The 57,671-nt window shown below is 40.9% G+C and carries 48 protein-coding genes and 2 pseudogenes (1 of these 50 running past the window's edge); 26 read left to right on the top strand and 24 right to left on the bottom strand.

What is annotated here, in order from left to right:
- The 8 genes from RMY16_RS06960 to RMY16_RS06925 all read left to right on the top strand — a co-directional run.
- Positions 1-221, top strand: the 3' end of a protein-coding gene (locus RMY16_RS06960; RefSeq protein ID WP_322735765.1) for an ATP-binding protein. Its footprint begins 859 nt before the window's first position; only the last 221 of its 1,080 coding nucleotides appear in the window; its start codon lies beyond the left edge, outside the window; the stop codon is at positions 219-221.
- 73 nt (positions 222-294) lie between these two features.
- Positions 295-1,266, top strand: a complete 972-nt coding sequence (locus RMY16_RS06955; protein WP_322735764.1) for a DUF362 domain-containing protein — start codon at positions 295-297, stop codon at positions 1,264-1,266.
- 1,078 nt (positions 1,267-2,344) lie between these two features.
- The gene (locus RMY16_RS06950) at positions 2,345-2,530 is read left to right on the top strand and encodes a hypothetical protein (protein WP_094349221.1); all 186 of its coding nucleotides are present in this window, start codon (positions 2,345-2,347) and stop codon (positions 2,528-2,530) included.
- A gap of 598 nt (positions 2,531-3,128) precedes the next feature.
- Entirely contained in the window at positions 3,129-3,641 is a 513-nt protein-coding gene (locus RMY16_RS06945) for an inorganic diphosphatase (protein ID WP_322735763.1), read from the top strand.
- A gap of 99 nt (positions 3,642-3,740) precedes the next feature.
- Positions 3,741-4,124, top strand: a complete 384-nt coding sequence (gene panD, locus RMY16_RS06940; protein ID WP_322667563.1) for an aspartate 1-decarboxylase — start codon at positions 3,741-3,743, stop codon at positions 4,122-4,124.
- A gap of 11 nt (positions 4,125-4,135) precedes the next feature.
- Positions 4,136-5,038, top strand: a complete 903-nt coding sequence (locus RMY16_RS06935) for an MBL fold metallo-hydrolase (protein WP_322735762.1) — start codon at positions 4,136-4,138, stop codon at positions 5,036-5,038.
- Positions 5,039-5,250: 212 nt separating this feature from the next.
- A complete protein-coding gene (locus tag RMY16_RS06930; RefSeq protein ID WP_322735761.1) occupies positions 5,251-5,478 on the top strand; it encodes a hypothetical protein in 228 nt (75 codons plus the stop codon).
- Complete coding sequence (locus RMY16_RS06925) at positions 5,475-5,759, top strand: type II toxin-antitoxin system YafQ family toxin (RefSeq protein WP_322735760.1); 285 nt, start codon at positions 5,475-5,477, stop codon at positions 5,757-5,759. Before RMY16_RS06930 ends, RMY16_RS06925 begins: the two co-directional genes overlap by 4 nt.
- 108 nt (positions 5,760-5,867) lie before the next feature.
- Here RMY16_RS06925 and RMY16_RS06920 read toward each other — a convergent pair whose 3' ends face one another.
- From RMY16_RS06920 to RMY16_RS06910, 3 genes are all read right to left on the bottom strand, one after another.
- Positions 5,868-7,079: an HhoA/HhoB/HtrA family serine endopeptidase gene (locus RMY16_RS06920; protein ID WP_322735759.1), complete on the bottom strand. Its 1,212-nt coding sequence runs from the start codon at positions 7,077-7,079 to the stop codon at positions 5,868-5,870.
- 268 nt (positions 7,080-7,347) lie between these two features.
- Positions 7,348-8,670 (bottom strand): D-alanyl-D-alanine carboxypeptidase, encoded by a 1,323-nt coding sequence (locus RMY16_RS06915; RefSeq protein ID WP_322735758.1) that lies wholly within the window; start codon positions 8,668-8,670, stop codon positions 7,348-7,350.
- A gap of 495 nt (positions 8,671-9,165) precedes the next feature.
- The gene (locus tag RMY16_RS06910) at positions 9,166-10,236 is read right to left on the bottom strand and encodes an LOG family protein (RefSeq protein WP_322667568.1); all 1,071 of its coding nucleotides are present in this window, start codon (positions 10,234-10,236) and stop codon (positions 9,166-9,168) included.
- A gap of 798 nt (positions 10,237-11,034) precedes the next feature.
- Between RMY16_RS06910 and RMY16_RS06905 the strand changes: the two genes are divergently transcribed.
- The gene (locus tag RMY16_RS06905; protein ID WP_322735757.1) at positions 11,035-11,862 is read left to right on the top strand and encodes a GNAT family N-acetyltransferase; all 828 of its coding nucleotides are present in this window, start codon (positions 11,035-11,037) and stop codon (positions 11,860-11,862) included.
- On the opposite strand, the gene RMY16_RS06900 is transcribed toward RMY16_RS06905, so the two are convergent.
- On the bottom strand, positions 11,836-14,454 hold the full coding sequence (locus RMY16_RS06900; protein WP_322735756.1) for an EAL domain-containing protein: 2,619 nt from the start codon (positions 14,452-14,454) through the stop codon (positions 11,836-11,838). The two genes, RMY16_RS06905 and RMY16_RS06900, sit on opposite strands and share 27 nt — an antisense overlap.
- Positions 14,455-15,063: 609 nt before the next feature.
- On the opposite strand from RMY16_RS06900, the gene RMY16_RS06895 reads away from it, so the two are divergent.
- Complete coding sequence (locus tag RMY16_RS06895) at positions 15,064-16,719, top strand: glycosyltransferase family 39 protein (protein WP_322735755.1); 1,656 nt, start codon at positions 15,064-15,066, stop codon at positions 16,717-16,719.
- A gap of 408 nt (positions 16,720-17,127) precedes the next feature.
- Positions 17,128-18,747, top strand: coding sequence for a glycosyltransferase family 39 protein (locus tag RMY16_RS06890; RefSeq protein ID WP_322735754.1), 1,620 nt, complete (start codon positions 17,128-17,130; stop codon positions 18,745-18,747).
- A gap of 267 nt (positions 18,748-19,014) precedes the next feature.
- Here RMY16_RS06890 and RMY16_RS06885 read toward each other — a convergent pair whose 3' ends face one another.
- The 3 genes and pseudogenes from RMY16_RS06885 to RMY16_RS06875 all read right to left on the bottom strand — a co-directional run bounded on the left by RMY16_RS06885 (position 19,015) and on the right by RMY16_RS06875 (position 20,978).
- Positions 19,015-20,193 (bottom strand): ATP-binding protein, encoded by a 1,179-nt coding sequence (locus RMY16_RS06885; RefSeq protein WP_322735753.1) that lies wholly within the window; start codon positions 20,191-20,193, stop codon positions 19,015-19,017.
- A 175-nt stretch (positions 20,194-20,368) separates the two neighbouring features.
- Positions 20,369-20,500: pseudogene (locus tag RMY16_RS06880) on the bottom strand (ATP-binding protein); the annotation flags it as partial.
- Between the two features lie 283 nt (positions 20,501-20,783).
- On the bottom strand, positions 20,784-20,978 hold the full coding sequence (locus tag RMY16_RS06875) for a hypothetical protein (RefSeq protein ID WP_099101392.1): 195 nt from the start codon (positions 20,976-20,978) through the stop codon (positions 20,784-20,786).
- Positions 20,979-21,308: 330 nt separating this feature from the next.
- Here RMY16_RS06875 and RMY16_RS06870 point away from each other — a divergent pair, with 330 nt between their 5' ends.
- A complete protein-coding gene (locus RMY16_RS06870; RefSeq protein ID WP_322735752.1) occupies positions 21,309-21,806 on the top strand; it encodes a GNAT family N-acetyltransferase in 498 nt (165 codons plus the stop codon).
- An 82-nt stretch (positions 21,807-21,888) separates the two neighbouring features.
- On the opposite strand, the gene RMY16_RS06865 is transcribed toward RMY16_RS06870, so the two are convergent.
- The 5 genes from RMY16_RS06865 to RMY16_RS06845 all read right to left on the bottom strand — a co-directional run bounded on the left by RMY16_RS06865 (position 21,889) and on the right by RMY16_RS06845 (position 28,194).
- A complete protein-coding gene (locus RMY16_RS06865; protein ID WP_322735751.1) occupies positions 21,889-22,506 on the bottom strand; it encodes a class I SAM-dependent methyltransferase in 618 nt (205 codons plus the stop codon).
- Between the two features lie 145 nt (positions 22,507-22,651).
- Entirely contained in the window at positions 22,652-25,120 is a 2,469-nt protein-coding gene (locus tag RMY16_RS06860) for an EAL domain-containing protein (RefSeq protein ID WP_322735750.1), read from the bottom strand.
- Between the two features lie 21 nt (positions 25,121-25,141).
- Positions 25,142-26,179, bottom strand: a complete 1,038-nt coding sequence (locus RMY16_RS06855; protein ID WP_322735749.1) for a sensor histidine kinase — start codon at positions 26,177-26,179, stop codon at positions 25,142-25,144.
- A gap of 77 nt (positions 26,180-26,256) precedes the next feature.
- Positions 26,257-26,685, bottom strand: coding sequence for a response regulator (locus tag RMY16_RS06850; RefSeq protein WP_194042586.1), 429 nt, complete (start codon positions 26,683-26,685; stop codon positions 26,257-26,259).
- 15 nt (positions 26,686-26,700) lie between these two features.
- Entirely contained in the window at positions 26,701-28,194 is a 1,494-nt protein-coding gene (locus tag RMY16_RS06845) for a sensor histidine kinase (RefSeq protein WP_322735748.1), read from the bottom strand.
- 744 nt (positions 28,195-28,938) lie between these two features.
- Between RMY16_RS06845 and RMY16_RS06840 the strand changes: the two genes are divergently transcribed.
- The 7 genes and pseudogenes from RMY16_RS06840 (at position 28,939) to RMY16_RS06810 (ending at position 34,268) form a co-directional block, all read left to right on the top strand.
- On the top strand, positions 28,939-29,226 hold the full coding sequence (locus tag RMY16_RS06840; protein WP_322735747.1) for a Mo-dependent nitrogenase C-terminal domain-containing protein: 288 nt from the start codon (positions 28,939-28,941) through the stop codon (positions 29,224-29,226).
- The gene (locus RMY16_RS06835) at positions 29,198-29,323 is read left to right on the top strand and encodes a hypothetical protein (protein ID WP_322735746.1); all 126 of its coding nucleotides are present in this window, start codon (positions 29,198-29,200) and stop codon (positions 29,321-29,323) included. The genes RMY16_RS06840 and RMY16_RS06835 overlap by 29 nt, the downstream gene beginning before the upstream one ends.
- A 72-nt stretch (positions 29,324-29,395) precedes the next feature.
- A pseudogene (locus RMY16_RS06830) lies at positions 29,396-30,066 on the top strand (response regulator transcription factor).
- A 313-nt stretch (positions 30,067-30,379) separates the two neighbouring features.
- Positions 30,380-31,348 (top strand): arsenosugar biosynthesis arsenite methyltransferase ArsM, encoded by a 969-nt coding sequence (arsM, locus tag RMY16_RS06825; RefSeq protein WP_322735745.1) that lies wholly within the window; start codon positions 30,380-30,382, stop codon positions 31,346-31,348.
- Between the two features lie 133 nt (positions 31,349-31,481).
- A complete protein-coding gene (locus RMY16_RS06820) occupies positions 31,482-32,447 on the top strand; it encodes an inorganic phosphate transporter (protein ID WP_322735744.1) in 966 nt (321 codons plus the stop codon).
- Between the two features lie 43 nt (positions 32,448-32,490).
- Positions 32,491-33,498, top strand: coding sequence for an arsenosugar biosynthesis radical SAM (seleno)protein ArsS (gene arsS / locus RMY16_RS06815; protein WP_322735743.1), 1,008 nt, complete (start codon positions 32,491-32,493; stop codon positions 33,496-33,498).
- On the top strand, positions 33,498-34,268 hold the full coding sequence (locus RMY16_RS06810; protein WP_322735742.1) for an SDR family NAD(P)-dependent oxidoreductase: 771 nt from the start codon (positions 33,498-33,500) through the stop codon (positions 34,266-34,268). The genes arsS and RMY16_RS06810 overlap by 1 nt, the downstream gene beginning before the upstream one ends.
- A gap of 118 nt (positions 34,269-34,386) precedes the next feature.
- Here RMY16_RS06810 and RMY16_RS06805 read toward each other — a convergent pair whose 3' ends face one another.
- Positions 34,387-35,307, bottom strand: coding sequence for an alpha/beta hydrolase (locus tag RMY16_RS06805; RefSeq protein WP_322735741.1), 921 nt, complete (start codon positions 35,305-35,307; stop codon positions 34,387-34,389).
- A 304-nt stretch (positions 35,308-35,611) separates the two neighbouring features.
- Here RMY16_RS06805 and RMY16_RS06800 point away from each other — a divergent pair, with 304 nt between their 5' ends.
- Complete coding sequence (locus RMY16_RS06800) at positions 35,612-36,502, top strand: 1-acyl-sn-glycerol-3-phosphate acyltransferase (RefSeq protein WP_322735832.1); 891 nt, start codon at positions 35,612-35,614, stop codon at positions 36,500-36,502.
- Positions 36,503-36,506: 4 nt separating this feature from the next.
- On the opposite strand, the gene RMY16_RS06795 is transcribed toward RMY16_RS06800, so the two are convergent.
- Complete coding sequence (locus RMY16_RS06795) at positions 36,507-36,731, bottom strand: hypothetical protein (RefSeq protein ID WP_322735740.1); 225 nt, start codon at positions 36,729-36,731, stop codon at positions 36,507-36,509.
- A 251-nt stretch (positions 36,732-36,982) separates the two neighbouring features.
- Entirely contained in the window at positions 36,983-38,623 is a 1,641-nt protein-coding gene (locus tag RMY16_RS06790) for a hypothetical protein (protein WP_322735739.1), read from the bottom strand.
- An 87-nt stretch (positions 38,624-38,710) separates the two neighbouring features.
- On the opposite strand from RMY16_RS06790, the gene RMY16_RS06785 reads away from it, so the two are divergent.
- A complete protein-coding gene (locus RMY16_RS06785) occupies positions 38,711-42,085 on the top strand; it encodes an alpha-mannosidase (RefSeq protein WP_322735738.1) in 3,375 nt (1,124 codons plus the stop codon).
- Positions 42,086-42,772: 687 nt separating this feature from the next.
- Here the strand turns inward: RMY16_RS06785 and RMY16_RS06780 are convergent.
- From RMY16_RS06780 to RMY16_RS06770, 3 genes are all read right to left on the bottom strand, one after another.
- Positions 42,773-43,243 (bottom strand): hypothetical protein, encoded by a 471-nt coding sequence (locus RMY16_RS06780; RefSeq protein ID WP_322735737.1) that lies wholly within the window; start codon positions 43,241-43,243, stop codon positions 42,773-42,775.
- Between the two features lie 604 nt (positions 43,244-43,847).
- Entirely contained in the window at positions 43,848-44,399 is a 552-nt protein-coding gene (locus RMY16_RS06775) for a DUF2231 domain-containing protein (RefSeq protein WP_322735736.1), read from the bottom strand.
- Positions 44,400-44,432: 33 nt separating this feature from the next.
- Positions 44,433-45,173, bottom strand: a complete 741-nt coding sequence (locus RMY16_RS06770) for a DUF2993 domain-containing protein (protein ID WP_322735735.1) — start codon at positions 45,171-45,173, stop codon at positions 44,433-44,435.
- Positions 45,174-45,416: 243 nt separating this feature from the next.
- On the opposite strand from RMY16_RS06770, the gene RMY16_RS06765 reads away from it, so the two are divergent.
- The 4 genes from RMY16_RS06765 to RMY16_RS06750 all read left to right on the top strand — a co-directional run bounded on the left by RMY16_RS06765 (position 45,417) and on the right by RMY16_RS06750 (position 48,565).
- Positions 45,417-45,983, top strand: a complete 567-nt coding sequence (locus RMY16_RS06765; protein WP_322735734.1) for an HD domain-containing protein — start codon at positions 45,417-45,419, stop codon at positions 45,981-45,983.
- A gap of 185 nt (positions 45,984-46,168) precedes the next feature.
- Positions 46,169-46,705 carry a hypothetical protein gene (locus RMY16_RS06760; protein ID WP_322735733.1) on the top strand — a complete coding sequence of 179 codons (537 nt, stop codon included), beginning with the start codon at positions 46,169-46,171 and terminating at the stop codon, positions 46,703-46,705.
- Positions 46,706-46,747: 42 nt separating this feature from the next.
- Positions 46,748-47,584, top strand: a complete 837-nt coding sequence (locus tag RMY16_RS06755) for a protein-glutamate O-methyltransferase CheR (RefSeq protein ID WP_322735831.1) — start codon at positions 46,748-46,750, stop codon at positions 47,582-47,584.
- 201 nt (positions 47,585-47,785) lie between these two features.
- On the top strand, positions 47,786-48,565 hold the full coding sequence (locus RMY16_RS06750) for a hypothetical protein (RefSeq protein WP_322735732.1): 780 nt from the start codon (positions 47,786-47,788) through the stop codon (positions 48,563-48,565).
- A 25-nt stretch (positions 48,566-48,590) separates the two neighbouring features.
- Here the strand turns inward: RMY16_RS06750 and RMY16_RS06745 are convergent, their stop codons facing one another.
- Positions 48,591-48,800, bottom strand: a complete 210-nt coding sequence (locus RMY16_RS06745; protein ID WP_322735731.1) for a hypothetical protein — start codon at positions 48,798-48,800, stop codon at positions 48,591-48,593.
- 94 nt (positions 48,801-48,894) lie between these two features.
- Entirely contained in the window at positions 48,895-49,779 is an 885-nt protein-coding gene (gene truB / locus RMY16_RS06740) for a tRNA pseudouridine(55) synthase TruB (protein ID WP_322735730.1), read from the bottom strand.
- Between the two features lie 440 nt (positions 49,780-50,219).
- Between truB and RMY16_RS06735 the strand changes: the two genes are divergently transcribed.
- Positions 50,220-50,726, top strand: a complete 507-nt coding sequence (locus tag RMY16_RS06735; RefSeq protein WP_322735729.1) for a hypothetical protein — start codon at positions 50,220-50,222, stop codon at positions 50,724-50,726.
- A 29-nt stretch (positions 50,727-50,755) separates the two neighbouring features.
- Here the strand turns inward: RMY16_RS06735 and RMY16_RS06730 are convergent, their stop codons facing one another.
- The 4 genes from RMY16_RS06730 to RMY16_RS06715 form a co-directional block, all read right to left on the bottom strand.
- A complete protein-coding gene (locus tag RMY16_RS06730) occupies positions 50,756-52,531 on the bottom strand; it encodes an ATP-binding protein (protein ID WP_322735728.1) in 1,776 nt (591 codons plus the stop codon).
- Between the two features lie 280 nt (positions 52,532-52,811).
- Entirely contained in the window at positions 52,812-53,285 is a 474-nt protein-coding gene (locus RMY16_RS06725; protein ID WP_322735727.1) for a response regulator, read from the bottom strand.
- Between the two features lie 52 nt (positions 53,286-53,337).
- Entirely contained in the window at positions 53,338-55,623 is a 2,286-nt protein-coding gene (locus tag RMY16_RS06720; protein ID WP_322735726.1) for an ATP-binding protein, read from the bottom strand.
- A 252-nt stretch (positions 55,624-55,875) separates the two neighbouring features.
- Entirely contained in the window at positions 55,876-57,651 is a 1,776-nt protein-coding gene (locus tag RMY16_RS06715; RefSeq protein ID WP_322735725.1) for an alpha/beta hydrolase, read from the bottom strand.
- Positions 57,652-57,671: the final 20 nt, after the last annotated feature.

The raw sequence follows: 57,671 nt of genomic DNA, 5'->3' as shown, positions 1-57,671 counted from the left end.
TGCCAGCCAATCAGGTGCATCTTTTAGAATCTTTGGCTTTAGATCCTACAGATAAACCACAAAGTAAAGAATATATTCAAAAGCACGGTCTTTCAAGAGGTGGTAGCCTTCAGGGATCGCTGGCTGGATTACAGAACAAAGGTTTAATTTATAGTGCTGAACAGGGTTATCAACTAGCGTTACCTTTATTGGCTTTGTGGTTACGGCAGAGGTTAAGCTAGTACGCGAGATTTTAGATAATTGGTATAAATAGGAAGATAGAAGAATATCTTCATTACTGGTAATTTATTATCCATGCAGACTCAAAAATCATCTGTCAGTCTCATCCGCGCTACATCTTATGAACGAGAGGCTTTACGAGAATCTTTAGTAACACTGCTGGAACCTTTTGGAGGAATGGCAGCGTTTGTAAAAAAAGGCGATCGCGTTTTACTAAAACCAAATCTACTTACAGGATCGCGTCCTGGTAAAGAGTGTATCACCCGTGCCGAACTAGTTTACGAAGTTGCCCAGATGGTAATTGAGGTTGGCGGTAAGCCATTTTTAGGCGATAGTCCTGCTTTTGGTAGTGCCAAGGGCGTAGCAATAGCAAATGGCTATCTGCCGATTTTAGAAGAACTCAATCTTCCCATCATTGATTTTCACGGTCAGCGTTACCAAACCGTCAGTGACAATTTTAACCATCTGCGGCTATCTAAAGAAGCAATGGAAGCAGACGTAGTGATTAACCTACCGAAAGTGAAATCACATGCCCAGTTGACATTAACACTGGGGGTAAAAAACCTGTTTGGTTGTGTTCCCGGCAAAATGAAAGCTTGGTGGCACATGGAAGCGGGAAAAGACGCGAATAGATTTGGCGAAATGTTAGTAGAAACTGCCAGAGCGATTAACCCTGACTTAACCATATTAGATGGCATCATCGGTCATGAAGGTAATGGCCCCAGCAACGGGGAACCTCGCCAGTTGGGCATTTTAGCAGCAGCATCAGATATATTTGCTTTAGATCGAGCGATGGTAGAAATCCTCAATGTTCCTCCTGAACAAGTGCCCACAGTTGCAGCTTCGCAAAGGTTAGGGGTTTGTCCAGAACTAATTGCTATAGAGTTTCCGCATTTAAATCCTGACTTATTAAAAATACAAGATTGGCGGCTACCAGACAAGTTGATGCCCATCGATTTTGGTATGCCCCGCGTCATTAAGTCTACGTTTAAGCATCTTTACACGCGATTTATCAAGGAACCAATCAGTGTTTATGGAAGGGAGTAGGGAGTGAGGAAGAAGCAGGGGAGCAGGACTTCTCTACAAGAGGCTTCTCTTTCAGAGACGCTAATGCGAACGCTAACGGCTACGCTCAGTTACCGAGAAAAAGTTGCAGTAAGTCTTTTCCCTCCGCCCCTCTGCCTCTCTGCCCAATTTAATGCAAACATCGTTACAGCAATTTCATTTATTAGCAGAGTAATCTGTAATTACCCTCCGATTGCTTAACCAGACCGCCCTATTATATCTAGTGGCGGTTTTTTTAGCTGATTAATTTGTTATACAATTTTTCGTCTGAGATTTTGATTTATCCAAAAAGTTATACGGATTTAGGAGCTGGAAATTGGGATTGGGTATTTTGTTCTAGATATAAGGAAGGAAAGTTTAGTAATAATCTACTACACGTCTATGCCACCTTCTAAAACTTTTTCCTCTACCTTTATATAGATTGACAAAATTGCTGTGATATTACACAGGTTGCGAAATTTAAATTATTAAATATTTATTTAGTGATATTACTGAATCCATTCTGCCTCATACAGTTGATGTATCTGTATTTATTCGATAGTTATCATTGGTTACAAAAATCATTCCTACCTATTTCTTCTCTGGTGTCAAATATTTTTGGGTATAACTACCATATAACAATCAAAAGCACTGAGAAATATTCAGTGCAATTGCGGTTTTGTGTCCTGTATCACAAATTAGCAATTACAGGAAAACGACCTTATCAAAGGCTTTATAGGATGTTATAATCATGAAGTATCGGATAAATATGTTTTGCTAATAATCTTTAATCAGCGAAAAAATGTAACTTATGATGCTGTCAAAGTTTGCTTTGCGTATGCAAGCCGTTACACCATACAGGGAAACACCTGAAAATATTAATTACAAAATAAAACATAATTTGTTTACTTGTAACTTTCTATTAAGAATTCCATGTATAAAAAGGCTACTATGACAGTTGTATAACTGGTTTAAATTGTAGAATGCTACACATTTTACAATTTAAAAATAGCTAAAATAGCATTAATACTCTCACTCAGAGAGTAAATCTACACAGTGTTACGAAGAACTTCAATTTTGTATGAATTCAAATAGCCAGTCTGCCAATGCCGATACATATTCCCAACGTTTGGCAGACATTGTGGGAACTGCGATCGCTCTGCTGACTCTTACCCTACCCGTATTTGTCATCGCCCACTATTCTTCAACTAATGTTCAAAATAACCAGCAACCTCTGATCCAAAACATACAAGGAAATCAAGATTGATCGAGCTTCCCAGCCGCATCTCCTCATGAGGAGACCTACAAAAAAGCAGAACACTGATTTTGTAGACAATCTCTGTAGATGTGGATGTAGTTGGTCAAGAGTAAGCTAAATCTGGATTGTGTGACTCCAGATTTGAATTGTCTCAACCAAAGTTAGGACAGAAATCTCTCTAACAACAATTAAGGGCGGAGGATATCCATAATACCCTCTTGGAAAAAGCGTTGCGAAGTTTGCTCGTAACGCTTTTTCTATTTTTTGGGTAATTCAAGGGAGCAGGAAAGACAAGGGGGCAAGGTGACAAAAGTTAAGTAGGTGCTAAAAAACACAACTAAATTAAGAAGGGAAAAGGTTAAGGGTAAAAGGGAAAAACCTTTACCCTTTAACCTTTTCCCTTTACCCATACAAAACTTTGTATAGTTCGGTTTAATTGTGCCAACTACTTAGCTAGTCTTTCCCCTTGTCCCCAATTCTCCTTGCCCTCTTCCCTATGCTATAGAACAAATACCTTGGGAAGAGATCCATATTGCCCTAAAATTCTACACGGGGAGCGAAGCTGACTGAGTGCCCCCGTGATTCACTGTTATCAGAGGAGTTTTTTGTGGACTTATCTCGCATTCCTGCCCAACCGAAACCGGGTCTAATCAACGTTCTGATTGAAATTACTGGCAAAAGTAAAAATAAATACGAATACGATAAGGAACTAGAAGCTTTTGCTCTAGACCGAGTACTTTATTCCTCGGTGCAATATCCATACGACTACGGCTTTGTACCCAATACTTTGGCTGATGATGGCGATCCCCTAGATGGTATGGTCATAATTGACGAACCGACCTTTCCCGGCTGCATTATTGCTGCGCGACCAATTGGCTTTTTGGAGATGATTGACGGTGGCGATCGCGATGAAAAAATCCTTTGTGTTCCTGACAAAGATCCGCGCTACACTCAAGTAAAATCCCTGAAAGACATAGCACCACACCGCTTAGATGAAATTGCCGAATTTTTCCGTAGTTATAAAAATTTGGAAAAAAAGGTGACTGAAATTCTCGGTTGGCAAGATGTGGACAAGGTTGCAGCAATAGTTGAAAAATCCGTCAAAGCTTATAGAGGATAATAGAGGAGTTAGGAGTTATGAATTTTTATTCCTAACTCCTCACTTTAATTACTTTTGCTTGTTACGGATCGCAAAACCTGCCACCAACCCCAAACCAGAATGCAGCGTACTCTCCTTTTGGCAAAAATTCATAACTGCACCCTTACGGGGGCGAATATCAACTACGTAGGTAGTATCAGCATTGATGAAATCCTTTTGGAAAAAGCTGGTATCTTACCCTATGAGCAGGTGCAAGTAGTTAATAGTGCCAACGGTCAGCGCTTTATTACCTATGCGATCCCCGCTCCAGCCCATTCAGGAGTAATTGAGCTAAATGGAGGTGCGGCACGTCTAGGCATTATTGGCGATCGCTTGATTATAATGACTTACGGGCAGTTCACTCCAGAAGAGTTAAAAAGTTACTCTCCTACGGTAGTCATTGTGGACGAAAAAAACAGGCTGTTGGAAGTGCGGCGCTACGATGACCTGCTCGCTAAGGTCTAATTTCAAGGAAAATGTCAAATTTTGAGTTGTCGGATTCCCAAAGCTACATAAGAGAAAAGTCATCTACCCTGCCAAGTAGCCCAGCAGGTGAGTTTATCGTGCAATTCTGGGGTGTAAGAGGTTTAATTCCCACTCCCACTAGCAATACCAGTCGTTATGGTGGTAATACCGCTTGTGTAGAAATACATGTAGCTGGGAAACGCTTGATTTTTGATGGCGGTACAGGCTTACGCATCCTGGGTAAAACTTGGCAAGAACTGCAACAGCCAATACAAGCCCATTTATTTTTTACCAACTGCCAATCAAACCGAATTCAAGGGTTTCCCTTTTTTGCTCCCGCATTTATTGGGGAAAATTGCTTCCATATTTACGGCACAGCTGCCTCAAATGGAGCCTCAATCAAACAATGTCTGTACGATCAGATGCTCCAGCCGCATTTTCCTTACCCTTTACAGGTAATGCAGTCAGAATTGCAATTTTACAATCTGACCCCAGAAAGTGACGTGAAGTTAGATGATGTCACCATTACAACTGCATTAATTAATCAAACTCAGCGGTCAGTTGGCTACCGAGTTACTTGGCAAGAGTATAGTATTGCCTACATCACGGATTTGCACCAAAATGCCGATCAAGTGGAGCGAGAGCGGATTTTAGAGTTTATTCAAGGCGTTGACTTGCTGATTGCCAATGCCACTTACACTCCGCCGACATCTCACAACCATGATGCTGCTGATTTACTCTGGCAAGCTGCGGTGAATGCAGCTCTAAATTCTGGCGTCAAACGGCTAGCCATTTCTCATCATCACCCAGATGACCATGATGATTTTCTCGATCGGGTGCAAGTCGATATTAAATCTGCTTTTCCTCAAGCCATACTAGCCCATGAAGGTCTAGTATTAACTGTTGGTAAGTGATTTGACTCTATTGGCAGTTTTTAATCAGTGGTAGAACGATGCTGACGACGGCAAGCTACCCACAAGCACTGACTTGTCAATTTGCTTTTCTGTCGAGATGGCGCGATCTGGTGTTTAAAGGCGGATTGTCTCCTAGATTGTGAGGTAGAACGCTATAATTCACTCAACTTCGTAATCTATTTCAACCTGAGAGTTGATAGTCTAATTCGATCATGAGTACTCTCAATCAAGTGCTGGAAGACGCTTTGCAACTTTCCTCCGAGCAGCAAGAAATGCTGATCAAGATTCTACAAAACCGCTACTATGAAAATCGTCGTGCAGAAATAGCTACAGATGCCCAACAAACCCTAGCTGATTTCCATACAGGTAAATTTCGGCATCAGTCAGCCCAAGATGTTATTGCTGCATTACGCCAGTCTTTAAACGAACTAGAGGAATGAGACTGCTGGTTTTGACCCCAAAATTCAAACGAGCATTTCGTAGGTTTGTGAAGCGAAATGCTGAACTCCAGCAACGCATTGAAGACACTCTTCAACAAATGGAAGCAGACGTATTTGCCCCAGCCTTAGGCACGCACAAACTAAGTGGCAAGCTCGAAGGTCTTCAGTCCTGCTCTTGCGGCTATGATTGTCGTGTTGTCTTCTCTATTGAACTGGATGCAGAAACAAATAGTGAAGCTATTGTTCTGCTCGATATCGGGACGCATGATGAAGTTTATTAACTGTGTAGTGATATCACTAAGTGAATCTCATTTTGAGACATATACGCTTGGGGCACAGCAATACTGTGCCCTTACTATTCCACACAATTTAAATCAGCTACATTGCCTCTAAGAAGCATTTTGCAACTCGGCTGTGCGTACTGAAAGCTGCTCTGTCTTATTACCTCGTTGCACTTTCACTTGTAATACTTGACCAAGGCGACTGTCTTCCACAACATTCTGTAATTGTTCAGCACTGGTAATTGCTTTACCATCAACTTGCAAAATTACATCCCCGCGCCGGATACCCGCAGATGCCGCTGGAGAATTGGGGACAACTCGCATGACAAAAACCCCATTAATTTCTGGTATCTGAATCGGAGAGTTGGGATCGGTGTTATTTTGCTTGGCGAGATCGGGTGTCAAAGTTAGCATTTGCACACCTAAATAGGGGTGAGCAACTTTGCCATCGCGTTGCAGTTGCGTTGCGATCGCTTTAGCTTTATCAATAGGAATTGCAAATCCAATACCCATCGCATCAGGGCGAATGGCTGTGTTGATACCAATTACTTCCCCTTGACCATTTAATAGTGGTCCGCCAGAGTTACCAGGATTAATAGCAGCGTCTGTTTGAATAAAATCCAAACGTTTGTCACTAATACCGACTTGGGCGCTGGAACGTTTGAGAGTACTGACAATTCCCAAGGTAACAGTATTATCGAATCCCAAAGGATTACCAACTGCGATCGCCCAGTCTCCTACTTGGACATTAGTGGAAGAACCCAAGGGCGCGACTGGTAAATCGTTACCAGCGTTAATCTTGACTACTGCCAAATCTGTGACTTCATCAATACCTTGAACTTTCCCTTCAAAGGTGCGGCCATCTTTGAGTCGAACTGTTACTTTATCAGCCTTATCGACCACATGAGCATTAGTCATAACTAACCCGCTCTTGTCAATAATGAAACCTGAGCCTAAACCGCGTAACTGCTCAGAAGGAATCTGTTGGGAGAAACCGTCACCAAAAAACCGACGGAAAAAGGGGTCTTCCATAAATGGATCGACGCGACGAGTAATTGTCCGCTCAGTATCAATCCTGACAACTGCTGTACCTACACGATTCACTGCTGCTGTGACAAAGCTGGTGCTACCGATCGCAGCACTAGCTGGTGATTGCCGTTGAGCAATTAAATTTGAAGTATCAACAGTTATTGTGGGTGCTGGTTCGGCTTGGGAGGGTAACACTTGCAATGTACTAACCGCTAGCACAACTCCTAGCGCGATCGCTAAAACATGAGTAGTGAGTTGCCGTAAAGACCGAGATATTTTGGGAAATCGCATAATCACAACCTAATTTATAAGCTTAATTGTTGCTTAGTCGTGACAAATCTATTTACAGTTATTTTTACTTTTGGTTTCGCCTGCTCTTTCCCCTACTGGGGTTAGGGCATTTTGCGAACTACCTGTAATCAACTTAATGGAAAATTTAACCCAAAAGCTATTATGGACATTTACCCTTTACAAGTTCGGTTTTTACCCATCAATAAAACTTTTGGATTGCTAACAAGACTAGTCCGCTCTCTGTTCTAACTGTAGACTATGGAAGTCCCTAACTTTTGTATAAAATTTCATTCCGATTAGTTGCACCTAGCTGGGGTAAAGAGTTGATGGCTGAGTGGGGAGTAAGGTTAACAGGAACGGTTGGAGGTAGTTGTAATTGTTTGACAACACTTTGCAAAAGTTGGTCTTGTTCAGTCCGCAAACCCCAGACATTTGTCCCACGGTTGATAATAGCAAACCAAACCAAACCGCGATCGCGTGTGGGCATCACTCCCGCTAAAGCGCTTACATCTCGGAGAGTACCAGTTTTGATCACAGTCGCCAGGGGAATATGTCTGGCGTGCAGTGTCCCCCGATGATCGAATCCAGACATGGGGAACAAGTCAGCTAGATTCAGTTGATGGGCAGATGCCTCAGCTTGAATAGCCATCAACATGGCACAAGCCGCTCTAGGGGAAATGCGATTTTCGGGGCCCAGTCCAGAACCATTGATTAACTGAATTTCCACTTGTGGCACCCTCGCCAGGTTAGCAGCAGTTGATTGGACTACAGTTGCTCCCCCTACTGAATCTGCCAGCATCTCTGCCATATCGTTGTTACTGTAAACGTTCATCTCCTTGATTAGTTGCTTCAAGGGCAATGAGCGATGACGCAGTAACAAAGTTTGTTGAGGGTTTGGTTGGGCTTCAACTTTCACCCCGCCTGCAATCAGAACTTGAGGCTTGGGTGTTCCCTTGGGCATAATTGAGTGTGTATAAATCGCAGGGCGTCCCCAAGTTGCACGATTTAGCGTTTGCTTGAGCATCAGACCGGCTAGCATTGGCTGACGTTGAAAATTCATGGCAAAACTGCCAGTAATAATCAAATTCCCCTTTACTTGCTTGATGCCCATTTTATTGAGAGTATTACCAAGAGCGATCGCTTCTTCCCAAACAAACAAAGGATCGCCACGGCCTGTAACCACCAAATCGCCCTGCACAACTCCATTTACCACTGAGCCAGTGACACTCACCAAAGTATCAAATTGATAATCTGGCCCCCAAGTTTTCAAAGCAACTAGTGAAGTGGCAATTTTGGTTAAAGAAGCAGCCGGTAGAGGTGTCGTACCTTGATGATTGGCCATCAGCATTGGCCCCGACTGCATCCAAATCCCCTGATTCTCAGCCAGATTTTGCGCCACTACTTTTGATGTTATGAGCTTTTTCAGATATTCCTGCACCGTAGTCGCCCCAGCTGGATTTGGATCGGGGGCAAGAACTAAGCCAGGACTACTTTGCCAAGTCAAAGCATCTAAGGCATCTAAAGGCTTGATTTGTACCCCAGCCATTTCCAGCCAAAGCGACACCAAACCTGAACCCAATAATTCCAGCATTTTTTATTCCTCTGTTAGGATCTCAAGCGTTGTTTACTGTGCTAATATACAAGCTTTTTTACAAAAATCAGTATTGAGTCATAATAACTAGTGTTTTTCTCATCTGTAAGTAGGGTGAATCATATTGTTTTCCTGGCTTATTTAACAATGCCAAAATGCCCATTGCTCATGAAGATAGATAGCCACATGAGATTTGTGATAAAAATACTTATATCAAACAGCAGACTTGCAGATATGTGGAGATATTAGCCGTTGGCCTGATTCAAGAACTGGCGATGTCTACTACTGGCTATTCATTGACGTACTTCTATGACCCAATACGGTTCGGATCAGCATTTTGAACTCAGAATTACCTTTGGGGGAAAGGTTAAAGATTAAGGGTTAAAAGTTTTTTCCCCCTTTCCCTTTCCCCTTTAACCGAACCGTATTGTTCTATGACCTTGAAGCCAAGAAAGGGAAAGTGATTCAAAATTCTCCCTTTGTCTTTTTTAATGCCTACTTCCTTTCTGGATGCGCTGCATCCTCTGGCGAAGGAGTACCCATCCGGTTAATTGTGGCAATCATCTGATACAAGCGCCCTAAATCGCGTTGATTGAAATATAAAATGAGGCGAGGTAGTCCAACAGTTTCATCTTGTGCTTCTTGAGGTAATGCCTGACTTTTTTCAATTCTTCCTTGAATAATAATGTCGCTAAAATCAGCATTTAGTTGTTCTAACAGAGCGTCTGATATATCTGTCTTCAGGCGGATGACTAACTTCTCACCTACATAGCGGCTGGAATGATAAACCTGGTAAAAACCGGTGATAGCATCACAAGCCACATCCAGGTTATCTGTCACCGTGTAAAGACTGGGGTCTTCAGGATTGACAAGACCATTTTGCACTAATTGCTTATCAATATATTCGCTCCAAGAGCGCCAGTAATCACCACCAGGGCGATCAATTAAAACTAAAGGTACTGGCCCAAATTTACCAGTTTGGCTTAATGTCATACATTCAAAAGCTTCATCTTGAGTACCAAAGCCTCCCGGAAACAAGGCTACAGCATCACTTTCTTTGAGGAGAAACAGCTTACGGGTGAAGAAATATTTGAAGTTAATTAGCTTGGGATCGCCCTCTATAAAAGGGTTTGCTTGCTGTTCAAAGGGTAATTGAATGTTTAATCCAAAGGAATTTTCTCGCCCTGCACCTTCATGACCCGCTTGCATGATGCCACCGCCACCACCGGTCATCACCATAAATCCTAATTGAGAAACAATGCGAGCAAACTCAAGGGCCATTTGATATTCTGGTCTATCTGGCGCTAGACGAGCAGAACCGAAGATGGTGATTTTGCGAACGTGTCGGTAATCATAAAAAAGCTGGAAACCGCGCTCCATATCTGCTAATGCAGCGGATAATATTTTCCAATCGAGACGCTCAATTTCATTATCAGCTAGACGAACAATAGTAGTAAGTGCTTGCTGAATAAATTGCCGGTTTTTTAATGTCGGTAAACGAACGATCAATTCAGCGATATTCGCCTGTAAAGACTCTAATGTGTCAAACGACGCAGATGAGGTCATGAGAACTGCTGCAACAATGGCATTATATTTTACGTGAACTACTCACACTCTAGCAAGCGGAAATAGCCCTTTGATGTGCAGTTAGCAAATTAATTCAGAACTGGCAGAACTGGTTTTGAAGCTGAAAATTCTAAAATTTTTTTGATAAGGCTTGTTGTGATACTTCAACTTTTGAAAAGTATAGCAAGTTCTCTCGGTCGACCAATTGACATAACTCCTTCACTGAGGCTAATGGTCGTCACAATATACAGCAGATTTCAAGTTGGTGAGTTACACAAGCTAAGTCTGTTGCCCAAATATAAAGCGTGTTTTACTCCTGAATTCTGTTAGCGCAGCGGGGCGCAGCCCATTCTGCATTCTGAATTCTGCTGTAGATCAGGGTTTGTGTAAAATGCTATGACTTACATCTATAGCGTATATCAAAAGAAAATTTTGTATCTTATTGCCAGATTTTTTGGGAATTAATGCCCATAATAAAAGCACTCTAACCCTAATCTAAGAAAGTAAAAAAGCTCTCTAGACCACAATAGCGTTCAGTTCAACCTAAAATCCTTGGTAGAGACACGAAATTGGACTAGGCTTCTCTACAAGACGCTATGCTAACTTACTGCTGCGCTAACGCGTCTTTACAGGTCAAAAATCAGTACCAAAAATCCTTAACTCAAGCGTATTGCTCTAAAGGATCTTTGCTCGAAAACTGTCCCAATTACACTTCGATACATTAACGCATAATGTGAGCTATTTGTATAGTGCCTAAATCCTAGTAGAATATTTTCGCAAATCTAAGTAGGAAGATAGATGGAAGTTTCTGGACGCATCAATTACCCACTGAATCCTTCTCCCCCTCTTAAAGATTTTCCCGTCCTTCAAACTGAAAAATATATTTTACGGCTGGCTTCAACTGAAGAAGAACTAGAATCAATTTTTCGGTTGCGCTTTGAAGTTTTTAATCTTGAACTAGGCTTGGGATTTTCTGCTTCTAACTTTACCCAGATGGATATAGATAAGTTTGATGCGGTTTGCCATCATTTAATCCTAATCTCCAAACATACGGGTAAAACGATTGGAACTTATCGGATGCAGACCTATATAATGGCTTCTCAAAGACTAGGCTTTGATGCTACCGATATATTTAATCTTAATGGAATTCCTAATTCTGTGCTTCAGGCATCAGTGGAAGTTGGGCGTGCATGTATAGCTAAAGAATATCGCAATAGTCAGGCACTTTTACTACTCTGGGAAGGGCTGGCAAATTATCTCATCTGGAGTAAAAACCAATATTTCTTTGGCTGTGCATCATTACTCACACAATGTCCTGGGCAAGCTACTTGTGCTTATGATTATTTTCGGCAGAATAACTTGATGCATCCAAGTATTTTGGTTTACCCAAATTCACAATTTTGTCTAGAACTGACTCAAAATTCTTCAGATTCATCTAATGTTGAGATTCCTAAAATTTTACAGGCATACTTGAATATTGGAGCTAAAATATGCAGCCTTCCTGCTATTGATCGGCAGTTTAAAACTATTGATTTTTTAACTATATCTAATATTGCAGACTTTGCCAGATGGCGTTATCCAAATCCTCTCAAGAAACCCTTACCACTGAGAATTTTTCACGATTAATGCCACTGCTGCTGCCTTCTCCAACGGACGCGAGAAAAAATATCCTTGTCCATATTCACAGTTCAACTTCCTTAAAAATGCTAGCTGCTCTTTTGTCTCCACTCCTTCGGCAGTAACATCCATACCTAATTTGTGTGCCAGTGTGATAATTATCTCAATAATTTCTAAATTCTTGCCATTAGCATCTATCGGGCTGACAAAAGAACGGTCAATTTTCAACACACTAATCGGAAAGCTATGGAGACGGCTTAATGAAGAGTAGCCTGTACCGAAATCATCAATTGATAACTTAATGCCCATCTTCCGAAGTTCTGAGAGTGCAACATTTGCCTCATCGCCATTTTCCATAATTGCACTTTCAGTAATTTCTAACATGAGACTGCTAGCATCAAGACCAGTCGAGTGCAAAATTTCCCCAATCTGTTCAATTAAATCCCGTTGAGAAAATTGCTTGACTGAGAGATTAACGCTGATTTTCTCTAATGAGTTTGTTGGATGGCTCACCTGCCAGCTTTGCATCTGGCGGCACGCCTCATGTAGTGTCCAGTAACCAACGTCGACAATCATTCCGGTTTCTTCTACTAGGGGGATAAAATCTGTGGGAGAAATCAAACCACGCTCTGGATGCTGCCAGCGCAGCAGAGCCTCAAAGCCTATAAGTCTCCCATTAGCGAGGGAAACAATCGGTTGGTAATAAAGCTGAAACTCGTGGCGTTCGATCGCTCGGCGTAGATCGTTCTCTAACTGCAATCTGACCAGAGCCTTAGTATACATCTCTTGGTTAAATAATTCATAACGAGCTTTGCCCAGCGCCTTGGCTCGGTACATAGCTGTATCAGCGTCCCTTAGCAAGTTTTCTGGTTGGTCATAGTCTACTGTTGAACTCAGAGCGATGCCAATACTTGCCGTTGTAAATACTTCTTGCCCGTCAAGCTCAAGGGGTAATGTCAGTTCTTGTTGAATTCGTTCAGCTACTTTAATGGCTTCTGACACATTCTGGATTTCGTCAAGCAGTATTGTAAATTCGTCTCCCCCAAGCCGTGCAGCTATATCCGTAGAGCGTATGCATACTTCTAATCTATTTGCAATAGCAATTAGAAATTGGTCTCCTTTTAAGTGTCCGAGACTGTCATTGATCACCTTAAACCGATCCAAGTCGAGAAATAGTACAGCAAATAAATAATTCTTCTGTCGCTTGGCTCGCTGGAGTGTGTGTTTTAAGCTCTCCATAAAGAAAGCTCGGTTTGGTAAACCTGTCAGTGCATCGTGAAATGCATTATGTCGTAACTGTTCTTCTACCTGCTTACGCTCGTTAATTTCAGCTTCTAATTGCCTGTTAGCCTCTAAGAGTCCAGCAAATGAATCTTGTAATTGAGCAGCCATTTGATTATGAGCCTGAGCAAGAACTCTTAGTTCGTTGATACCTTCTACTTTAACGGTTTGGTCTAACTTCCCATTAGCGATTTCCTTTGAGGCAAAGCTCAAACAGAGAATTGGTTGAGTAATCCAATGAGAAGTAATCACTCCTATGCCTGTAGCCAAGATCAAGGCTCCTAAACACAGCAAAATAGTGGTTCGGGTGTTAGCTTCGATATGCTCCATAAAGTCGGCTTCTGGAACCACCACGATAATTACCCAATTTAGCCCACAGTCGGCTGTAAAGGGCATTAACTGTACGAATTGCCGCTTGCCATCAATTTCAAATTCTAGCTGTTGACTATAAGAAATGTTTCTAAAATTACCAAATTGGGACTGCAAATACTGTATTGTCAGATGAGTGATCCGATCGCTACTAGCGATCGCTCTGAGCCGTTTGGATGTCTTTTTTCCTCCCTCATAACTCAGGATAAAAGGTTGCTCCGCGGTTGAGGTTGCTACCAACTCTCCAGAATGCTCAACAATAAATGTTTTTCCTGAGCGACCAATCTTTAAACCGTGCAAGAACTCACTCAACTGTGAAAGAGATAACGTTGCATTCGTCACTCCAAGCAAAGTACCTGTCTGGTTATAAAGAGGTTGGGTTGCACTGAACGCTAGCCCTGATGAAGAGAAATATGAATAAATTTCTGTGCAAGTAGTTTTACCTGCTTTCACAGCATTTGTATACCAGGGGCGAGTGCGAGGATCAAAGGTTTTGTTAACTTTAATTAACTTGACAAGATTACCTTGATTGTCACTAGTGTAAGTATAGTAATTGTAACCAGTTGATCGATCTCTTTTTCGGATGACTAGTGAACCATCCTTAAGGCGGTCGACCGAATGAATTTCTCCTTGTGTACTTGCAAAAGCGATCGGGTTTAAGGGCTTGAATAACTGCATTTGATGCCATAAATGGCGTTCTAAACTTTTTGCATCTTTTAAACTTAGCTCACCAACATGGACAGAATTGGCGTTAATCTGAGTGACGAGTTGGGGGATTTTTATGTAATCGGTCACATGTTGATGAATCCGAGTTGTAACTTCATTCCGTAGCTGAGTAGCAACCTCATTAACAGCTTTCTGACCATTTTTTAAAGATAAGAACGCTGTTAAGCCTACAGCAACAGAGATTTGCAGGATGAAAGGTACTACAAAAGCTACACGGAGTGGCACCCTCAATAACCCTTTTGGAATCGAACGCAAGAAATTCTGCTGTGGCATCTGCGCGATCTTAGCCTCCGATAGCTTAAAAGCAAGACTTTATCTTTTTGGCCAAGGAGTATTATCAATCTGCTGATACAGCTACTTTAAACTGCTACCTCGAATTCTGATCGGTTAACAATACCAAGTGGCGTAGCCCACCGTAGGCATCGCTCGTTCTAGACCCTGTCTTGTGCTGGAGGCAAAAAACAATCCTTTATTGGCCGTTACGAGAATTGAGAACTATAACCCGCAAAGCGATCGCTCAACGCACGGTAGCTATGGAGTCGCCTGACCACAGATGCGGTTACATCTAGTGTATTTTACACTCCATTGATATCTCGGTTTCAAAACCAAATCCAGTTTTGCAGGATTTGATACAACCTTGCCCATTTGTTTTTGTAGTTAATAAAGGAGAGGTGTTGATTGCCAATCTTCCAATCAAATTAAAGTCCGCTTGGCGATGTTTAACAAGTAGGCTTTGCTTGAAGTCTTGGCGATGTCTACGACGGGCGCGGCTGCGGCACCTCATCCAGCCCACTTAATTAGATGATTTGAGAAAACTTTTTAGGAAACCCAGTTATGCGCCATCTCAAATTTGTTCCGAGTTGGTTGCGATTTTTAACTATCTTCTTATTGACGATGGGTATATTATTTCGCTTTTCTAATCTTGATGGTAAAGTTTTCTGGCACGATGAAACTTATGCCTCATTGCGAATTTCTGGTTACACAATTAATGAAGCTAAACAGCAACTTTTTAAAAATCGTCTGATTGGCAAAGAAAGTTTTGCTCAATTTCAAGGTGCAAATCCAGAAAAAAGCTTAAATGACACAATCATGTCTTTGGCAAAACAAGATTCTCAGCATCCACCGTTGTATTACATAATAGCCAGATTTTGGATGGAAATCTTTGGTAATTCGGTGACGGCGATTAGAAGTTTATCAGCCTGTATCAGTTTGCTGGCGTTTCCTTGTGTTTATTGGCTATGCCGAGAATTATTTAATGTGCCATTATCGGTTCCTGGTGTTGCGATCGCACTCATGGCTATCTCTCCAATTCACTTAGTATACGCCCAAGAAGCACAAGAATATATTCTTTGGTTAGTCACAATTTTACTATCCAGTGCGTCTCTGCTGCGAGCTATACGGTTAGAATATGAGCTAGGAAAAGAACGCCAAAAACCAGATTTATTCGCTATCTGGAGCCTTTATGCAGTCACTTTAGCCATTAGTCTTTATACATTTCTTTGGAGTGCATTTGTAGCAGTTGCTCATGGAGTTTATGTGATGATAACTGCCAAATTTAAGTTTACTGAAACTGTGAGAACTTATCTGCTAGCATCACTAGTGAGTTTTTTAGCTTTCATGCCTTGGATAACAGTTGTAATTGCTGACTATTTTCAATTTTTAATTTCAGCAGCTAAAACAACAATACAGTCAGATTTAATACCTTTATTCCCATTTTTATTAATGCAGTTAAGCCGAATTTTTTTTGATATAGGTCTTAAAGCAGAAAATTCTCTAGGCTATTTAATTGCACTAGTTTTTTTAACTTTAGTAGGATATTCAATTTATTTTATTTTTCGATCAACTAACTATAAAGTCTGGTCTTTTATCATTATATTAATTGTAGTGCCAGCATTACCCCTAATACTCCCAGCAATTAAATCTGGGAGTATACGATCGTCTGCCGAAGCATATTTAATCCCATCTTATTTAGGAATCCAATTAGCTGTTGCTTATTTACTAGCTACGCAACTATATAATGCGAGTGTGTCACGTCGCAGAATTTGGCACATAATCATGGCATTAGTGGTTATTTGTGGTTTGATTTCTTCTAGGGTGAGTTCTCAGGCAGAAACTTGGTGGAATAAGGGTATGAATTATGGCAATCCCCAAGTAGCCCAAATCATTAATCAGAGTAATCGTCCACTTTTGATTAGTGATGCTTTGGGTAATAATTATGGTCATGTCTTTTCTTTAAGCTATCTTTTGGAACCGAAAGTGCGATTTCTATTGGTGAACAATCAAAAAATTCCTAAAATTCCTGATGGGTTTACTGATGTGTTTTTACTTAATCCTTCAGAGGCTTGGGGCAAAACTATAGAAAAAAAGTATAAATTCAAGACAGATATTGTTTATAGTGATAACTATTATTCAATCTGGAAATTGGCTAAAACTCGTAATTTGCGCCAACGTAATACCTCACCTAATAATAAATTATCTGCAAACTTGTGAGCGTATTCTTCCATAAATCATAAATAAGCACCCCACCCTAACCCTCCCCGATGGATTGGGGAGGGAACTCGATTTTCTGGTTTCCCCCCTTTCTAAGGGGGGTAATTCGACTTGTGTATACACCGTAGCTATCATCTTCCACGACTCGTGCAAGAACTTAAACCCCCGATTGTGTGCAGAATTTACGCCACTTTGAGTTTCTGCATAGGTAGAGATTGGACATTTGACCGCGCAACAATACAATGTACAGGCGCAGCAGAACTTTCACCCTGATGATTTATTTGTTTTGAGCGATCGCCTCCATACCGCGTCTATTTGGTTAGACATTTTTAATAACTAGTTTTGAGACTCATAAAGTTGTTTCATTAAAGTAGATAATTGTTGTACAAGTTATTGTGAAATTTAGTTATGCGGCATCTCCAACTTGCTCCAAATAGGTTGCAGTTTCTTATTGTCGTTTTGTTAATGGTGGGTATATTTTTTCGTTTTTTTAACCTTGACCGTAAAGTTTACTGGCACGATGAGACTTTCACATCATTGCGAATTTCTGGTTATACGGCAAATGAAGTTAAGCAGCAAATATTTAATGGTCGCATAATTAATAAGGAAAGTTTTGCCAAATTCCAAAGTCCCAATATGGAAAAAGGCTTACGTGACACAATTAGATCTTTGGAGGTAGAGGATCCACAGCATCCACCACTGTATTATATAATTGCTCGGTTTTGGGTAGAAATCTTTGGCAATTCAGTAACGGTAATTAGAAGTTTATCTGCCTTCATCAGCTTGCTGATTTTTCCGAGTATTTATTGGCTGTGTCGAGAATTATTTAAAGCATCGGCATGGGTATCGGAGGTTGCGATCGCACTCATGGCAATCTCCCCTATTCACTTAATATATGCCCAAGAAGCACGAGAATATATTCTCTGGATAGTGACTGTATTACTATGCAGCGCTTCATTACTACGAGCATTACGGTTAGAATCAAAAGATCGAGTACTACGCATATTAAATTGGGGAATGTATGCAGTCACTTTAATGCTTAGTCTCTATACATTTTTGTTCAGTGGATTTGTCATGATTGCTCATGGTATTTATGTAATTGCCACTGCGAAATTTAAGTTTACGAGAACAGTAAAAGCTTATCTATTAGCATCTTTAGCAGGATTGTTAGCTTTTACACCTTGGATAATAGTTATAATAGTTAACTTGTTGCAATTAAAAAGTTCAACAGCCTGGACAAAAAGACATTTACCCTTAGATGTTTTAATTAAATCTTGGCTTTTACAGTTAAATCGGATTTTTCTTGATTTAAATTCAGGCTTTGAAAATCCGTTTAACTATATAATTACGCCATTTTTTTTAGTTCTTTTTGGATATTCTATTTATTTTATTTGTCGAAAAAGTAACTATAAAATCTGGTTGTTTATCGTCACGCTGATTATGATTCCTGCATTACCTTTAATGCTACCAGATTTACTTTTTGGGGGTATACGCTCACTTGCCGAACGTTATTTATTAATTTCTTATTTAGGAATTCAACTAGCTGTTACTTACTTACTAGCTACGCAGCTACATAATAAGAGTTTTGTACGCCGGAGAATCTGGCAAATAATTATGGGACTAGTGATTATTTGCGGGCTAGTTTCTTATGGAGTGAGTTCTCAGGCTGAAACTTGGTGGAGTAAGGTTATTAGCTCTGGTAATCCACAAGTTGCAAAAATTATTAATCAGGCTACTCATCCACTTTTGATTAGTAATGATTCTGGTATTAATTACGGGAATGTCTTTTCTCTCAGCTATCTTTTAGAGCCAAAAGTGCAGTTCCAATTAGTAAAAGACCGTTCTATACCCAATATTCCGAATGGGTTCACTGATATTTTTTTACTAAATCCTTCAGATAGCTGGCGCAAGCAAATAGAAACAAATTATAATTATAAAACGTTTGTTGTATATGGTGACAATAATTACTTGCTCTGGAAAATAGAAAATCCACGTAGCAATGTATTTTTTGAAAAAATTATAACTTAGCCAAAACTCGCTGTAGGTATGGACAATTCATGTAAGCGAATTTGCATTTTATAGAAAAGATACTTTATTGCCCCTACCTAGAAATGATTCTTTTCGACTATTATTTGCGTAATTTTATATTAAAAAATATTTCCATATATCTTTTGATGTATGGAAATATTAGACTTCTTGCAAAAGTCGGGGTAAAGGGTAAAGAAACTCAAAATCCTTTCCCTTTAACCTTTTTCCTTTTCCCTAAGAGTGCAAAAATATATTTTTGCAAGAGGTCTATTGTAGTGGCAAAGTGACAATTACAGTTGTACCAACACCTTGCTCACTTTCTAATTGAATATGACCACCATGTAACTCCACACATTTTTTAACTATAGTGAGTCCCAGTCCTGTTCCTTGAATTACACCCACATTGCTGGCGCGATAGAAGGTTTGGAATAAATAAGTTTGGTCTTTTAGAGGAATGCCCATTCCCCGATCTCTGATCTGGAAAATTGCAAGGCGATCTTTGCAAATCAAATCAAACCAAATAGTGTCATTCTCAGGGGAATATTTGATAGCATTGGATATCAAATTGGTTAAAATACAATTTAGTAGGTCTTCATCCATTTGGACTTGGGTCGATTCACCTTCAAAAGTAAAGATAATGCTGTGTTTACTACCTGCATTTAGTTGAAGAATATCTGTGAGTTCGCTACAGAAATCTTTTAAATTTAAAAGTGTAGGTTTGTATTCGAGTTTAGCTGCTTCCGTTTTACTTAAGAACAATATTTCATCTAAGAGATTAAGCATCTGGTTGATAGCATTTTGTATTCGAGCGAAATATTTAGTTCTTCGGCCATCAGTTAGTTTATTGCTATTGTATTCAAGGATATCTACAGCCGTCCGAATCGTAGTCATAGGGGTGCGGAACTCGTGAGAAACCATTGCTACAAAGCTTGACTTTAACTCGTTGAGTTCCTGTTCTTTTGCCAGCGCCTGACGGGTGCGTTCTTCACTCTCGCGTAGTTGGTTGAGAATTTCGCTTCTTTCAATGGCATAGCGAATGGCACGTACTAACCGTTGTATAGTAATTTTATCTTTAACTAGATAGTCTTGCGCTCCTTCTGCTAATGCTTGCAGTGCTAAATGTTCATCATCAACACCTGTTAATACCACAACTGGGATATCAGGTATTGCTGCCCTAAATTTTTTCAACGTGTCCAGTCCAATAGAGTCTGGAAGGCCGAGATCCAACAAAACTAGATCGAATCTGCGTTGCTTTCGACTCTCTATCTGAGAATTATCAAGGGTAGACGTAGAATTTTCCCTGCTAGCTTCTATTGCCTCAGATAACCGTTCAACATGTAACATCTGCCATTGTTCTTGATCTGAATTTAAAAATATCCGGCGTAGCAGATGAGCATCACTTGCACTATCTTCTACTAATAGAATGTGAATTGTGAGCTTTTCCATAGTACAGGGTTATATCAATTTGTTAGATAATCACCTGATTTCCTATTTTTTAGATAGGGATAGGAAGAATCCGCTTAACAGAAGGTTAGTAAGCGGTTATTAGATACATATATAAAGATACCTTAATTTGCGTTGACGGTAAGATAAAATACTGTTCCTACGCCCGGCCCGGTTCCTACTCAGCCCAGATGCGACTACCATACCGCTCAACGATCTTTTTGTAGATAGCTAGACCAATGCCTGTACCAGAAAATTCTCGACGAGTATGAAGACGGCGGAAAACCTCAAAAATTCGCTCAAGATATTGAGACCATTATCCTGAGCGATCGCTATATGTAAATTACTAAGAGCTAGACTGAGGGCAGTATCACAGTCAACGAGAACAAATTCCTGACCGCGAGTACCCACACGAGAATAAACATAGCTGCGGTAAGCTACGCTAACGCACCAACGTAGAAACAATGCAAATTTTGACACAAAAAGCAAGTGGAGATGTAGTGTAACACCACATCTCCACTCTAAATTTACTGTATTAGGGTTACAACAAAAGACCCCACGAGATGATTAAAAGTTGGGAAGGTTCAAATCAATTAACGTGACTCAGTTCCTTGATTGGGGCTACCTGCTACACCATCGTTTTCTGGAGCTTCTGGAGTAGCAGTGGATTTAGCATCACTCTTTTCTGCATCACCAGTTTTGCGGATACTTTCGTCGATAGGGGTTTCGCCGTCAGGAGAAGCAGTAGACGCAGGTTGTTCATTATTAGATTTCTGTTGTTCAGCCATGATTACATCCCTTATTATTTATCTTTGAGATTATCTTAAAAAATTAGGAGTATGAATGCATCTATCCAGATATAGTTATGGCTGATTTCTACCTCTATCGGAAGTATTGTTTAGTATTACTCATGTATGCTGAAAAAATCTAGAAATGTAGAGTTATTTAACCTTACAACCCTTCTTATGGCTAAGGGAGAACCTGGAACGGGTTTTATGTCTTAGAGGATGTTTGAAATTGCCTTATTGATAGTTGCCAGGAAATAGCAAGCGATCTGAGTCTGGCTAGGCGAATAATATGGTGTGATGATGGTGATACAAACTATCAAAGTCTAATTAATGAACCAGAACAATCTATCGTTACCATTTGGGTGTATGCTTCGCAAGGCAACCTCTGCGGATCAGTGGTCGATTCGATTGCTGGTATTTTCAGCCAAACTTGACCCAACTCAATTAAATTGGCAGCAATTTTGGGTAATTGAATGCAATGATAATCTTGTAGCTTGCGGACAACTACGTAATTTCTCAGGGGCACAAGAACTTGGTAGCTTGGTCGTTGCATCAGCTTGGAGAGGTCGCGGTTTGGGTAGTTTGCTAACGCAGCATTTGATTAATACAGCAACGCAACCACTTTATCTAGAATGCTTAGGTCAACGACTGGTACACTTTTACAGTCGCTTTAACTTTGTGCCAATATCTTTTGAAGACTTGCCACAATTTCCCAAGACAATAGGCTTATCTACGCTCAAGGAAAAATTTAGATTCTCACAGTTAGCTAAAAGGCTGCTCAAAGTTCCTGTGGTATTTATGGAATATCGAGGTCAGACTAATTCGTAATTCGTAATTCGTAATTTAAGATATACAGAACAAGGCTTGATACAAGATGTTTCCAGCCCTTTACTCTCCCCTATTCCCTATTTCAACTTAGAGGTTTAGCAAAAATCGTTAGTAAGACAGGGCCTAGTAAATAATGGTGATTCAAACACAATAGCCCAGCAGAGGAGCCAAGAAGTTGACGTTGATTAGGGCTGTAGAGTCTAATTCCACGGGGAGAGATAGGCAATAATTGAGGTTCTGTCTCTTTTTTGGAAGTAATGTCAACTAAATAAAAACGTCCACCAGGAGAAAGTACGCGTGCGATCTCACTAACCACTTGTTTAGGTTCCAAATAGTGTAAGAAGCTGATAGTACTGAAAACAGCATTAAATTGACCATCAGCAAAGGGAAGAGACTCAGCTTTGCCCTCAATATAAATTAAGCGTGGATGGTGGCGGTTGTTCTGTCTTGCTACTCGCAACATATTAGCAGATAAATCCAATCCGGTAGCTCGTAGATTGGGAAACTGAGTAGCAAGGCGCGCAAGCAAACGTCCAGTGCCACAGCCTATATCAAGTACATTTGCTGGCTCTGGTAAATCGATATACTCCAGCAATCGTTGGTGAATGGCTCGATAAAACACTGAAGGAAAGAACCAATCGTAACTCGATGCCCATAGGTCAAAAAGTAGCTTTTTGTGATTGAAAAAGTCATCAGTCATTAGTTTTCGCAGCTTTCTTAAAGCTTGATGCTTTTTGAGGGTAAGTTTAGCTGCGCCTCCAAGAATTTGCTTAACAACACAAATTAACTATAGCGGTTCTGAATTGGTTGTAATATCGGGCTTTTGCCGGGTTAGTTACACGCAGCTAACTAGGTTCAATGCCAGATAAAATCAATGTTTCTACCGACTTGTTATCGAGGGGTTTGGAGAAAAAATATCCCTGTGCATATTTGCATTTCATAACTCTAAGTTGCGCCAGTTGCTCTAGTGTTTCTACGCCCTCTGCTATTACATCTATATTTAGACTCTTTGCTAGAGCGACGATCGCTTGAACAATCTCTAAGTTTTCTCCATCAGCACCAATTTTAGCAATAAAGGAGCGATCGATCTTCAAGGCATTACTGGGAAAGCGATGCAGATAACTCAAGGATGAATAGCCGATGCCAAAATCATCTAAGTGTAATTGGATATTCATCTGTTGCAGTTGCAAGATCATAAAAGTTGCTAATTGAATATTTTCCATAAGTACGCTTTCGGTAATCTCCAGCTTTAAACTGCTACTTTCCAAACCAGTCTCTTGGATAATTTGGTTAATTTTCTCAATCAGACTAGGTTGGGAAAACTGTTTAGTGGAAAGATTTACACTAATTGTCAAGGGTGGGTTAGTAGGAAATTGTACTTGCCAAGCACGCATCTGCCGACAAGCCTCGCCGAGTACCCAATAACCAATAGGAATAATTAGCCCAGTTTCTTCTGCCAGGGGAATAAAGTTGTCTGGAGATACTAATCCATGTTGCGGGTGCTGCCAGCGAACGAGTGCCTCGAAGCCAATAATTTTGTAAGTTTCTAATAAAACAATTGGCTGGTAATAAACCTGAAACTCCTGGCGTTCAACTGCCCGTCGTAGATCCATCTCTAACTCTAATAGCTGCGTTACTTGGGTGTACATGGTTGAGTCAAATATCTCATGGCGTGCCTTACCCAATGCTTTAGCGCGATACATTGCAATGTCAGCATCGCGCAAAAGTTCCTCCGGTCGATTATAACTACCCTTGCTCAGAGCGATGCCAATACTGACGGTGGTAAATACCTCGTACCCACTGAGTTGGAACGCAAATGTCAAAGCTTCGTGTATCCGCTCGACTACGCTGATTACGTCATTGGCATTTTGGAGATCGTCAAGCAAAATTGTAAACTCATCTCCCCCTAGACGGGCAACTGTGTCTCCAGCACGTAGGCAATTTTCCAATCTCCGAGCGAGGGCAGTTAGTAGTTGATCGCCAATCATGTGACCGAGACTGTCGTTGATAAATTTGAAGCGATCTAGGTCTAGAAAGAGAACAGCGAATGTATAGTTGGCGCGTCGTTTTACCTGCATGAGCGCCCATTCTAGCCGTTCCATAAATAAGGCACGGTTTGGCAGGCCAGTTAATATATCATGAAAGGCATCATGAATTAATTGTGCCTCCGCAAGTTTTAGAGCAGTAATGTTGCGAGCGATACTTAAAACAAAATATACTGAACCATCGTTAGTTAGTTCAGGGACAAGGCGGGCATGGTAATGTTTTGTTTGCTGACCGATCGCTAAACTGCATTCAAACTCCGTTTCTTCCTTGGTTTGGAAAACTTGCCCAAGCTTGCGATCGCATATAAGACAAAATTCTTCTGGCAGACTTAACTCTGCGTTTGTTTTGCCAATAAATGTTTCGGCTGATATTCCTGTAACTTTTTCAATAGCTGGATTAACGTAAACGTAGCGCAATTCAGTGTTAAATCTGGAAATAATATCAGGTGCATTTTCAACTAGTGCTTTGAATTCTTGCTGGCGACGCGCGAGTGCCTCCAGAATTTCGTTGCGTTCGGTAATATCCTGAAAGACCAAAACTGCACCCGTGATGTTGCCGTTGTCATCTTTAATTGGTGCAACACTATCATCAATTGGAATTTCTGTACCGTTTTTAGCAATAAGTATCGTCTGTTCTGGTAGACCGACAGTAACACCCGACTGAAGGACTTTCTTTACAGGACTTTCAATTTTTATACGAGTTTGTTCATGAGCAATATTGAATACTTCTGCTGCTTCTTTGCCAAATGCATCTGAATAATTCCAACCCGTCAGTTCCTCCGCAATTGGATTCATAAAAGTTACAGTTCCAGCTTCATCGCTAGTAATTACAGCATCCCCAATACTTTTAAGTACAGTAGTTAGCCATTGTTCATTCTGTTTTAATTTTCTTTCCGTCCGATGTTTAGAAAGGGTAATTTCAATCGTGAACTTTAATTCTTTTTCTTTGAAAGGCTTGAGAATGTAGCCAAATGGCTCTGTCACCTTTGCTCGATTTAATGTTGATTCATCTGCATTAGCAGTAAGATATATTACTGGAATATTAAAAAGATTATGAATTATCTGAGCGGCTTCCACACCATCCATTTTTCCTTTGAGGTGAATATCCATTAAAACTAAATCAAGAGAATCATCTGCTGCTTTCCTAATTGCTTCTTCTCCCGAATCGGCAAGTGCCATAACACTGTATCCAAATTTTTTGAGCCGATTTTGTATATCCATTGCTACGATGATTTCATCTTCAACAACTAATATATTTACTGGATTCATGATTTTGTTTAACTTATAAAGTTAGAAATTTTTAGTTGGGAATATAATTTTATACTTTACTCCATTGTTACTGGTAAAGTCGATATTGCCTTGGAGCTGATGTATTAGACCTTTGACTAATCGTAAACCTAATGATTCTGTCGCTTGAAAGTCAAAATCTTGGGCAAAACCGACACCATTATCACTGATATTAAGTGTAAATAAATTGGGTTGTATGGAGCAAAAGTCAATACAAATTTCTCCCGGTTCTCTTTGGGGAAAGGCATATTTTAGAGAATTTGAAATAAGTTCATTAATAATCAAACCACAAGGAATAGCTGCATCAATGGCTAGAAAAACCTCCTCAACGTTCATTTTCAAGGTAATATCGCTGGAATTAACGTTGTATGAATAAAATAAATTAGTTACTAAATCTTGGATATAGTCGGCAAAATTAATCTTGGCCAAGTCTTGAGATTGATACAATTTCTCGTGGATCAGAGCCATTGATTCAATCCGGTTTTGGCTATCTTTGAATACCTCAAGGGCTTGATTGTCCTTGAGATATTCTGCTTGCAGGTTGAGCAGACTAGAAATAATCTGCAAATTATTTTTTACCCGATGATGAATCTCTTTCAATAGCACCTCTTTTTCTTGAAGCGATGCTTTAATCTGCTCCTCTGCTTGTTTACGCTCCCATCTCACCTGTGCCTCGCGCAACTCGCGGGCAACAGCAGGGGTAAGCCGTGTTAGATTGCCTTTGATAATGTAGTCATGGGCACCAGCTTTCATCGCGGCTACTGCGGTATCTTCACCAATAGTTCCTGAGACGATAATGAATGGCAGGTCAAGTCCACTTTCCTTGACCTGCTTCAATGCAGCAGGGGCGCTAAAGGTGGGCATGGAATAATCGCAGATCACGATATCCCATGTTTGCCCTGCGATCGCAGCTTTCATGGCTGTGGGTGTATCAATCCGTTCAAAGGTTACTTCGTAGCCACCATGTTGCAGTTCACGCAGCATCAACAAAGCGTCGTCTTCTGAATCCTCAACAAGTAATACGCGCAGAGGTATACCCATGTAATTCGTAATTCGTAATTCGTAATTAAGAAAGTCAGCCTTACGTCTATAACCTGATTTTGGAGGATTGGTAGAAGCTATATCCTTGGTGGTGATTCGTTTAAGACAAACCAGTACAATCCTAGTTGTCGCACTGCTTCACTGAATTGGGAAAAGTCTACTGGTTTGCGAACATAGCTGTTGGCTCCCAAGCTGTAACCATTGATTAAGTCTTGCTCCTCTTTGGAGGAGGTGAGAATGACGACGGGAAGGATTTTTGTCCTGTCGTCGGTTCGTAGCTGTCGCAAAACTTCCATACCATCCATTTTAGGCAACTTCAAATCTAGAAGGATGAGATTCGGCATCACGCTCATGTCGCGATCAGCGTACACACCTTTACCAAAGAGATAATCTAGGGCTTCTACCCCATCGCGTGCCACCACCACCTCGTTCAGAATATTGTTTTTCTTGAGTGCGCGTAGGGTTAGCGCTTCATCATCAGGATTGTCTTCTACAAGTAAAATCATGCTCTATTCCTCTAGTTAAAGGGTGAAGTAAAATGTTGCGCCTTGCTCCACTACGCTTTCTGCCCAAACACGGCCACCATGACGGTGAACAATGCGCTGTACCGTAGCTAGTCCGATACCAGTACCTTCAAACTCAGTCATGGCGTGTAGGCGCTGAAAAGCACCGAAGAGTTTGTCAATATAGGCCATATCGAAGCCTGTGCCATCATCACGAACAAAATACACACGGGTGTGATCTTGCTGTAAAAGCCCAAATTCTATCCGTGCTTTTTGATGTTTTCCTGTAAACTTCCAGGCATTACCCAGCAGGTTTTCTAGCACGATCCGCAACAAATGAGTATCACCATTAGCAACCAATCCCGGCGTAATGATAAACTCTACTTGGCGTTCTGGTTGGGTTTTGTGCAAGTCTGTAGCGATCGCCTCCACCAGTGCGCTGAGATCGACCTTTTCGTAACGCATCTCACTACGCGTTAATCGTGACAGATTCAGTAAATCATCGATGAGTTGTGCCATTCGCTGGGTGGCTGCACGCACTCGTTGGAGGTAGTTTTGACCTAGTGCGTCCAGCTGATCAGCATAATCTTCTAGTAGTGCTTGACTAAAGCCGTCGATACTCCGCAAGGGGGCGCGCAGGTCGTGAGACACAGAATAACTAAATGCTTCCATCTCTTTATTAGTGGCTTCGAGTTGTGCTGTGCGTTCTGCAACTCGCTGCTCAAGCTGGACGTTCAGACGCAGAATTTCTGACTCCGCCTTTTTGCGCTCATTAATTTCAGTTTGCAATTCTTCGTTAGTGTTTCTCAGTTCGGCAGTCCGTTTGTTAACCTCTATTTCTAATTCATCGCGAGCCTTTTGGAGAGAATTTTCCATCCGTTTGCGTTTGACGAGTTCCTGATTGGTAATCGTAGCTGCTAAACCGACGACCGCAGAAGCGATAATGCTGCCAAAAATAGTCAGCAAAGTTGTTTGATGAGCGCTGGCATTTGCCTCCATTGAACGCTGTTTCAACAACTCATTCTCTTCGTTTTCCATAGCTGTAGTCAGCATTCGGATGTCCTCCATAATCTGCTGACCCCGATCTGTCTGAACTATTTGCAACGCGAACTCTAAGTTTTGGCTCCTAGCGTTAATCGTCTGTTCAATCAAAACCAGTTTTTTAGTTATCAGAGGTTCAAGGCGATCAAGCCGCCGCTGTTGATTTGGATTATCCGCAGTCAATTGGCGCAGAGTCTTAAGTTTCTGAACAATCTCGCCAGTTGCACTGCGATAGGGTTCCAAATACCGTTCTTTGCCTGTGAGAAGATAGCCTCGTTGTCCAGTCTCTGCATCTTTGATCTCTGACATGACTTCTTTTGTCCTTTCAAGCACCTCCCGTGTATGTGTTACCCATTGAGCGTTTTTTCTATACTGAAGCAAACTAAGATATGAGATGATGCCAACACCAGTCATAATTGCGACTGCTATTACAAAACTACCTGTATTCTTTTTGTAAATAGCCCATTCCATTTTTTACCTTCCTAGTTGAAAAAGTAGCTGCTGACTAAAGTGGTAAAAACGGTGAGCCAGCTTTTCTACGAGAGGCTGCGCCAATGTGACGCTTTGCGATCGCAGCGTTAGCGCCGTTAGGAGCTAATTAGCTCTAATAAAGGATATCTATAATTAGTTAATGATTGTGACCGTATATTTTCTGAGACATGAGAAGGCAAATAATAAATTTTGTTAAATTATTAAGTATATTTTCGCAGACATATTCACGATATTTTCGCTTGCATAAATTATGTCAATATGCTATGCCACACCAGTGATTGTACTTAAAAACTTTTATTTATATTAGCTTGATATTAAATTGATTAAAAAAATACGTAGGCTAAATAGAAACAGAAACTACTGTCAGTAAGCTGAAAAATTTTGCATCGTTAAGGGATTGATCTGAAATGTTTATCAAATAGTGGCAATTTGCCCAAAAGCGTTGTCCTGTCTACATTTTTACCTTGAAAATCGAGCTTCTCTATTAAGAAAAGGTTAGGGGGTTAGGTTTTGGATGGGTTTTTCAATATGAAGTGAAAAGTCAGGACAAATCATCGGGAACTGTAGTATTTGAATGTGTAGTTAATAGTACTCCTTCTCGCTCTGTAGAGAATCAAAGAAAAAGTAATAAATGCATAAAACTACAAAAGCGAACTGTATTTATTTATAGAGGTTCAAATACAAAAAACTCAATCTAGTTTGAAATTATCAAGGTAAAAAATTATGACAAGCTTTATTCAAGTTCACTCACACAACGATCTACTGCACCCAGTCCGCGAGTGGTTGGAAACTATAGAAATTCATAACTCCAAATTGGCTCATTTCCTATGCAAAGCTATTCCTGCTCAATGTCCCTTTGAACGAGACATCACACTGTTTGGTCGGAAGCTATTACATATTCCACCTATGTGTAAATTAAATCCTCTATACGAGGAAGTGGTTGGTTTGCGTTTTAGAGCGCTCTGTTATCTCGCCGATAAATGTGGTGAAGATATCACAGCTTATTGCTGATAGCCAGTTGGATGGTTCTTCGATCGAACAGCGATCGGTAGTTGCAGATTTACGGTTGTTACTTACTCAGGTTTATACTAAGCTAACGTACACCTAATTAGATGTTTAGCTATTAAGTAGCTGGCACTATTGTTGCTTCCCGTATCCTGCTGAAATCATTAACATCATCATGACGCACATCTTACTGATTGAAGATGAGGTCAAACTGGCACGATTTGTTGAATTGGAATTGAATTATGAAGGCTATCAAGTCAGTATTGCCTACGATGGATTAACTGCACTCACCGCAGCAAGGGAGTTGCATCTGGATTTAGTAATTTTAGACTGGATGTTGCCTGGGTTGTCGGGGTTGGAAATTTGCAGCCGCTTGCGGAGCATATCTGAGAAAGTGCCGATAATCTTACTAACTGTCAAAGATGAAGTAAGCGATCGCATTGCAGGTTTAGACACTGGTGCTGATGATTACCTGGTAAAACCCTTCAGCGTTGATGAATTATTAGCTAGAGTTAGCGCTCGCCTACGAAGAAGCAAGCAGGGTACGCAGATGTTTTAGAATTTGAAGACCTAAGTTTAAATCGTCGCACGCGGGAAGTGTACCGAGATCGGCGGTTAATTGAGTTAACTGCTAAAGAATTTGATTTATTAGAATATTTACTCGCCCATCCGCGACAGATAATTAGCTGCGATCGCATTTTAGAGGAAGTCTGGGGTTATGACTTCATGGGCAATGCTAACATCATTGAACCTTACATTAACTACCTGCGCCTGAAACTTGAAGCCAATAATGAAAAATGTCTCATTCAAACTGTGATCGGTGTTGGCTACACATTGCATGATTAAACCTCTTGCAAAAGTGCTTTTTGCAAGAGGGGAAAAGGGTAAAGGTTAAAGGGGAAGGGGACAATACAGAATTTTTTCCCTTTTCCCGATTTATGCAAGAAGTCTATTGAATTGGGGATTGGGGGGAGACAAGCGAAAGACTTTTCAATAATTCTTCCTTATTCCCTCAGTCCCTTTTGCCCAAAAGGAAAAGCTTTCAAAATAGCAAACTTTGGCGTTTTTGGCAATCTCCACAAAAACTCATCCAACTTAGAGTTAATTATATTAGGATGCACAAAGCTATCATCATCCAAAATCTAAAACTCAAAGTGGCATGACCTATCTAGAAACAGCAGCGCAGTTCTACCGCGAAGTTGCCCAAACCCCGCAAGTTGGACTTTGTTGTGTACAAAGTACGCCCCTGCAACTACCAGGATTGAAAATTCCTTTGCCAATGCAGGAAATGAATTATGGTTGTGGCACCACTGTTCACCCCACCGAACTAGGAAACCAACCTACAGTGCTGTACGTCGGCGTTGGTGGCGGCTTAGAAGCGTTGCAATTCGCTTATTTTTCCCGTTATGCAAGTGCTGTAATTGCCGTTGAACCGGTTGGGGCCATGCGGGAAGCAGCAGCACGTAATTTGGAAATTGCTGCTCAAGAAAACCCCTGGTTTAATACCAGCTTTGTGGAAATTCGCGAAGGTGATGCTTTTAATTTACCTGTTGCTGATGCTAGCGTTGATATCGTGGCACAAAATTGCCTTTTCAACATCTTTGAACCAGAAGATTTAACTCGTGCTTTAAAAGAAGCATATCGGGTGTTAAAACCAGGTGGACGCTTGCAGATGAGTGATCCAATTGCTACTCGTCCGATTCCAGCACATCTTCAAGAAGATGAGCGGCTGAGAGCCATGTGTTTATCAGGCGCACTCACATATCAAGAGTATACTGAAAGGATTATAAATGCTGGTTTTGGTCAAGTTGAAATTCGTGCCCGTCGTCCTTATCGCCTACTAGATTCCCAGACTTATAATTTAGAAGAAAACTTACTTTTAGAAAGTCTGGATTCAGTCTCATTTAAAGTTATCATTCCAGAAGATGGTGCTTGCATTTTCACTGGGAAAACAGCAATTTATGCTGGTTCTGAACCCTTCTTTGACGATTTGGCAGGTCATATACTTCAGCTAGGTATTCCGGCTGCGGTGTGTGATAAAACTGCTGCAAAACTTGCTGCTAGCAAGCCAGTAGAAATAATTGTTACCGATTCAACCTGGCACTATAGCGGTGGTGGCTGCTGTTAATTTCTTAACAAAGAATTCAGGACTCAGAATGGGCTAAACGCCCCGCTACCGCTAACAGAATAATTCTGTACAACTGGGTAATAAATGCACAATTTGAATTCTGGATTCTGATTTCTTCTTTATAAACTCCGAAATGTTGTTAATAAGTCTGTTTTTAGCTACGCTTTTTTTAGCATATTCAAATGGAGCAAATGATAATTTTAAAGGTGTAGCGACGCTGTTTGGTAGCCGAACTAGCAGTTATCAAACAGCAATTTTATGGGCAACTTTTACAACTTTTGCTGGTGCAATAACTGCGACTTTTTTAGCAGGAGCATTAATTAAAAACTTTTCTGGAAAAGGAATATTACCTGATGCGATCGCTAATTCTCCAGAGTTTCATCTTGCAGTTGCGATCGCTACTGGATTGACTGTAATCATTGCTAGCCTCATGGGGTTTCCCATTTCCACAACTCACAGTTTAACAGGTGCGCTGGTTGGCGCTGGATTAGTTGCGATCGGACTACAAGTTAATTTTGCAGCTTTGGGAACTTCCTTTGTTTTGCCTTTATTACTCAGTCCAATCATTGCTATTCCCTTGTCCGCAGGAATTTACAGCTTATCTGCCTATATTAATTCAAAATGGCATCTACCAGTCAACCAAAAAATGATTGATAGTTGCCATTTTTTCAGCGCTGGAATTGTCAGTTTTGTTAGAGGGTTAAATGATACTCCTAAGATTGTTTCACTGCTCCTAATTATTGAGTATTTCTCGATTCAGGGAGGAGCGATCGTGATAGCGATCGCAATGGCACTTGGTGGTTTACTCAACTCCCAAAAAGTTGCAATAACCATGAGCGAAAAGATTACCTCAATGACTCATACTCAAGGCTTATCAGCAAATATATTAACTGGGATTTTGGTGATTGCAGCTACTCGGTTTGGGCTTCCAGTGTCTACCACTTACGTTTCAGTTGGTTCTATTTTTGGTGTAGGATTAATTAGCAAGAAATCTAAATCTAATCCGCGTGTTTTTTATCAGATTCTACTATCCTGGATTTTAACTTTACCAACTACTGCAATTATTAGTGCAATAACCTACAGATTATTGCAAAGTTAGAAAACTTGAATATTGTTGTGCAATTTTTTAGGAGTAGTAACTAATGCAAACTCAAGCAAAAATTATTCGAGATACAGCAGTCACAGCCTTTAAAAATAAACTCAGTTCACCTTTGACAAAGAAAGGAATCACTGTTTTACAAATTAATCTAGGTAAGCGTTGTAATCTTGCCTGTACACACTGTCATGTCGAAGCCGGGCCAAAACGTACAGAAGAACTTTCTCCTGAAATTTGCGAACAATTGATTTTACTAATCCATAAATTTCCTGAGATTAAAATTGTGGATTTGACTGGTGGCGCACCCGAAATGAATTATGGATTTAAGCCACTGGTAGAAGCAGCAAAAACAACTGGCAAACAAGTCATTGTCCGGTCTAATTTGGTCATTTATTTTGAAGATGGGTTTGGTGATTTACCAGAATACTTTGCTAAACATCAAGTAAGAATTGTGGCTTCTCTACCCTGTTACCTAGCAGATAATGTTGATAAAATGCGCGGTAATGGTGTTTTTGATAGTTCAGTCAAAGCTTTGCAGTGGCTTAACCAACTCGGCTATGGTAAAGACCAAAATTTAATTTTGGACTTGGTTTTTAATCCCCAGTTACCCACCAATGAAAAATTTTCTTTAGCTCCCGAACAGAACAATCTAGAACGAGATTACAAAATGTTCTTACAAGAACATTTTAATATTGTGTTTAACAACCTCTTTACCTTTACTAATCTACCAGTTGGTAGAACCAAAATGCATTTAGAACGGAGAAAACTATACACCAGCTATTTGCAGTTTTTAGAGTCGCATTTTAATCCCAGCACAGTTGAACATTTAATGTGTCGCGATGAACTTTCAATTGACTATCTGGGCAATGTATATGATTGTGACTTTAACCAAATGATGAATTTGCCTGCAAAAACTTGCAATGGTGAAACTTTGACAGTTGGCAAATTGTTAGAAGCTGGCAATTTAGACCTGATTAGTGAGGTACAAACTGCTGCTTATTGCTATGGTTGTACTGCTGGGTGTGGTTCTAGTTGTGGTGGCGCTTTGCTCTAATGTCTTTTATCGATGAAATTAATCCTGTCAATGCTTTGATTGTGGGAGCCAGCCAAGGTATTGGTTTGAGTTTTGTGAAAAAATTGCTACAAGATCGCAGAATAGCTAAAATTTATGCAACTTCTCGTCAACCAAAATTGGCCTCAGAGTTAATAGCTCTTGCAGACGAATATCCTGAGCGATTAATTTGTTTGGAGATGGATATTACTGACGAGTTACAGATTATTGAAGCTGTTCAAAAAATACATACTCAAGTTGATAAAATGCATTTGGTAGTCAACTGTGTAGGACTATTACATGAAGATACTTTGCAACCTGAAAAAAGCTTAAAACAGATCAATTCAGAAAATTTGCTGCGCTACTTTCAGATAAATAGTATTGGTGCTGTCTTACTGGCTAAACATTTATTGCCTCTGTTTCGTCATGGAGAACGCAGCGTGTTCGCCACTATTTCTGCTAAATTGGGCAGTATTGGCGATAATCAACTTGGTGGATGGTACGGCTATCGGGCTTCTAAAGCAGCACTCAATATGTTGATGCGAACTGCGGCAATTGAGTATAAAAGAAGTTGTCCGAAAGCATTAATAGTAATATTGCATCCTGGTACAACTGATACCCGCCTTTCTCGTCCTTTCCAAAGAAATGTCCCTGCGGAAAAATTATTTTCAGTGGAACGTACTGTTACCCAATTATTGGCCGTCATCGAACAGCTTCAAGAAGGCGATAGTGGACACTTTTTCTCATGGGATGGGAGCAGATTACCTTGGTAATTGCGTTACGCTGGTGCTAGTGAAACTATACGATATAAAGTTCAGGTACGAGTTAGTTACTGACTGATTATTGGAGATGTGGCTTAATAATTTTGGCGTATTAATGAGTATTAGACTGCTAAAAACTGGGAAACTCTAACTCAGCGTTTTCCCGTCCTAACTGCACTACCTCAGATGGTAGGTGTCGCTCCAACCAATCTTCTAAATCAACTAGTACCTCGCGATAATTTATGTCACTCTGAATCTCATGATAGGCTCCCGGATACTCAATTCTCAGCTTATCTTTGCAGTTTACCCGTTGGCAAAAGATGTCGCTTCCCGCAGGCAAAGCAACTCGGTCTGCGTCACCATGCAGAATCAACAATGGTAATTGCCAATCACCTGCGTGAGCATTAATCCAATCAACTGTTGCAAAGAATTCTGTAGCCAGACGGGCAGTAGCAAGGGTATGTCGCAGTGTATCCTGAGCGATCGCAGCTAAAATCTGCGGATCTCGTGAAGCAGCACTGATGTCAATACCTGTATTTAGGGTGAAACGCGGCCACACCCGTGAAAGCATTTTTCCTAAAAGTACCCGAATCGGTGAAACCCCAACTTTCCCCAAGGTTGGCGCAAGAGCGATCGCACCCTGCAATAATGATGCTTGTTGGGGATAGCGCAGAATGTAATCTAAGACAATCACCGCGCCTAAACTGTGACCCAAAACAAAAACTGGACATCCAGGATTCTGAGTCTGAATTAATTGTAAAAAAGCTCCCAAGTCTTCACGAAACTCGCTCCAAGCGTTGATATAGCCTTGTTGACCTGGTGAGCGTCCATGACCGCGCAAATCTAAGGCGTAGATAGCGTATTGCTTGGGTATCAAATGCTCAATTACATTAATGTAGCGATCGCTGTGCCCTCCGAGTCCATGCACAATGGCTAATATTGCCCGGACTTTACCCTCTGGATGCCAGCTTTGATAATACAGTTCAAGTCCTCCAACACCCTGGAATCTGCCTTCTTTATGAAAAGCTAGGCGATCGCTATGGTCAATCATAGGGTTAATTTTTTAGGTATTTCCCAGCAAGCTACTAAAAAGTCAACATCTAAGAGAGTAATTACAGTTAATTGAATTACCCTCATGTAGTTAAAATATCCTGAAAATGATTCCACAACTTCTAACCGTGGGTTGGTTAATAATATGACCTCAAGAATTACGATTATTTTATGAATTCAAAGAGGGTATTATCAAAAGTTCTTCTAGGGAATCTGTTCGGCAAGACCTAGCTGATGGGGTAACTTCCAATTCAAAATCTAGCCATCAGCAGGAAGATAATACACAATTAGAAGCTTTGCCACCCTTGAGTGCTGCCGCAATCAAGCGAGTAAAAGAGGGTGTAGCTGCGGCTAGCGATCGCGCTGTTCGGCAGATTATCGAAAAAAGTCTCAATCGCCTCGAAGCCATTAGTCAAGGGCATTCCGAACCTAGAGCCAACTCCGGGCTGCGTCGCTTTGTGATGCGATCGCTTATTCATTCCTTTTTCAAAGTAAGGGTCGAATACCTCGAAAGGATACCTCAGAAACCTGCAATTCTAGCAGTCAACCATCTCCACCACATCGATCCCTTACTCCTTTTAGCTGAACTCCCCACCCAACCTTACTATTACATCCTGGGTGATGCCCGTACCCTCTATAACAAGTGGTGGAAGCGCTTTATCCTGGATTTTGCAGGGGGCGTTATTCCTTTGGAACGGGTGTGGAAAGAAGAAATTGCTGTCATAGAAGCGGCTAAAGCAGGAAGGCAAGATTTAGTTGAGCTAGCCGCAGCAATTAAACAAACAGTACCCACAGGGGAAGATATGTATACACTGCGACAAATAGACCGGATTATTCTGGCAATTTTGACTCGTGGAGATGGGATGATTCTTTTTCCCGAAGGAAGACTAGGAACTGCTGAGGCTCAATTGCATCTCCCTTTGAAGCGCGGGACTGTAATTTATGCCTTGCGAGCTGGTGTACCGATTATTCCAGTTGGGCTGATTGGAACTCACGATCTCTATTTGGGAAAAGAGTTAACAATTCGGGTAGGCGAACCATTACACTTTCCCCAAACAACCAGACCAAATCGCCAGGAAGTAAACATCGCTTTAGAAAAATTGCAAAATGCGATGTTGGCTCTTTTGCCAACTGATTACCCTGAACCAACCGGATTAAAGCTGTTACGTTATTTACTCAATCATATATTGTGGTAAGAAATTATTGTTCTAAAAAGTTTGTAACTTTGAAATTTGATGTTCCCTCCCAACAGTGGTTCAAAAATGCGTTTACCTGGGCATCTGCTGCATCAGCCGATTCCCTAGATGCATTAAATTGTACTGCTGTCACAATGTATTCAAAGATAATTACAAACTGCTTTTGGGGTGAAATTCTTTCGACTACAATTGTTTCACCTATCTTCGGTATTTGAGGCAGATTTACCACAAACGTCTCAATTTTCGGTTTATCTAATGGATTTTTGAAATTGAAATATTTACAGTAAACAATAATTTTCACTTAGACAACCACCAACAACATTATAGATAATCAAAATTATCCTTAAATTGAAAAATTGTTACTATTATAATAGTTTATTCAAAAATATCTGCCGGTTTCTACCAACTCTCCAAATCAGGCTACAGATGTAAATCTAGAAACCCAGATGCAATCTGACAAATCTTAATTACGAATTAGTATTATTTTCCTTGCCACAGCTGCCGCAACGACTGAAAAACCTTTACAAATCTTTCTTCTAGCCAGACCATAACATAATCAAGCCATTCCAGAAGTTGCTCTAAGGGGTGCTTTTCATAGCCAGTTGAAGTTGCTGTGGTTTCTATCCAGTCTGGCTGAGCCTCAACTTCACTGCTTTGGTGAAATTGCTGTTGCAAAATTTCCCCTTTACGACTCTCGCTTTTAGTTTGGGAAATACGAGTTTGAGTTTGTTTTACAGAGGCGATTTTTCCAGATGTTTTTTGACTTGAAGTAAGATTACGACTTGGTTGTTTTCTTTGTACCAAACCAGATCCAAATTTAGGTTGTTTTACGCTCAAATTCTTTTGTGGAAAATGCCTTCTCGATAAACTTGGGGCTAAAGCAGGATTTATCCCCCCAGAAAGTGTAACTGGCTTGTCAGCAACGGTTTTGGTGTCACCAAATAAATCATTCCATGTTAGCCAAGGATCGTCTGTGAAATCCTGGTTCTCTCGCAGAGGGCTTTTGGATAAGGCTTTTCTCAGGCGTGACGATAAGAGTTTACCTGGCAATCTCTCATTACTAGTTGTTGTCTCAAGTGTTTTTCTATTACCAACACCAAAAAAGTAATTAAGTGCCGCCTCAATCAAAGCCTGAAAATTCTGTGAATGAGTTTCTAAACCATCAGCAGTAAAGGCAATTTCTCCTTTAGCAGCTAATTGCTCTTTGCCATAAAGAAATATCTTTAACTGAGTTTGGGCAACTTGGACAATTTCCTGGCTACGTTCTTGCACTGGGAGTAAAGCATTCGATTCCAACTTAGCAATGGTTATATCTAGAAATGCTAATAATCTATCTGTATTAAGTAAATCTTTTGGTATACTTTCGGCTAAAACTGGAATTTTAGCTGGATTTACGTCAGTGAGTTTTGCTAATAATCGGTCAATTTGTGGTAGTAGCTGCGTTTCTTTTTTAGCTACAATCAAGCGCCAATACTGCCAGTAATTAGCAATTTCGTTAATAATTCGGTCTTCTAATTTTGCCTGTTGTTCGGGTGTTAAAATATCTAGAATTTCATTGTCGGCAGTAACAAGTACTAAATTTCGACTCATCAAATTTGTGGCAATTCCTCGCACTATTGGAAGACGCTGTTGAAGGGCATTGTCTAATTGTGAAGGGTTGAGACTGACAGCTTGATTAACCGTAATATTTGATGATTGAGTAAGATTAGAGTTCTTTTCAATGAATTTCAGCTGAAAAACCCCTAATAAAGCCAAGGGATTGAAATGTTCAGATGCTTTCGTAGAAATGGAGGTGGGTTCATCTGATGATAGGTAATTGACTGCCTCTAGTACATTTTGAATGGGACTATCAGCATCGGGTAGAGTTTCAGGCTGGAAATCGGTATCATTTGGTTGTAACTTGAATCTAGTTTGTGGTTCTTTAGTATGTAGCGTTTTCCCAGATGATTCAGATGACTGAAACAGTAGATACACTGGGTAAAGTAGTACCTCGACACCCCACTTAGTGGCGACTTGCAAATGCCGGAAGGTGTGTTCCCACTGTTGTGTCACCCGCCGAGATTGCTGGTGGACAAAGTTAAATAGTCTGCTTTGATAACGACCAGAGGAACCAGAAGACATAGTAGTAATTTTTTAGTTCAAGTCTTGTTAAGTTGTGAGACTCGCGCCAAACAATAAAAACGACCAACACCCCATCTTAGCGAATATATGACCCCGACTGTCTCTCAATCCCAGAGCAAATTTATCTCACAAGCAATTGAGCAACTGCGCTCTTTTTGTCAAGTTAATCTTCAGTCTACGTGGCTATATCAGGAATCTGACCTAGTTATTACTGATGTTGTAGCTGCTGATTTGTCTCATTGGCAACCTGCCCAGTTGAATGCTAAAGAACATATTGCTTGGACGGGTGGGAAAAAAGTGCTATGGCTAGTGCAAAGATTGGTGGTTCCCCAAGATTTACACGGTTATCCCTTAGCGGGATTATCTTTGCGGCTGGCGCTGGTTTGGTGGGCGGATTCTGCTGAGATTTATGTAAATGGCGAGTTAGTGCTGGAGGGTGATTTATTTGATTGTTCGCCGAGAGTGCTTCTGTGGCAGGGGGTGACAGCAGGGGAAGAATTCACTGTGGCTTTGCGGTTAGTCAGTCCGGGACATTGTGATGGTGCTTTAGTGCGATCGCTCCTAGTTTATGAGTCTTATGTTGATAATAATCCCGATCCGGGTTTTGTGGCTGATGAGTTAGCTGTGGTGCAACTTTATTTAGAAAAATTTGCGCCGGAGAGGTTGGATGTTTTAGCGGCGATGGTGGGGGAGATTACGAACCGCAGAGGCGCAGAGGGCACGGAGGAAGAGAAGGGAGAGTTGGTAAAGTCGTTTTTATCTCTACGCCAAAATTTAATTCAATCCGATATCTTAGCCCCCCAATTGATCGGGGGTTGGGGGGATCAAAAATCTAAAATTTTCTTGTTGGGTCATGCTCACTTAGATTTAGCATGGCTATGGCCTGTAAGTGAAACTTGGAATGCGGCGCAAAATACTTTTGAGTCGGTTCTGAAGTTGCAAGCAGATTTTCCTGAGTTAATTTTTTGCCATTCAAGTCCCGCACTTTATGCTTGGATTGAAGAACATCGCCCGGATTTGTTTAGGGAAATTCAAGCACAGGTAGCCGCCGGACGTTGGGAAGTTGTCGGCGGAATGTGGGTGGAACCGGAACTCAACCTAATTGCTGGTGAATCAATAGTCCGTCAGCTACTGTATGGTCAGCGCTATATCCAGGAGAAATTTGGCAAGTTTTCAACTGTGGAATGGGTTCCAGATTCTTTTGGTTTCTGTGCAACTTTACCGCAGTTTTTCGCTAATGCCGGAATTGAGTATTTTGTGACGCAGAAGTTGCGGTGGAATGATACTACTAAATTTGATTATGGGGCTTTTTGGTGGCGATCGCCTGACGGTAGCAAAGTCTTTAGTTTGATGTCTGCACCCATCGGTGAAGCTATAGACCCTGTTAAAATGGCAACTTATGCTCTTGAGTGGCAAACCCAAACTAGTTTACCAGAATCCCTCTGGCTTCCCGGTGTCGGCGACCACGGCGGCGGCCCCACCCGTGATATGTTAGAAACCGCCCAACGCTGGCAAAAGTCACCTTTGTTCCCAGACTTAGAATTTACGACGGCTGAAAAGTATTTACAGCAAATCAGTAAAGAAGGCAGGAGGCAGGAGGCAGAAGGCAGAAGGCAGAAGGCAGAAGGCAGGAGGCAGGAGGCAGAAGTCAGAAGGCAGGAAGCAGAAAGTACTAGTTATAATTCTCTCCCCTTATCCTCCCCTGCTTCCGCTGCCCTCACTCCCTTCCCCATCTGGAATGACGAACTATACTTAGAATTTCATCGCGGTTGCTATACTACCCACGCAGATCAAAAACGCTGGAATCGCCGTTGTGAAAATTTATTATATCAAGCTGAACTATTTGCTACCTTGGCAAGCGTAAGCTGTGGTTTGACATATCCTAAAGCAGAAATTGAAGCAGCTTGGAAACTGGTGTTATTTCAACAGTTTCACGATATTTTACCTGGTTCTTCAATTACCCAAGTTTACACAGATGCGTTGCCCCAATGGCAGCAAGTGGAACAAGTGGGAACGAAAATATTACAGGAATCACTTTTAGCGATCGCATCTCACATTACCCTATCAGAACCACCAAAACCTGATAGTCTACCTATTTTTGTTTTCAATTCTCTTAATTGGCAACGTTCTGAGGTAATCTCTGTAGCCTTGCCCACACCACCAACAACTACCCAAGAATGGCAGATTTACGATGCTTCTGGAAACCAGCTAGTCTCCCAACTATCTGAACCATCAACCCTACTATTTCTCGCCACCGAAATTCCACCCGTAGGCTACCGCATATTTTGGCTTTCCCCTTCACTCTCCAGTCCAGACGAAATTAATCGCCTCTCTCCCTCATTTCCCCTACTCTTCTCAGACTGGATTTTAGAAAATGAATTCTTGCAAGTTGTTATAGATCCCGACACCGGAGATTTATCAAGTGTTTTTGACAAAACTTATCAGCGAGAAGTTTTGAGTGGGGCGGGGAATCAACTGCAAGCTTTTAAAGACAGTGGGCAATATTGGGATGCCTGGAATATAGACCCCAATTATGCTCAACATCCCTTACCCTCAACAAATCTTCAATCTATTCAGTGGTTAGAACAAGGCCCAGTGCAAAGTTGTGTACGCGTGGTGCGTCAGTTGGGTGAATCGGAATTTTGCCAAGACTATATTCTGCAAGCTGGTTCACCTCTGCTGAACATCGCTACAACTGTGAATTGGCAAGAAAATCATGTCTTAGTGAAAGCTGCTTTTCCTCTAAATATTGAAGCCGACTTTGCTACTTATGAAATTCCCTGTGGCGCGATTCGCCGCCCAACTAAACCGCAAACCCCCGCAGAACAAGCAAAATGGGAAGTTCCTGCTTTGCGTTGGGCTGATTTAACAGCAGAAGAAACACAGACAAATACTGCAATCCCAAATCGTTATGGTGTCAGTTTGCTCAATGATTGTAAATACGGTTATGACAGCAAACCAAATCAACTCCGCCTAACACTGCTACGCAGTTCTAATTGGCCAGACTCAAAAGCTGATCGAGGTTTTCATGAGTTCAAATATACCTTGTATCCTCATGCTGATAGCTGGGAATCAGCCCATACAGTACGGCGTGGCTATGAATTGAATATACCGTTGCAAGTGATATTCAATTGGCCACTGGCTAAACCCTCCCCTACCGCTATCGGCACTATTGAAGGAGTAAGTTTTCTAGATTTATCAGCTGAAAATTTAATCTTGATGGCCTTGAAACCATCTGAAGATGATCCACAGCAGTTAATTCTGCGATGTTATGAATCTCACGGAGAAACAGCCGAGTTATCTTTGCAAAGTGATTTAGGTTTAAATCTCGAAAATACAGTAGATTTATTAGAGCGTTCCGCTAGTAGTGAATTTGCATCTCAGCAACAAATTTTGATGATACAACCTTGGAAAATCGCCAATTTCAAAGTGATACCAGCGATTAATCGCAGACTGGAGTGAGCCACTATAGTTAATAGACTTCTTGGCATTTGTCGGGGTAAAGGGGAAGGTGGGGCCCCCTCTGGGGATAAGGGGCGGGGGAAAAGGGTAAAGAAACTCAAAATCCTTTCCCTTTAACCTTTTTCCTTTTCCCTCTCTTGCAAAAATATATTTTTGCAAGAGGTCTAATGTTTAGTGGTTACTAACCATTAGACATCTGGTGAAATTAAATATGTGTTATCTAAAACCCTTGTAGAGATGTAGCAGTGCGTCTCTACATTCTTTTTCACTAGATTTCTATTAACAATTGGCTTATTTATATCACTAGCCCTCAATAGACATCTTTAATATCATGTTTGCGTAATCAGTCATGATTCCCCTAATCATTGCACCCCACACGCTAGATGCTCCACTTGGGGAGACCCCAGACGCTCGCAGGCTCGCTAACGCTGCGCTATCGCCCTTGGCGTCTCCCCTTGGGAGAAGACCGCACTGGCTCCCCTTAATCCCCTCCTCGCAGGTGGGGTGGGGATTAAGGGTTTAATAAATAATCTAAGCGGACATGATATAAAAACTAATTATCTGCCTTATCCGAAATCCTTAGTAGGCAAAATTCATGTAGCCGGAAGCTTCGCGTACCACTTCATAGAAGCAAGCTACGCGTAGCCTCTCTGTTAGGAGAAGGGTATTATGCCTACGTCATTTTCACTAATATCTGTAATAGCGTCGTCGGATAATCTGGTATCGTCCGAAGGGCTCCCGTCGTTCGATAATCTGGCGTCGTCCAAAGCCCTGCTGTCGTAGGATAATCTGGCGTTGTCCAAAGCCCTGCCCTCGTCGGATTCTCTGGTATCGTCCGAAGGGCTGCCCTCGTCGGATTCTCTGGTATCGTCCGAAGCCCTGTCCTCGTCGGATTCTCTGGTATCGCCCGAAGCCCTGCCCTCGTCGGATTCTCTGGTATCGTCCGAAGCCCTGCCCTCGTCTATAGTATCGTCTTGACCGCCGTTGAGCAATCAAAACCTCCCCGGTTTTATTTCCAACCAGGTTAGTATCTGGTGCAACGCTCTGTTCATTCAGAGCATTACTTAGAGAAATATCTTTCGCTTCAGCTAATGAGGGCGGAGACATAAAGGCAAATAGCAACACTGCTATTGAGGATAGTTTCCTAAAACCTTTCATGTTTTTGCTTCTCTAAACTTTCGGTAATAACTTTATTAAAACACTTAAAGTTTGAAAATTACCGCTCGCGCACTTTTTTAAACTTAATTTAGTATAAAATTCAATATTGCTAATTTCACCCCTTTGTATAATTTTAGTTTTTATAAGCCTGTGTATATAAATAGCTTGTATTTAACAGGATGTAATTTTTTTCACCGCATATATAAAGTATACAGTTATTAATTAAACAAGCTAAATTTTTGATTGCGAGATTGGTTCAAAACCCTTGCTGGTCAAGGGAAATATCCTCCCAACTTTTGATTTAGAAAAACCTTGTATCGGACTTATCTCTATTGCACAAGATGTATAAAAACTATATCAAATACAAACTATAACTGCTAAATATTCTTAGTGGAAGCTATAAATAATAATCTGTCTCTGGATTTCTAGCTTCAGGCAACTATCTTGTTAAGTGCTGCGTTTTCCTATCTTCTGCCTTACTTCTCTACAAGAGGCTGCGGCAACGACTACGCTCAGTGACCAATTGCTTTCTGCTTCCTGTCTGATTGTTGAGTTTCGACTACGCTCAACTGCTGCGTAGTCGAAACACTGCCTTAAACATCCTTTAAGGATATCTTCTGCTACCTCCACCCACTACACCAATTTTGTGGCGATAGGAGAGTTCAGCGCCGAACCAACCAGAAGCACTGGTTAGCGTACCGACAACAAGCGAGATTAACAGTCCCCAAGGTACGATTCGGGATTCAGCATCACCCAAGCGTAGGAGAAAGTTAACGAGTGATAAAACTAGTATAGAAACGTTAAGTATTAGATGTGTCCAACCGGCGGCGCGCTTGCGGACTCGTTCAATTTTCAAAAAGTCGCTCAGACCGGTCGCTGCTGCGATTAAGCCTCCAGCTAATCCAAGTCCAATTAACCATAGCGAAGCCCTAGCCCAAAAGAAATCACCAGTTAACCAGTAACCAATATCACTTCCCAAGGCGGCGGCTAAAAAGGCTATAGGAAAGATTACGCTTAAGGGGTGTAGGGGATGTCCGGCGATCGCAACTGTACTGGGTACACCAGTATCACGATACTCACTATCGTTACTTTCAATAAGTGGTGGAATATTAGGGAAAGGTGTTGAACCTGTTTGTGTTGTTTCTGTAGTTTCCATTATTAGTATCCTGAATTTATGAACGTTACACTTTTAAGCTGAAGGAATTTTTTCCACATACGCTTCAGCCTGTAAGATTAGTTTACCTACTTCTACTTTTAGTTGGTTGACTTGTAGACTCATACCATCTAAATCAAAGTTACTTAAATTCAAAATTTCGCTAGTTTGATCGATCAAAGCTTTTGTCAACTCTGGCGATATTTCCTCACTTTCGCCATACTCGACATTTTCCAAAGCAACACTTTTTCCATTACTGCTAATTCTGGGGACTGCGGAAAAAGCAACTTGCTGATTTTCAGCAGTTTCTACTAATTTTATGCTGGCATTGAGTGCTACTTTCCCATCACCCGGTAATCGAAAATCTACATCTTGAGGTTCAATAGTCCTCAGTTGCCCGTTAATATGTATTTTTTGACTTTGCAGTTGTGAACGCACATATTCGGAATTGAAGGCACGATTAATATCAGCTTCAGTTAACACAACCTGTGCATGAGCTTTAGTCGGTTTAGTTAGTTCAATTTTGCCAAAAGCCACACTTAGAGGATTAATGGCAACGCTAGTCATTTGCATTTCCAATTCCTCCATGCGGAGGTCTTTCTGCATAACCAAACCTTCTCCTGCAATCTTGACCTGATCCACCTCTCCCTGAACTAGTTTCAGCGGGTCTGTCTTGATGTCTACATCTAAATTTTCTACTTCATCTAATTGACTAGATAATCCTATTTCTGCCGCTTTATTGAGCGCTTGCTCTCCTAATCCAGGATTGTCTGGCATTATGCAAATTAACTCCTAGTTTAAAGCACATCCTTGAGTAAATTTAATAAACTAACAGCAGAGTTTTATCTATCTGGCGATGGAATATAGATTTAAATGTTGTCTATCTAATTTCAAATTTCAATTTCCCTTCTGTACCCCTTTCATCCTTTATTACCTCTGCACTTGAAGCGATATGTTATAAAATTGACATAAACCCAATATTTCGGTTGAGTTCTTCTGACTGCTGGAATCTTTTATACAATGCTCTCAGAACGTTTTACCGCAGCCCTTACCTACGCCACCCAACTACACGCTAACCAAGTTCGTAAAGGTTCAGGCGTCCCTTATGTTGCCCATTTATTAGGTGTCGCCAGTATTGCTTTAGAATACGGGGCAAATGAAGATGAAGCGATCGCAGCTCTGTTACACGATGCGATCGAAGACCAAGGTGGCGCTGCAACACGAGAAGAAATTCGCCGTCGCTTTGGTGACAATGTAACGGCAATTGTAGATGGTTGTACTGACGCTGATACAACTCCAAAACCCCCTTGGCGACAGCGCAAGGAAGCATACATTGCTCATATTCCTACTGCTTCCCCATCAGTCCTGCTTGTGTCATTAGCAGATAAACTTTATAACGCCCAATCTATTCTCAAAGATTATCGGATTTTGGGCGAATCACTTTGGGAACGTTTTCATGGGCGTAAAGAAGGTACTCTTTGGTATTACCGGGCGCTTGTAGATGCCTTTAAAAAGACTGAAACTACTGTAATAATTGAGGAATTAGAACGGGTAATTTCCCAAATTGAGGTGTTAGCATCTAAATAAAAATTTTATTTATCCATAAGTAGAGAAAAAAATTATAAGAATTTAGACAAATAGCTTTTTTACAGACACGATCTAGTCATGTCTCTCACGAATAAATTTTGGCTTTTAGGTTCTCTCTCTAGATAAAAAATCTTTCTCTCGGTAGATAGGTGTACGGAAATTATTATGGCTGCTATGTTACCAATATGACGATAGTAAGAAAAAACACCCTAAATCCAACTGTAAATCCTTCTGTAAGCCCTCCAGAAAACTTGGCAGAAAAGTATATGGAAGCAGAACGTATGCATGATGTTCTGATTTTACTGCAAAACTTGGTTAACAGTGAAGAAGCCACTGTGAAACTAATTCTGGATTGTCTTTATGATGTTGGTTCAGTCAATCTGATTAATCAAAAGCTTCGCCTGAAACCCTTAAACAGGGTGATGAAATTAATTGCCCGAATGTCGAAACCAGTTTTTAAAACCTTAGCTCTCAATTGGTTTAAAAAGAACTGTCCCCAACTGATTACTAATTGGCTGCACACACAAGTCTCGTTTGAAAATCTCCAAAAGACACCCGAACAAGTAGCTATTGAAGTTGTACAACTAGAACCATATTCCATACCACAAAGAGAAAGTTTGAGCCAAGAGATTAAAAATCTGCGTTATCAGGTGAGATGGCTAGCTGGAATCTCAATAATGGCGATCGCTGTTTTAATAGTAAGAGCCACTTGGTTAAACTGAAATCTATAAATGATAAATGATAATTTATGAATTATGAGTATTATGCCTCTGCCCAAACCGATTTTAGAGGATATAGAAATACACCTGCTATTAGAGGGTGTGTATCAGTACTACGGTTATGACTTTCGCAATTATGCTCTTTCCTCACTGAAGCGTCGTATTCAGGGCTTCATGCAATTAGAAGGGTTAGCAAATGTTTCTGCATTACAAGAGCGATTACTCCACAACCGCCCCTATTTAGAAAGATTTTTGCTTGCTCTGACGGTGAATGTAACATCCATGTTTCGCGATCCCAGCTTTTATAATACTTTCAGAAATCAGGTTATTCCCTTCTTACAAACCTATCCGTTTATTCGCATCTGGCACGCTGGATGTTCAACTGGTGAAGAAGTTTATTCAATGGCAATTTTACTGCAAGAAGAAGGACTTTATCACCGTTGCCGCATATATGCCACTGATACGAATGAGAAGGTATTACAAAATGCCAAAAGTGGGATTTTCTCGCTGAAAATGATGCAGGAATATACTCAGCTTTATCTAAGAGCAGGCGGCAAGAAGTCTTTCTCAGAATATTATACAGCAGCTTATGACAATGCTATTTTTCGAGCGTCCCTAAGAGAAAATGTTGTTTTTGCCCAGCACAATTTAGCCACTGATAGTTCTTTTAATGAGTTTAATGTGATTCTTTGTCGTAATGTCCTCATATATTTTAATCAGGCACTCCAAAAGCGAGTACACGAACTGTTTTATAATAGCCTTTGTACTTTTGGCATCTTGGGTTTAGGAAGACAAGAATCTATCAGATTCACCTCTTATGAGCCTTACTATGAAGAGTTAGTCAAGGGCGAGAAAATATATAAAAAAATAGCAGGTATGTGAAAAGAATGCTTTGAATGGATAATTGAATTATGAATTATGAATTATCCTAAAATAGCTAATGCCCAATATCCCAAAAATTATGAATAAAATTGCGCTCGTTGTCAAAAGACAGTCTGTCAAACATTTTTTATTGTGTTAAGAAGATAGATTTAGCGAGCGTTTAAGGTAAATTACACATTAAAGTCTTAAAGGAGATTGTCGATGCAACTTCTAGAATGTCCTCCGGTTGCAGTCATTGCTGGAGAAAATGCGGTTCATGTTTCTCAACTACCTTCTATATGGCAAGACATTGCTAGAGGAACCACGAGTGTCGGACTTTCCCAGCCCCAAAGCTATGTTGAGATGGCACAGCTATTTTTGTATAAATTAGAACGTGGTGATGTTGATTTATTTAGCGATCGCCCCCAATTAGCTCACCTAATACCATCATTTTCCCAATTATTTGCACAACTAGCATGGGAAACCTTAGAGTTTTTTGGGCAAGACTTTCTCAAACACAGCTATCCGAACTTTGCAGAAATTCTTCGTGATGTGGAGTCAAAAGGAATCGATTACGCTGATGAATTAAAAGTGGCTCGCATCGGCATAGATTTATTCAATGAATTTGGTTATGAACTACCAGCAAGTTTTTATCACGTGCATTTAGCACCAATTTACCGCGATCATGTTTTTGAAGAACGTGCCTTACGATTCGATCAGCGCGATATTGAACATAAACGTGCTTGGGATGCCATACTCCATGCGGGTAAGGTATTTGCTATTCAAATGAAGGTGCAAAGTATTGCTTCTAAATACGGTTTTACTTATCAGCATGGCTGCGGTTGCAACTCTCATCTATCTTCCATTGATGTATCTCGTGGGGCGTTTGAATATGAATTGAGTCCCGATAAGCGTCAGCGATGGATTCGGAGTTTCATCTGGACTGCTTGGTATGAGTATGCCTTCTTTGCGATCGTACCTAATACAAGTTATTTGGTTTAACAAGAAAGAATTCAGGAGTTAGGAGTCAGGAGTCAGAATTGAATTGTGTGCGACTATTGTCTCGTTCCCAGTCTCCGACTGGGAATGCTGTTTTAGAGGCTCCGCCTCCCTTGCTGGCGGCAGAGCCACCAGGAGCAGCATTTCCAGCCTCTAGGCTGGAAACGAGATTTAAAAAGGCATTCAGCTTAAGTTGACTCCAATGCGAGTCAGCGTACCCTTGCAGCAAATAAAGCAAGCTATACGGTGCGTCTTATAGAGAACATCTTGATTCTTACCGGAGGCAGAATGTCTCCGGCTCCACTTCTGAATTCTGACTTCTGAATTCTCCTTCAAGAAATCGGTTCAAAAACCATTTGAGGAATTAACACTTCATCTTGTAATTGTCCAACACCTAAAAAACGAGTCTCTTCTTGATAAACTCGCACTATCCCAGTAACCTCAGAATTTAGAGAAACCCGTTGACCTTGACACCATTTTTGAGCAGATGTTGCTGGTAAAGTCACAGACAACAAATGTTGTAACGCTGCATCAGAGGCAAGAGGTTGAAATGTCCCGCCTTGCAATTTAGCTTCTAAGTCGGTAAAAGTGAGACTATCTGTTAAATCGAAACCACTGCTTTCGGTACGGATCAAAGCCGCCAGAGTGCCACCAGTTTCTAAGATTGCACCTAAGTCACGAGCGATCGCTCTAATATATGTACCAGATCCACAGGCGATCGCCACATCCAATTCGGGAAAATCTCCTTCTCTCCAGTCCAAAATTTCTATGTGAAAAATTTCCACTGTTCGCACTGGAACTTCCACCATTTTCCCTTGGCGTGCTAAGTCGTAGAGACGTTTCCCGTCCACTTGAATTGCACTATAATTCGGTGGGATTTGCTCAATCTTGCCTTCAAATTGTGCCAGTGCAGTTTTCACCTCTTCTAAACTCAATCCACCACAAGCTTGAGAACTAATGATTTCACCTTCTAAATCATCAGTTGTAGTCCGCATACCCAGACGAATCGTAGCCTTGTAAGCTTTGTTTTCTGGCAGATATTGCAATAATCTTGTGGCTTTACCAAGTGCGATCGGTAAGACCCCTGTTGCTGCTGGATCTAAGGTTCCCGCATGTCCTACACGTTTGAGGCGCAACAATTTTCGCACCCGCGCTACGCAGTCGTGGGAAGTCCAGTCAAATGGTTTGTTTAAGTTGAGAAAACCTTGAAATAACACAAAATCAATACTTACAGTTTCTAAACTCTATTAAATACTTATTTAATGCTCAAAGCATTAATATTTAGCAATTAAAGTTTATCGAAACAGAATTCAGGAGTCAGGAGTCAGAATTCATTCTGACCGAAAAAGCAGATAGCGAGTCGTAGAAAGCGTCTTGATTCTGAATTCTGAATTCTGCATTATTCTTCAATTAAGCATTATTTTATAGGTATCAAGACATTCTCTAAGCACTTTACAGGAAAATATCCAAAAATGCAGATAACGCCGAGTATTTTCCGCAAATATCACGATGTCATTTCTAACTTCCAAGATATAAAACTGTAATAATCAAGAAATCTCATGAAAAACTTCATGAAATTTTTGATTGACAATCAAAAATTTTACCTGTAGCGCTTTGAGCAAAACAACTATCAATAGTTTTTACGAACATAAATCAAATGAAAAAATCAATCTTCACTACTACATTGCTTTTTTGCTCTATGTTGATTGTGAGTTGTAGTAACTCTGGCAATAGTGCTTCTCAAGAGAATAAAGTTAATCCAGTAAATACTGCAACAGCTACCCAAGCTAATTCTGAATCTATTTCTGTAAATCAAGTAAAACTAGATAATAGCAAAAAAACTATTAAGTCAGCATCAACTGAAAAAACATCTCCTAAAAAGAATCAATCTAAGGAAATTAAAAACGATAATCCAAGTTCTGGTACTATCAAAGATATGCAAAACGGGGACTTAAAATGCTACGTTACTATTGTCGATGAAAATGGTAAAGTACATGAAAGTGTCGGTGCAACCTTTGATGTTTGCGAACCAGAGAAATACGTTAACAAAAAAGTAAAAATGCTTTATTCTTTAGAGAACGTCAATGATTGCCAAAGTTCTGAGCCTTGCGGGAAAACAATCAAAGAATGGTTGATTAGCAAGATAGAAATTCAAGAGCAATAATTACAATATGCTTTTTAAAGTTATCTAAATCAAGTGGATGATGGGGATAGTTGACCAGTTGGGCATATCTTCGGTAAGCTAACTGTAACTTTAGTTCCTTGCCCCACTTCACTTGACAAAGTAATATTGCCACTATGTAACTCGACACAAGCTTTAGCGATCGCTAGCCCTAAGCCTGTACCAGGAATTGTGTCAACGTTACTTCCACGACTAAAGGATTGAAACAAATTTTCTTGATCTGCCATCGGGATACCAATTCCCCCATCTTTGATGTAAAAGCTGACTTCTGATTCTTTGCCGATCAGGTGGAATTCTACACTGCCTCCATCTGGAGAGTACTTAATTGCATTGGACATTAAGTTAATAAAAATTTGTTGCAAAAGTCCGCGATCGCCCCAAAATCCATGATGATTACCAGTAATTTTAAAAATCAATTCGTGGCGATCGCCTACTGTTTCTCGCTCTTGTTCTAAAAGGTCAGAAAAAAATTGTAGTAAATCGACTGAGATTGGTTGAAACTTGGGTTTTTCCAGTTCAAGTTGGTTAACCAGAAGCATATTATCCACGAGTTTGGACATATACCTTGCTTTCTGTTCAATGATTCCTAAAAATCTCTGTTGTTTGGACTCATCTAATTGCTGGCTATGTTTTACCAAAGTTGATGCCGCAGCCAGAATTGAAGTTAGCGGCGTTCGATACTCATGGGAAACCGTTGTAATTATTTGGGATTTAAATACATTGAGTTGCTTTTCTTTGGCAAGGGCTGCTTGAGTTTGGGCTAACAATTCCGCCTGTTGAATAGCGATCGCTAATTGCACTGATACTTCATTGAGCATTTCTGCATCATCAGTTTGCCACTGTCGCTCCCCGGAATTATGGTGAGCAATCAATAAACCCCAAAGCTTGGGTGTTGGGTTCCCATTGTTGCTCAGATTAATCGGAACTACCAGATTTGCCTTAGTATTAAATTGCTTTTTTAGATTGACACAATTACACAAGCCAAGCTCATAGATATAAGGGATTGGGGATTGAGAATTGGGCACAAGAGGCAGAGGGGCACAAGGGCGCAGGGGCATAGGAGAAAAACCTACTGCAACTTCCTCCCTGCTCCTCTGCTCCTCTGCTCCTCTGTCACTGAGCGTAGTCGAAGTGCTGCTCCTCTGCTCCCCAGTCCTAGCCCCGACGCGATCGCACAATGCCACAGTGCTGTATGACTCAACTGATGAGGCGACTATTTTACCATCTGTATCTGGGGCAAACTGATAAACCATCACGCGATCGCACTTTAGAAGTTGTTGTACTTCGGCTACAGCCGTATTCAAAATTTGCTCTAGATTAAGAGACTGGCGAATTCGTAAAGCAGTTGTGGCAATTAAGCGTTGTCTCTCTTGAGTTTTAACCAGTTGGGCTTGCAAGTACGATTGTTTAATGGCGTTGCGGACTGCTAGTTGCAGCACATCTTGTGTAAGATGTTGCTTAACTAAATAATCCAAAGCACCCCGTTTCATTACCTGCACAGCGATTTCTTCATCGCCGCGCCCTGTCAACATAATCACGGGGATAGAAGTCTTAAATATCTCCTGCTGGATGCGATCAAAAAGTTCTAACCCACTCATATCAGGTAGGCAAAAATCTAGCAAAATGACATCGCAACGTACTTGTTGGCACAAAGCAAGTCCTTCTTCTGCACAGTCTGCCTCCAAAATCTGGTAGGACTGGTGCGGATCTTTCAAAAGATATCGACGATAGATTTTCCGATCTGCGGCACAATCATCGATGATAAGTAGCGTCCATGTGTCCAACATAAGGTTATGAGGATCAGGGAGCCATATAGATCCCTTTTATCCAGATTGTGTTTTCTTGCATAATTCTAAAAATAATATAAAATAAGTGTAAATAAAATCTAAATTCTTTAGTAATCCTAAAGAAATACCAAATAGTCAAAAAATAGAAAAATCGGAAAAAGGAATCTAACAGAGACAAGCAGACACAGTGACCCAAAGAGGAAAGTGTCTCTGTGTCCTCTGAGCCGTCTCCTTTATTATCGTTTTTCCCTTACTGTTACATCAACAAAAAATAAACAACTTAATCCAACACAGGCGGCGTATTGGCTTCAAGCCAGTAGTCTACAAATGCCTGGATCGTCTTTTTTAGTTCCTGAGCATCCATCGGTTTTACCAGATATCCATTTGCGCCCTTTTGGTAGCACAATTCAATATCCTTGGGGTTAGATGATGTGGTAAAAACAACGATGGGGATTCCCTTGAAAGTCTTATCTTGCTTGAGCCGATCTAAAATGTCACGCCCATCAATACCTGGCAAATTCAGATCGAGCAAGATTACAGAGGGTCGTAATACTACTTTAGGGTTAGGTGGGTCTTCGCCCTTCGTGTAGGCATTGTTCCCCAGTTGATAGAGGAACTCTAAAACCTCATCCCCATTAGTACAACGGTGTATGGGGTTCTGGACGGACATACGCCGCATCAGACGTTGCAGCATCCGAAAATCTTCATTGCTGTCCTCAACAACGAGCAGCGGTTCATGAAGTTTTTTTGTCATTCGTAGTCTTAAAAGAGCTTAACAAAAATATATATTTAGTCATTATCTTAAACTATTCCAACGTAAAATAAAAAATTGAGCCAACGCCTACAGTAGATTTCACCCAAATTTTACCGTTATGAAGCTCAACAATCTTCTTAACAATAGCTAGTCCAGCACCGGCTCCTCCACCGTATTTTTCCTGGGAATGGAGCCGCTTAAATAATCTAAAGATAGTTTCTAGGTGATGGTATGGAATTCCAATACCATTATCTCGGATATAAAATATTGGGCATGGGGCATGGGTTATTCCCCTTGTCTCCCCCTGCTCCTCTGCCTCTTCTTGAGAAAAGTAGCCAATCTCAACCCATTGCTCTGCTTTCTCGTTGTATTTGAACGCATTACCAAGCAGATTACTGAAGACTTCATTAACCAGCACTTGATCGCACAAAACTGTTGGTAAAGGCCGAGGAATGCGAATATCCATAAGCCCAGAATCTTGACGACTAGCACGAAAAATGTCAATTACTTGGTTGAGTAATTCGTTGAGGTCAGTTGCTTGCAAACGCAGTTGTGCTTGTCCTAACTGCGATAACCGCAGCAGAGCATTAATCAGAGTTTCCATGCGTACAGACAAGGATACCACTGTTTGCAAGCACTCAATTCCATCATCATCTAATACTTGGGCATAGTCTTCTAGCAGCACTGTCGAGAAGTTATAAATGCCTCGCAAAGGTTCCTTGAGGTCATGGGAAGCGGCGTAGGCAAAGGATGCTAGTTCTTGGTTGCTGCGCTCTAACTCCAGGTTGATTTTAGCTAATTCATCCGCTTTCGAGAGTACAATACCAACGATCGCATTATTCAAAGCGATCGCACTGTCAAGTTCGCAAGCTTTCCAGGGTAGAGAAGTTAATCTAACCGTTTCTTGCCATTGTTCAAAGGATTTTCGGGGAGACAGGGTATAGCTACCGTCTGCCTGTGCTTGCATGGATTCTTGTGGATTTCCTGCCCAGTGTACCGTTTGAAGAACTTCAGGGCGAAACCAAAGGATATAATAGCGCCGAATTTTAGAAATCCGCAGTAGCAACAAGCCACTAGCAGTATCTTTAAATACTAGTGCTTCTTGGTAAAGCTTCGGCAGAGAATCAGTAGCAAACAGATTGTCACTAACTTGGGTATTCGCCCATTCAATGAGTGCCCGAACTTCATCAATATTCGGTGTTGTTCCCACAAGGGTAATTTCATTATCCAGACAAACCGCCGCTCCTGAAGCACTAACAAGATCGAGCAAGCGGATTTCCGGTTTGATGAGGGCATCGATAAAATTGTCTGCTTGGGAAATAGATTCTAGAAACTCAGACTGTAGCGATTTGAGTTTTACTTTATAATCCCATTCCGAGTTACTAATTTTGTGTGCTAATTCTGAAGATGCAATCTGTCCCAAAAATTCGCACATCTTGCGGACTTCGTAAGAAATATACTTTGGTGTTTGATGGTGACAGGATATTAATCCCCAAAGTTTCTGCTCTTGAATAATTGAAATCACTAAAAGAGCCTTCACCCCCATATTTTGATGATATTCAGTACAACACCAATCAAAACTCCGCAGCAGACAGTAGCTTAAGTCAAGATGCTGATGTGTTGTCGGATTTTCCGTTGGAACTAGTTTGACAGGTTCGGCAGTCAAATCGGGGAGAAATCTCAGAAAGCAGCGCGTGTATAACTCCCTAGCCTGCGCTGGAATATCTGTAGCGGGATAGTGGAGTCCTAAATAAGGTGATAAATCTTCCCGTTTAACTTCTGCAACCACAGAACCCGCTTCTGACTCGTCAAATTGATAAACCATCACCCGGTCGAAACCGATGATTTTTTGGACTTCTTCAGCTACTAAATGCAAAAATTCTCCCAAATTCGATGTCTTTTGCATTTTAGCGATCGCTTCACTCGCAAAACTATGAAAGTTTAAGAAACTCATCTCAAATTCCGAGTCAGTTGGTTCTAGCTCCAGAATCACAGCTTCTTCTGTACGATGAGCAATAGCATCAAAGTATATTTCTCCATATAAAGTATTTATTAATACTTTAAAAATATTAGCGCTGCCAACCTTTTTTACTAAGCACTGCTTGACAATTTCCACTGGCTGAGGTTCAAGTAAATAGCTCAAAGGTTTACTGAGCAAATCTTCTGGAGCTTTACACAAATACACTTGGGTATTGTTACTAACTTGCAGTATCTCTAACTGATTACTGAGTGCCAGGAGAATGCCATGAGGTTGAATAGAGCCAGGTATGTGAATGGGTTTGCGATCGTGGTTAGTCAGGGCAGTAGCTTGGGCTGTAGTATATTCCGGCTGGCTCATAACTTAACTTATGTAAAGCTAGTTTTAAAATAGCGTAATTAAATGTCATATTTCTTTAAAGTATAGGTCGAGAAGTATGAATGCGATCGTATCTATCTGTGCTTGTTACGCTTTTTACAGTTACTAATGTAAGTGAAAATAATTAGAGGATGGTCTAATAACGTGGCAAGGCTTCCGTAGCAAAAATTGAGCCTCTGATTTTATAAAGGTGAAAATCAACTCTACAGACGTAATTAATTACGTCTGTACAAATCAAATAAAAATCATTACATGCAGCAACGCAACACCAATATCCAACATCCAAAATCCGAAGCTGACTATGGTGTTGGGAACTTTTTTTTGAACGAGTTTGGCTGCTTTGATATCCAATAATTGTGCTAATTCAGTTGTATTCAATGACTTAACGAGACTCAAGCCAAGAGGCTTACTAGAAATGCTTTGAGTGTAAGCGGCGTTTAGGTAGGGTGTGTATTGCGGCCTGCCTGCAATGTATGTTTGGAAGAAAGGTAAACTTAAAACATTCATGTAACGACGCGCTTGAGAAGCATCACCAATCATATCAGCAGGTAATGCTACTTGTTGATTTGCAGGATTTGCATTGCCAATGATGGAGAAGTGTGTGCCACCAACAAGCATGACGAGATACTTTTGGGGATTCGTTAACCAGGAAAAAGGTAAAATTTGCTCGGATAAAGCTGGTGCAACAGTATCATCACTACTGCTGACAATCATCACTGGAGTTTTGATTTGACTTAAGCCAGCTTTGCCAAAAATTGAACTAGTAATAGGATTAACTGCGATCGCAGCTTTTACTCTCTCATCCCGCAGGTTATAATCTTTGCCAGACTTGCTGATGCTCAATTCTAAAGCGCGACACTGGAGCAGTAAGGACATATTCCAGGTATTTTGGAGTGCTGCTGGTTGACAGTCTTGTTTTAGCTGCTCAAAGTTGATTTTAGCGCCTGCTAGGGCTAAGGCTGTGTAGCCTCCCAAAGATTGACCAAATACTCCGACTTGTTGCAGATTTAGGCGACCTTTAAACCGTGAATCAAATTGATTACCTTTTTGCAATTGATTCAGTATATATGTTATGTCCAAAGGTCGGTCTTGAAATTCGCTTGGTTCTGCTACTTCAATAGCGCGTCCTTTTAAGAGAGAACGTAATTGTTTCGCATCACTACCAGGGTGATTGGGAACAACGACAGCAAATCCGTAAGAAGCTAAGTGAGTGGCTAAATATTGAAAGTTACTGCTGTCTAAACCCAAGCCGTGAGAAATGACAATTACTGGTGCAGCCTTTTGGGCATTGGGAATGTAAACATCAGTCAATAAAAGTCGATTGCGGGTTGAGTCGAAAAACTTCAGGATGTATTTTTGCGACTGAAATTTTCCCGGAACCTTTAAATCGGGCAATTGCGAGAAATTTGGTTGAGAAATGCTCTCAGCTTCTATTTTAGACTTTTGGGAAACAACTGCGATCGCTTGATGGGTTTGGTTAACAAGTTTCTCCAATTCCGTAGCTATTTCGAAAGTTTCGGCGACATCAAGGCGAATACTGCTGGTGGGATATTTACGCAACACATTTAAAAGTGTCAAGCCTCCCGATTCACCAGAGGCTAAAATTAGCGCCGAACGCAAAGTACTCAATCCTGGTTCTGGCTGATTGGTTTTAATTACTTGCGCCAATCGATGCAGTAAAAATTCTCCTTGGGGTGTGTAGAGAAGTTGCGAAACTACTACTGGACTAACTTTCACACGATTAAGCAAAATCCGCCGTAATTCTTGAAGCTGTTCTAAAGGCAGATATCGCTGATAGGCTGCTAAGTCTTCGTTAATTACACCTGTTTTAGCGTAGTTCTCTAAAGTCCTGACTGAAATAGAAAGCTCTAAAGCTGAATAAGATGCATAAATCCGCTCTGCTGCCAACACAGAATTACTAATTCCAAACGTTGGCAGCACCATTGAAAGAACCAGCAATAAAGAATTTTTTCTGAGGGTGCTGGCCCAATTACCAAACAAACTATTCATCGCTCAACTGTTTCGGTGGT

It is taken from the genome of Nostoc sp. DedQUE12b, from assembly GCF_034530835.1.
GTDB lineage: Bacteria > Cyanobacteriota > Cyanobacteriia > Cyanobacteriales > Nostocaceae > Nostoc.
This window is presented reverse-complemented; position numbering and strand designations above follow the sequence as displayed.

Bases quoted from the DNA above. Each gene is read 5' to 3' on its own strand.
- RMY16_RS06955 (WP_322735764.1), top strand. From the start codon at position 295: ATGCAGACTCAAAAATCATCTGTCAGTCTCATCCGCGCTACATCTTAT.
- RMY16_RS06950 (WP_094349221.1), top strand. From the start codon at position 2,345: ATGAATTCAAATAGCCAGTCTGCCAATGCCGATACATATTCCCAACGT.
- panD (WP_322667563.1), top strand. From the start codon at position 3,741: ATGCAGCGTACTCTCCTTTTGGCAAAAATTCATAACTGCACCCTTACG.
- RMY16_RS06935 (WP_322735762.1), top strand. From the start codon at position 4,136: ATGTCAAATTTTGAGTTGTCGGATTCCCAAAGCTACATAAGAGAAAAG.
- RMY16_RS06930 (WP_322735761.1), top strand. From the start codon at position 5,251: ATGAGTACTCTCAATCAAGTGCTGGAAGACGCTTTGCAACTTTCCTCC.
- RMY16_RS06925 (WP_322735760.1), top strand. From the start codon at position 5,475: ATGAGACTGCTGGTTTTGACCCCAAAATTCAAACGAGCATTTCGTAGG.
- RMY16_RS06920 (WP_322735759.1), bottom strand. From the start codon at position 7,079: ATGCGATTTCCCAAAATATCTCGGTCTTTACGGCAACTCACTACTCAT.
- RMY16_RS06915 (WP_322735758.1), bottom strand. From the start codon at position 8,670: ATGCTGGAATTATTGGGTTCAGGTTTGGTGTCGCTTTGGCTGGAAATG.
- RMY16_RS06910 (WP_322667568.1), bottom strand. From the start codon at position 10,236: ATGACCTCATCTGCGTCGTTTGACACATTAGAGTCTTTACAGGCGAAT.
- RMY16_RS06905 (WP_322735757.1), top strand. From the start codon at position 11,035: ATGGAAGTTTCTGGACGCATCAATTACCCACTGAATCCTTCTCCCCCT.
- RMY16_RS06895 (WP_322735755.1), top strand. From the start codon at position 15,064: ATGCGCCATCTCAAATTTGTTCCGAGTTGGTTGCGATTTTTAACTATC.
- RMY16_RS06890 (WP_322735754.1), top strand. From the start codon at position 17,128: ATGCGGCATCTCCAACTTGCTCCAAATAGGTTGCAGTTTCTTATTGTC.
- RMY16_RS06885 (WP_322735753.1), bottom strand. From the start codon at position 20,193: ATGGAAAAGCTCACAATTCACATTCTATTAGTAGAAGATAGTGCAAGT.
- RMY16_RS06875 (WP_099101392.1), bottom strand. From the start codon at position 20,978: ATGGCTGAACAACAGAAATCTAATAATGAACAACCTGCGTCTACTGCT.
- RMY16_RS06870 (WP_322735752.1), top strand. From the start codon at position 21,309: ATGAACCAGAACAATCTATCGTTACCATTTGGGTGTATGCTTCGCAAG.
- RMY16_RS06865 (WP_322735751.1), bottom strand. From the start codon at position 22,506: ATGACTGATGACTTTTTCAATCACAAAAAGCTACTTTTTGACCTATGG.
- RMY16_RS06860 (WP_322735750.1), bottom strand. From the start codon at position 25,120: ATGAATCCAGTAAATATATTAGTTGTTGAAGATGAAATCATCGTAGCA.
- RMY16_RS06855 (WP_322735749.1), bottom strand. From the start codon at position 26,179: ATGGGTATACCTCTGCGCGTATTACTTGTTGAGGATTCAGAAGACGAC.
- RMY16_RS06850 (WP_194042586.1), bottom strand. From the start codon at position 26,685: ATGATTTTACTTGTAGAAGACAATCCTGATGATGAAGCGCTAACCCTA.
- RMY16_RS06845 (WP_322735748.1), bottom strand. From the start codon at position 28,194: ATGGAATGGGCTATTTACAAAAAGAATACAGGTAGTTTTGTAATAGCA.
- RMY16_RS06840 (WP_322735747.1), top strand. From the start codon at position 28,939: ATGACAAGCTTTATTCAAGTTCACTCACACAACGATCTACTGCACCCA.
- arsM (WP_322735745.1), top strand. From the start codon at position 30,380: ATGACCTATCTAGAAACAGCAGCGCAGTTCTACCGCGAAGTTGCCCAA.
- RMY16_RS06820 (WP_322735744.1), top strand. From the start codon at position 31,482: ATGTTGTTAATAAGTCTGTTTTTAGCTACGCTTTTTTTAGCATATTCA.
- arsS (WP_322735743.1), top strand. From the start codon at position 32,491: ATGCAAACTCAAGCAAAAATTATTCGAGATACAGCAGTCACAGCCTTT.
- RMY16_RS06810 (WP_322735742.1), top strand. From the start codon at position 33,498: ATGTCTTTTATCGATGAAATTAATCCTGTCAATGCTTTGATTGTGGGA.
- RMY16_RS06805 (WP_322735741.1), bottom strand. From the start codon at position 35,307: ATGATTGACCATAGCGATCGCCTAGCTTTTCATAAAGAAGGCAGATTC.
- RMY16_RS06790 (WP_322735739.1), bottom strand. From the start codon at position 38,623: ATGTCTTCTGGTTCCTCTGGTCGTTATCAAAGCAGACTATTTAACTTT.
- RMY16_RS06785 (WP_322735738.1), top strand. From the start codon at position 38,711: ATGACCCCGACTGTCTCTCAATCCCAGAGCAAATTTATCTCACAAGCA.
- RMY16_RS06780 (WP_322735737.1), bottom strand. From the start codon at position 43,243: ATGAAAGGTTTTAGGAAACTATCCTCAATAGCAGTGTTGCTATTTGCC.
- RMY16_RS06775 (WP_322735736.1), bottom strand. From the start codon at position 44,399: ATGGAAACTACAGAAACAACACAAACAGGTTCAACACCTTTCCCTAAT.
- RMY16_RS06770 (WP_322735735.1), bottom strand. From the start codon at position 45,173: ATGCCAGACAATCCTGGATTAGGAGAGCAAGCGCTCAATAAAGCGGCA.
- RMY16_RS06765 (WP_322735734.1), top strand. From the start codon at position 45,417: ATGCTCTCAGAACGTTTTACCGCAGCCCTTACCTACGCCACCCAACTA.
- RMY16_RS06760 (WP_322735733.1), top strand. From the start codon at position 46,169: ATGACGATAGTAAGAAAAAACACCCTAAATCCAACTGTAAATCCTTCT.
- RMY16_RS06755 (WP_322735831.1), top strand. From the start codon at position 46,748: ATGCCTCTGCCCAAACCGATTTTAGAGGATATAGAAATACACCTGCTA.
- RMY16_RS06750 (WP_322735732.1), top strand. From the start codon at position 47,786: ATGCAACTTCTAGAATGTCCTCCGGTTGCAGTCATTGCTGGAGAAAAT.
- RMY16_RS06735 (WP_322735729.1), top strand. From the start codon at position 50,220: ATGAAAAAATCAATCTTCACTACTACATTGCTTTTTTGCTCTATGTTG.
- RMY16_RS06730 (WP_322735728.1), bottom strand. From the start codon at position 52,531: ATGTTGGACACATGGACGCTACTTATCATCGATGATTGTGCCGCAGAT.
- RMY16_RS06725 (WP_322735727.1), bottom strand. From the start codon at position 53,285: ATGACAAAAAAACTTCATGAACCGCTGCTCGTTGTTGAGGACAGCAAT.
- RMY16_RS06720 (WP_322735726.1), bottom strand. From the start codon at position 55,623: ATGAGCCAGCCGGAATATACTACAGCCCAAGCTACTGCCCTGACTAAC.
- RMY16_RS06715 (WP_322735725.1), bottom strand. From the start codon at position 57,651: ATGAATAGTTTGTTTGGTAATTGGGCCAGCACCCTCAGAAAAAATTCT.